A 49,032-nucleotide genomic window follows, 5' to 3' on the forward strand; every position below is an offset into this window, starting at 1 on the left:
GGCAACGCGCTGATCCCCACTACCGCCGCCACTGCTACCGGCAAGGCCGTCGGCGGCGCCGGCGGAGCCGGCGGCACCGGCAACAACGCAGGCACCGGCGGCAGCGGCGGGGCCGGTGGGACCGCAACCAACTACGGAACCGGCAGCGCCACCGGCGGCGCCGGGGGCGTCGGCGGTGCTGGCTATAACGGCGGGGCCGGCGGCAACGGCGGCTCGGCCTACAACTACGGCACCGGCAACGCCAACGGCGGGACAGGGGCCAGAGGTGGCGTCGGTTCCGGCGGCAATGGCGGCAACGGAGGCAATGGCGGCGACGCGAATGTCGAGAACAGCGCCTCGACCGGTGGCGCCACTGCGGGCGCTGGCGGGGCCGGGGCTAACGGTGTCGCCGTCGGCGGCAACGGCGGCAACGGTGGCAACGCCTCCACCATCGGAACCGGAGAAATCCTTGCCGGCCGTGGCGGCAACGGAGGCAACGGCAACACCACCGACAGCACTGGGGCCGGTGGTAACGGCGGCAACGGCGGCAACGCGACAATCAACAACACCAACAACGCGCATGACGCCTATGCCGGAAAGGGCGGTAGCGGCGGCACCGGCTACAACGCAGCTCCTGGGCACAGTAACGGCGGCAACGGCGGCAACGCGACCATCAAAGCAGGTAACCACAGTGACGCCTTTGCCGGTGACGGCGGTGCCGGCGGCGCCGGCACCTTCAATGCCGGAAACGGCGGATCCGGTGGGGATGCGTTCAGCCATACCCGCGGCACGGCGTACGCCGGCGATGGAGGCGCCGGTGCCACCGGCGGTTACGGCGGCGGCGGCGGCAATGGTGGAGCCGCGCACTCCTATAACACCAACGGCGGAAGCGCCGAGGGCGGCAACGGCGGCGCCGGCGGCGACAGCCAGGCAACTTATGAAAGGGGTGGCTACGGCGGCAGCGGCGGCAACGCGTACGCCAAGAAAGTTCAAGATGCCACCGCCGGTATTGGCGGCAGAGGCGGGCAGGGCGGACCCGGGGGTGCCCCCGGGTTGCCCGGCCCGAACGGCACTACCGGGACAACGTAGCGAGTTGCCCAGCGGCGGCTAATTCTTGTGTGGGAAACCCCTGGCTCATGCAATCTTTCGGCGGCCACGGCGTTGAAATGACGACACGTCGTAACGCACCAAGCGTGTCACCTCAACCGCGGCGGCGGAAACACCCGTAACAACAGCTTCGGCGGTGGGAATACCGGCAACAACAACTTCGGATTCGGAAACCACGGCAACGGCAACTCGTGATCGGGCTCACCGGCAATAATCAGGTGGGCATCAATCTGCCGGGCCTACTGAACTCGGGCAGCGGCAACATCGGTATCGGGAACTCGGGCACCAACAACATCGGCTGCTTCAATTCCGGCAGCGGCAATTTCGGTGTCTTCAACACGGGGGCCAATACCTTGACGCTCTGGCATCCCAACGATTTTGGCTTCGGGAATTCCGGCAGTAACAACGCGGGGCTTGGCAACTCGTGGCAGTCAAACCCCGACTTTTGGGAACTCCGGATCCCAGAACACCGGTTTTCGGCAACGCGGGAGTCGATAACACAAGTAACTGCAATTCTGGCACCATCAATACAGACAATGGAAATTCCGGATACATCAGCACCGGTTGGTGGAATTCGGCTGACAGCAACACGGTCTTTGGGTCCACCATCGACACCGGCTTACCCGACTCGGGCTTCGACAACATGGGTGACGACGTGTCAGGCTTCTTCAATACCGCTAGGGGCGGCGGTTTTAACGGCTTTCCTCCGGCTTCTAGAACTCGGCGAGCGGCGGCTCTTTTGCTAGCTACTACGTCTCCGGAATTTGGGGTGCTGCTCGGATGTTTCGAACGCGATCACGTCGGCCCTAGCACCTCTTCACCGAAGTGATTGACCTTATCCGGCGCGTCGGCGCGGGCGTACTCCTCGTAGCAGGCCGCCGGTGCGCGGTCCAGATCCTGGTTCCGGCGGCGGATGGTGGCTCTAGGCCCGACGTTCTTCGGACGCCGCATGCGCACGCCCCGCCCACCCTTCAGCGCCGCGAATTCGCGTGTCTCCGCCACGACCAACGAATTATCCCCATGCGATCAAATCAGATTTATAGCTTCCAGCACGCGGGGACATAAGCCTTGATCAGTCGTCAGGGCGTTTGCTAGATCGACTTGCGCGAGCGTGGTGAGAGTTCCTGAAATCGCCGGTCGGCATGCGCCGCACGACGAGACGACGCGTCCCCCGCAGAGCATCGCACTGGTCAGCAGGGTCGTCTGAGCGCCGAATTCGCAGGTATTCCGGTCAAACAGGACGGTCCACCAGCCTCAGCTTCGCTCGACTGCGCATGCGCGCACACCGGGGTGCCTTGTCCCGGTCGTCCGTCGACAATGAGGTGTGAATTTTGGATGGAACATTTGCTCCACCCGGGGCGACGAGTAGCGTTTTGAATCACTGCTCGGCCGCGGTCACAGAGAGGCAATCATGACGAATTTTATGGTATTGCCGCCGGAGATCAATTCTCTGCGGATGTTTCTGGGTGCAGGTTCGCTGCCGATGGTCCAGACGGCACTGGCCTGGGATTCCTTGGCTGAAGAACTGGGGACTGCGGCGGCTTCGTTTTCGGCGGTGATTTCCGGGTTGGCGGATCAGGCGTGGCAAGGTGCAGCGTCGGCGACAATGGCCGCCGCCGCGGGGCCATATGCGGGTTGGTTGGGCGCCGCCTCGACACAAGCCCAGGCGGCCGCCGGACAGGCCCGGGCGGTGGCGGACATCTTCGAGGCAGCTCAGACAGCGACGGTGCATCCGGCAGCCGTGGCGGCTAATCGCAATACGCTCGTGGCGTTGGTCCGGTCGAACTTATTCGGGTTCAATGCACCCGCGATCGCGGCCGTTGAATCCTTGTACGACGAGATGTGGGCGACCGACGTGTCGGCGATGAGCGCCTATCACGCCGGCGCGTCAGCGGCGGCCACGGAATTAGCGCCGTGGCAGCAGGCGTTAGAGCAAATGCTAGCCGGCCTGCCCAATCTAGGTATTGGCAACAACGGCAGCAATAATTTCGGCACCGGCAATACCGGCAACCAGAACCTCGGTGCGGGTAATACCGGCTCCGGAAACATCGGCGCCGGAAACATCGGTGATAAGAACATCGGCTTGGGAAACAGCGGCGCCGGCAGCATCCTGACTCCCGGCAACCTTAACCTAGGCATCGGCAACAGTGGCAGCAACAACGTCGGCCTCGGCAACACCGGCAACGGAAACACCGGCGGTGGAAACACCGGCAACGGGAACGTAGGTGCCGGAAACACCGGCAATAACAACTTCGGGTTCGGGAACACCGGCAACAACAACATCGGGATAGGCCTGACCGGTGACAATCAAATCGGAATCAATTTTGCCGGTCTGAACTCCGGTAGCGGAAACATCGGACTGTTCAATTCGGGCACCGGAAACATCGGCTTCTTCAACTCGGGCCAGGGCAACATCGGCTTCTTCAACTCGAGCGTCGGTCCCGCTGGCCACCCGATCGGCAGCATCGGCTTCGGGAATTCCGGCGTCGGGGCCATCGGCGTCGGAAACTCCCGCATCCTTAATACCGGCCTTGGCAACGCTGGCACCCTCAACAACGGGATCGGAAACTCGGGCAGCGAGAACTACGGCTTCTTCAACTCCGGTGAGGGCAACGACGGCACGTTTGGGACGGACGGGCCGTGACCCCGGCAGCGCGGCTGTCACGTCCAGGTTGGCGCGCCGATCATGCAGTTCGACAGGATTGACGGCTTCGGCTCGGGTCTTTTCGTCAGAGCGCCGCGGGCCATTCGGCCTCAGCCGGCCATGACCCGTTGACTCACGGGTGCTGGTTGGACACCGAAATGACCTCGCCCGTAAGGTAACTGGAGTAGTCGCTGGCCAAGAACGCGATAGTGGCCGCCACTTCCCAGGGTTCGGCGGCGCGGCCGAATGCCTCCCGAGCAGAGAGTTCGTCCAGTAACTCGGCCGAGGTCGTCTTGTCCAGGAACTTGTGTCGGGCGATGCTTGGCGATACCGCGTTGATCCGCACGCCGTATTCTGCGGCTTCTATTGCACTGCAACGGGTTAACGCCATAACCCCGGCCTTGGCGGCGGCATAATGCGCCTGCGAGTGCTGTGCCCGCCAGCCCAGAACGCTCGCGTTGTTGACGATCACCCCGCCGTGCGACGCTTCCCGGAAATACCGCAACGCCGCCCGGGTGGCACGAAACACCGACGTCAAGGTCACGTCCAGGACGCGGTCCCACTCGTCGTCGGTCATGTCGGCCACCGGTTTCTGCCCACCCAATCCGGCGTTGTTCACCAGCACGTCGAGTCGGCCCAGGCGCGCGGTGGTCGAGTCGATCAGGGCGTCGACCTGGGCGCTCGAAGCCACGTCGCACAGCACGCTTTCGACCCGGCCCAGCCCCAGAGCGGACAGCTCGGCTGCCGTCTCCCCCAGCCGTCGTTCATGGTGGTCGGAGATCACCACGTCGGCGCCTTCGGCCAATGCGCGCCGCGCGGTGGCCGAACCGATGCCGGTACCCGCGGCCGCCGTCACGACCACTACCTTGCCGTCTAAAAGCCCATGCCCCGGAACTTCTTTCGGCGTGACCGACAGCGTCATCCCTTGACCTCTCGCGGCAGGCCGAGCACCCGCTCGGCGATGATATTGCGTTGTATCTCGTTGGAACCGCCATAGATGGTGTCGGCCCGGGTGAACAGATACAGCCGCTGCCATTCGTCGAATTCACCATCGGCCATGACCATCCCGGGCTTGCCGATCACGTCCATGGCCAGCTTCCCCAGATCACGATGCCAATTGGCCCACAACAACTTCGACACGTTGTCCTGACCCGGCTGCTCAGCGTTCGGCCCTTCCAAGGTCGCCAGCGCATAGCTGCGCATCGCCCGCAGCCCGGTCCACGCCCGCGTGAGGCGTTCCCGGATGAGCGGGTCGGCGGCGGCGCCGGTGCGCTGTGCGAATGCGACCAGATTGGAAAGCTCACGGGCATAGACGATTTGCTGCCCCAGGGTCGAGACGCCACGCTCAAAAGTTAGCGTCGCCATCGCAACCCGCCAGCCGTCGCCCGGCTGGCCGACCACCAGGTCGGCATCGGTGCGCGCGTCGTCGAAGAACACCTCGTTGAACTCCGCGGTGCCGGTGATCTGGACGATCGGCCGGATTTGCACCCCGGGCTGGTCCAGCGGCACCAGCAGATACGACAGGCCAGCATGGCGCTTGGAGCCTTTCTCGGTGCGCGCCACCACAAAACACCACTGCGACAGATGCGCCAGCGACGTCCACACCTTCTGGCCGTTGATCACCCATTGGTCGCCATCGAGCTCGGCGGTGGTCGAGAGGTTAGCCAGGTCACTGCCCGCACCCGGCTCCGAATAGCCTTGGCACCACAGCTCGGTGACGTCGAGGATGCGCGGCAGGAAGCGCTGCTGCTGCGTGGGTGTTCCGAAGGCGATCAGCGTCGGCCCCAGCAGCTCTTCACCGAAGTGATTGACCTTGTCCGGAGCGTCGGCGCGCGCGTACTCCTCGTAGAACGCCACCCGGTGCGCGGTCGAGAGCCCTCGCCCACCGTGTTCGACCGGCCAACCCAGGCAGGTCAGACCCGCGGCGGCCAGATGCTGATTCCAGGCCCGGCGTTCTTCGAACGCCTCATGCTCACGCCCCGGCCCACCCAGCCCCTTCAGCGCAGCGAATTCGCCGACCAGGTTGTCGGCGAGCCAACCCCGGACCTCGGCCCGGAACTCCTCGACGTCCTGCATGACCTGTAGGCTAACCTACCAAGCACTTGCTTTGTTAGGCCGGCGGCGATGCGCGCCGTGCGCCGCTTAGAGGAGCATTCATGACGAGGGATCCCGGCACCGTGCCCGCGGCGCTGGATCGCCTTGCGAGCATGTTCGCCGACCACCCTGTCTTGATCACCGACGAGCGCAGCTTCACAGCCGCCGCCCTGCGCGACGAGGTGCACCGGGCCGCGGCGGCGCTGATTGCGCTGGGCGTCGAGCCCGGCGACCGGGTGGCCATCTGGTCGCCGAACACCTGGCACTGGGTCGTGGCCTGTCTGGCGATCCATCACGCCGGAGCGGCCATGGTGCCGTTGAACACCCGCTACACCGCCGAGGAAGCCGCCGACATCCTCGCCCGGACTCAGGCGCCGGTGCTGTTCGCCATGGGCCGGTTCCTGGGCACCGACCGGGTAGCCGGCCTCGACTCTCATGCCCTGCCCGCGCTGCGGCACGTCGTGCGGGTGCAGATCGATGCCGACGATCCGGTCCAGGGCGCCTGGGACGAATTCGTGGCAGGCGGCACCGACCTCGACGCCGTCCCGGCACGCTCCGAGGCCGTACAACCCGACGACGTCAGCGACATCCTGTTCACCTCCGGCACCACCGGCCGCAGCAAAGGGGTGCTGTGCGCGCACCGGCAATCCTTGTCGGCGTCGGCGTCGTGGGCAGCCAACGGCAAGATCACCAGCGACGACCGCTACCTGTGCATCAACCCGTTCTTCCACAACTTCGGCTACAAGGCCGGCATCCTGGCCTGCCTGCAGACCGGCGCCACGCTGATCCCGCACCTGACCTTCGACCCGCTGCGCGCGCTGCAGGCGATCGAGCAACACCGCATCACCGTGCTGCCCGGCCCGCCGACCATCTACCAGACCCTGCTGGACCACCCGGCGCGGCGCGACTACGACCTGAGCTCACTGCGGTTCGCGGTGACCGGAGCGGCCACCGTGCCGGTGGTGCTGGTGGAACGCATGCAGTCCGAACTCGACATCGACATCGTGCTGACCGCCTACGGCCTGACCGAGGCCAACGGCATGGGCACGATGTGCCGCCCCGACGACGACGCGGTCACGGTGGCCACCACCTGCGGGCGCCCCTTTGCCGGCTTCGATTTGCGCATCGACACCGGTGGGGAGGTCCTGCTGCGCGGACCCAACGTGATGCTGGGTTACCTCGATGACCCGCAGGCGACCGCCGTCGCCATCGACGCCGACGGCTGGCTGCACACCGGCGACATCGGCGCCGTCGACGCGGCCGGCAACCTGCGCATCACCGACCGGCTCAAGGACATGTACATCTGCGGCGGATTCAACGTCTACCCCGCCGAGGTCGAGCAGGTACTGGCCCGGCTGGACGGGGTGGCCGATGTGGCGGTCATCGGTGTTCCCGACCAGCGCCTCGGCGAGGTCGGCCGCGCGTTCGTGGTTCCCCGGCCCGGGACTTCACTCGACGAGGAATCGGTGATCGACTACACCCGCGAGCATTTGGCGAACTTCAAGGCACCCCGATCAGTGCGGTTCGTCGAGGCGCTACCCCGCAACGCCGGCGGTAAGGTGGTCAAATCACAACTGCGAGAGTTGGTTTGAATGGACCTAGCGTTCGATGAGGAAACCCTGGCCTTCCAGGCCGAGGTACGGGAGTTCCTTTCCGCCCACGCTGACGCGATCCCGACCAAGTCCTACGACAATGCGCAAGGCTTTGCCCAGCATCGCGTTTGGGATCGGATACTGTTCGATGCGGGCCTATCGGTGATCACCTGGCCGAAGAAGTACGGCGGCCGCGATGCGCCGCTGCTGCATTGGGTGGTTTTCGAGGAGGAGTACTTCCGCGCCGGAGCGCCGGGCCGGGCCAGCGCCAATGGCACCTCCATGCTGGCACCCACATTGTTCGCGCACGGCACTTCCGAACAGCTGGACCGGATTCTGCCGAAAATGGCCAGCGGTGAGCAAATTTGGGCTCAAGCCTGGTCGGAGCCCGAGTCCGGCAGCGATCTGGCGTCACTGCGGTCCACCGCCACCAGGACCGACCGGGGTTGGTTGCTCAACGGGCAGAAGATCTGGAGCTCACGAGCACCCTTTGCCGACATGGGCTTTGGACTCTTCCGGTCCGACCCGTCGGCCGAACGACATCAGGGCCTCACCTATTTCATGTTCGACTTGACGGCACCGGGCATCACGGTGCGGCCGATCGTGCAGTTGGGCGGTGACACCGGCTTCGGTGAAATCTTTCTCGATGACGTCTTCGTGCCCGACCAGGACGTCATCGGCACACCGAACGACGGTTGGCGTGCGGCCATGAGCACGTCGAGCAACGAGCGTGGCATGTCACTGCGCAGCCCAGGCCGCTTCCTTGCGGTGGCGGAGCGCCTGGTGCAACTGTGGAAAGGCAAGGGCTCCCCACCGGAATTCGCCGATCGGGTCGCCGACGGCTGGATCAAGGCGCAGGCCTATCGGCTGCAGACCTTCGGCACGGTGACCAGGCTGGCGGCGGGCGGCGAGCTCGGCGCCGAATCGTCGGTGACGAAGGTGTTCTGGTCGGACCTCGACGTCGAACTACACCAAACCGCGCTGGACATGCTGGCGGCCGACGGCGAGCTGGCCGGCCGGTGGACCGAAGGGCTGCTGTTCGCCCTGGGAGGTCCGATCTATGCGGGCACCAACGAGATCCAGCGCAACATCATTTCCGAACGGCTGCTGGGCCTGCCGCGAGAGAAGAAGTGACCGTGGACTTTGCGCTCGACCAACAACAACGCGATTTCGCCGCCAGCATCGACGCGGCGCTGGGCGCAGCGGATCTGCCCGGCGCGGTGCGTGCCTGGTCGGCGGGTGACACGGCGCCCGGCCGCAAGGTGTGGCAGCAGCTGGCCAACCTCGGTGTTTCCGCGCTCAACGTGCCGGAGCAGTTCGACGGCCTGGGCGCCGGTCCGGTAGACCTGGTGGTCGCGCTGGAACGGCTCGGCCGCTGGTGCGTGCCCGGCCCCGTCGCTGAATCCATTGCCGTCGCACCGGTTTTGCTGGCCAATGACGATCAGGCCGATCGGTGCGCCGGGCTGGCCTCCGGCGAGTTGATCGCCACCGTCGCGCTGCCGCCCCAGGTGCCGCGGGCGGCCGACGCCGACGCCGCCGGGCTGGTGCTACTGGTGGGTCAGGCCGATGTCGGCGAAGGCAAGCCGGTCCAGCGCCACGAGTCCGTCGACCCCAGCCGCCGCCTTTACGACGTGACGCCAGCTGGCGAGCCGTGGCAGGCCTCGAAGTCAATCGTGCAGCGCGCCTACGAGTTCGGTGTATTGGCCACGGCGGCGCAACTGGTTGGTGCCGCCGAAGCCCTGCTGACCGCCGCCGTTGACTATGCCAAGCAGCGGACGCAGTTCGGCCGGGTCATCGGCTCGTATCAGGCGATCAAGCACAAACTCGCCGACGTCCACATCGCGATCGAGCTCGCTCGTCCGCTGGTGTACGGCGCGGCCTTGTCGCTGCAGCCTCGTGACGTCAGCGCCGCCAAAGTTGCGGCCGGCGAGGCGGGTCTGCTGGCGGCCCGCTCCGCGTTACAAACCCATGGCGCAATCGGATTCACCCAGGAACACGACCTGTCGCTGGGGCTGTTGAGGGTGCAGGCCCTGCGCTGCGCCTGGGGTACGCCGCAACAGCATCGACGCCGAGTGCTGGAGGCGTTATGACCCGCGCCGGCGACGACTTAAAGCGCAGCGATGCGGGGGAGATCGACGCTCATGACTGACGAACGGGAGTTGCTGCGCGATACCGTCGCGGCTTTGGTAGCCAAGCATGCCGGCCCCGCGGCGGTACGTGCCGCCATGGAGTCCGATCGCGGCTACGACGAGTCCCTGTGGCGGCTGTTGTGCGACCAGGTCGGCGCCGCCGCACTGGTGATCCCCGAGGAGCTTGGCGGGGCCGGTGGTGAATTGGCCGACGCAGCAACGGTTTTGCAGGAATTGGGCCGGGCGCTGGTGCCCTCCCCATTGCTGGGCACCATCCTGGCGGAGCTGGCCCTGCTGGCCGCACCGGAGCCGGATGCCGAAACGCTCGCACGGCTGGCCGAGGGCGTCACGATCGGGGCGTTGGTACTCGACCCGGACTACGTAATCAACGGTGACGTCGCCGACGTCGTCATCGCCGCGAACGAGGGCCAACTGAGTAGGTGGACTCGCTTCACGGCGCGGCCCCTCGCCACCATGGATCCCACCCGCCGGCTGACCCGCATGCAGCCGCAGGACACCGAGGCGATCGGCACCGACCCGGGTCTGGCCCACCTCGCGGCAATCCTGCTGGCCGCCGAGCAGACCGGCGCCGCCGAACGCTGCTTGGAGCTGACCGTCGAATACACCAAGAGCCGAGTGCAATTCGGTCGCCCCATCGGCAGCTTTCAGGCACTCAAGCATCGGATGGCCGATCTGTACGTGACCGTCGCCACGGCGCGGGCCGTCGTCGCCGAAGCCTGCAACGACGCCACGCCTACCAACGCCGCCACCGCGCGGCTGGCCGCCTGCGAAGCCCTCAGCGCAGTGGCCGCCGAGGGCATCCAATTGCACGGTGGCATCGCAATCACCTGGGAACATGACATGCATCTGTATTTCAAACGGGCACATGGCAGCGCGCACCTGCTGGACACGCCGCCAGACCTGCTGCGGCAACTCGAGTCCGAGGCGCTTCCCACACCATGACCCATCGTGTCGCACTGCGCGCGGGCATTCCGCCGTTCCATGTGATGGATGTCTGGCTGGCGGCTGCCGAGCGTCAGCGCACCCACGGCGACCTGGTCAACCTCTCGGCCGGTCAGCCCAGCGCCGGGGCTCCGGAACCGGTACGGGCCGCCGCGGCCGCGACGCTGCATCTCAACCAGCTGGGTTATACCGTGGCCCTTGGCCTTCCAGAACTACGCACCGCAATCGCGGCCGACTACGAGCGTCGGTACGGCATCCCCGTCGGCCCCGATGCGGTGGTGGTCACCACCGGTTCCTCGGGCGGCTTCCTGCTGACCTTTTTGGCATGCTTCGACGTCGGCGACCGGGTCGCGATGGCCAGCCCCGGCTATCCGTGTTACCGGAACATCTTGTCGGCGTTGGGATGTGAGGTGGTGGAGATACCGTGCGGGCCGGCGACGCGGTTTCAGCCCACCGTGCAGATGCTCGCCGAACTCGACCCGCCGGTGCGGGGGCTGGTCGTAGCCAGCCCGGCCAATCCCACCGGGACGGTCATTCCACCCGAGGAGCTGGCGGCGATCACGTCGTGGTGCGACGCGTCCGGGGTCCGGCTGATCAGCGACGAGGTCTATCACGGCCTGGTCTATCAGGGAGCACCGCTGACCAGCTGCGCTTGGCAGACCTCACGGAATGCGGTCGTGGTCAATAGCTTTTCCAAGTACTACGCGATGACGGGCTGGCGACTCGGCTGGCTGTTGGTGCCGGCGGAGCTGCGCCGGGCCGTCGACTGCCTCACCGGCAACTTCACCATCTGCCCGCCGGTGCTGTCGCAGATTGCCGCGGTATCGGCGTTCACGCCCGAGGCGATTGCTGAGGCCGACGGCAATCTGCGGCACTATGCGCTCAACCGCTCGATACTGCTCGACGGCCTGCGGCGCATCGGTATCGACCGGCTGGCTCCCGCCGACGGCGCGTTCTACGTCTACGCCGATGTTTCGGGCTTCACCGCTGACTCGTTGGCTTTCTGCTCGAGGTTGCTGGCAGACACCGGTGTGGCGATCGCGCCGGGAGTCGACTTCGACACATGGTCGGGCGACTCGTTCGTCCGGATGTCGTTCGCCGGACCGACCGGCGACATCGAAGAAGCGTTGCGCCGTATGGGTTCCTGGCTGCCGAGCCGCTGATCCACGAGATCGATGTATTGCAGACAAAGTGCGACCTGCAAAACGTCGACCTCGGTGAAGCCGCTACGCGATCGCCTGGTCGATACGCGCCTCGAGCACGCCACGTTCCAGTTCTGCAAGGTTGATCCCGAACCGTGAACTCAGCGCATCGACAACCGCGGCCGCGTCGTTGAACACGATTTTCTCGGTCCCACCGCGGTGATGAATGGCCAGGGTCCGGCCCGTCAAGTTCCATCGCGCGTCATCGGTCACTAGGGCAGCCATCAAGCCGGTGACGAAGTGCGACGACGGATGCGTCGAGACGAACCAACTGCCCACCTTCAAGTCGATCTGCGGCCGGCCGACCGTGCTGAACTCGTAGAGCGGCTGCCAGTCGTCGCGAACCAATGCCTGCAGCACCAGGCCGTCACCGCGGTCATCGAGCCGATACGGTTCGTGCGTCGTTTGCTGGATGCTCCGGGTCTCGAGCCGCAGCGGCGACGGCGGCGTCTGGCCGCCGAATCCGACGTCGACCAGATACGAACCGTGCGAGCCGGGGAAAGTCACTGCGAGCGCGGTATGGGTCTGCGCCGGCGGCGGGGCACCCGGTGGCGCCATCCACACCACTCGGCCGGCCAGCCGCCGCAGCCGAAACCCGAGCTCGGCCAGCACGTCGGCCATCAGCCCGTTGTGCTCATAGCAATAGCCGCCGCGGCGGCGGTGAACGAGCTTGTCCATGAGCGCTTCTGGACTCAGGTCGTCGACCGGCACCCCCATCAGCGGATCGAGGTTCTCGAACGGAATTGCCCTGATGTGGGCGCTCACCAGCTCCCGCAACACCGGCAAGGTGGGTTCGGCGGGGCCGCGGTAGCCGATGCGTTCGAAGTACGCGTTGAGATCCAGCGCCATAGGGGCTATCTTGCTGGCTCGCGCACCACTTTCGACAGCCTATACCCGAGGGGGTATCATGGCAGGAAAGCTGCAGAAGGAGGAGCAAGTGGCTGACGTCGAGCTGTACATCGACCCGGTATGCCCATTCGCGTGGGCCGCTTCCCGATGGCTGCTCGATGCCGCGCGCAAGACGGATACCCCGGTCACGCTGCGGCAGATGAGCCTGGCCGTGCTGAACGAGGGCAACGACCTCAATCCGAAACAGCAGCAGATGATGGCTCGGTCACGACGGCTGGGACGGCTGTTCGCCGCCGTCGGCGTCGGGCATGGAGCGGACGCCTTCGCACGGCTTTACGACGCGGTCGGTACGCGTATCCATGTGCGCGGGGAAGAGATGTCCGCCGACGAGGTTCGTCAATCCCTGGCCGAATGCGGGCTTGACGAGTCACTGTCGGAATCGCTGGACGACGCCACGCTCGACGAGGCGGCACGGCAGGCCCATCAAGCCAGCCAGGATGTGCTGGGCGGCTCGGCTGGCAGCCCGATCATCGCGGTCGACGGACGCGGGTTTTTCGGACCCGTACTGACTGGGCTACCCGGCAGCGACGACGGCGTCCGCCTGCTCGAGGCCATCCTCACCGCCGCGGCGACGCCCGAATTCGCCGTGCTGCAACGGCCTTACCACGGGCCGCCCACCCTCGAAGAGGCTCGCTGAATGTGTCACGCCGTCGGGTGCCGAACCTGCGGGAAAGTGACCTGGGCCGGATGCGGCGCGCACGTGGACCAGGTGCGGGCGCTGGTCCCCGAAGAGCAGTGGTGTGCCGGCCACCCGAGGGAGTCGCTCAGACGGTTGTGGCATCCGCGGCGGACCTGGCAGTCGCAATAATCCGGCACTGATCGCGAGCTGGGTGCCGACCCCGCGCGTCGCGCCCCGCGCGCAATCGCAGCCAACAAATCCCCGGCGCACCTTGGATTGTCGCGCCGAGGCAGCCAATCAGGTTACTGGTCGAAGAGCGAACCCTGCGGTCCGGCCGACCGGTTTCGGCAACGATTGCCGCCGAACAGTATGCCCGTGAGTTCATATTCGCTACGCTTGACTCGCGACTCTCACGGCATGGAGGTAGAGCGCCAAGAAATGGCTGACGCACCGGGGGCTGCCGGCTCGGCACCCGCACAGAGCGGGATCGCTGCGGAGTTGGCCTCCGCCGGTTTCGAAAACGCGCGCCAGGTGGCTCGTGGCGGCGCGGGGGTGGTGTACCGCTGTCGCGAGACGGCGCTGGGACGACATGTCGCGGTCAAAGTCCTGCCATCACATTTCGACGACGACAGCAGGGAACGCTTCCTACGCGAGGGCTATGCGATGGGCGGGCTCTCGGGGCATCCGAACATCGTCAACATCCTGCGGGTCGGCATCACCGAGAGCGGGCGGCCCTACATCGTGATGCCCTACTACGCGGCGGATTCGCTGGCGGTACGGTTGCGCCGCGAAGGGCCGATCCCCTGGCCGGAGGCCTTGGAGATCGGCGTGAAATTGTGCGGGGCGCTGGAAACCGCGCACCGGGCCGGCACCTTGCACCGCGATATCAAGCCGGCGAATGTGCTGGTCAACGACTACGGCGAGCCGCAGTTGACCGATTTTGGGATCGCCCATATCGAGGGCGGGTTTGAAACGGCGGTCGGGTTCTTCTCCGGCACGATCGACTACACCGCACCCGAGGTGATGACGGGTAATTCGGCGACGGTCGTCGCCGACGTTTATTCGCTGGGCGCCACGCTTTACGCGCTGATCGCGGGCAGTGCCGCACATGAGCGCAAGAGGGGCGAAGACCTGGTCGCGCAATACCTGCGGATCAGTTCGACCGGCGTTCCGGACCTGCGTCCGGACGGTATCCCGGACGCGGTGTGCTCGGCGATCGAGAAGGCGATGTCCATCGACCCGGCCGAACGGCCCGCGTCCGCCGCGGAACTGGGCCGTGAGCTGCAGGCGGCGCAGCGCCGCAATGGCTTGAAACCCGCTTCCATGGCGATCACCAACATGCGGGCACGCACGGCAGACACCTGCGCCGATGCCCCCGAAACACCTCCGGTATCGCCGGTGATAGTGACCCCGGAAGGTCAGGTGCCGCTGCGCACGTCCTCGACCGTTCCCCTCAAGGGCCCGCAACCCGCTGCTCAGGCCAGCGGCGCCGCTGCCATCAAGCCGCGGGAAGCCGCGGGCCCGGAGCCGTCGGCGCAGCCCGCTGATCCCCGGGAAGCACCGAGAACGGACACCGCATTTCAGGCCGGACACCTGGGTGACACCCAGGCACAGCTTCGGGCGTCCTCGCCCACCGGCGAGCGGGCCAAGGAGCCCGAGGAACCCGAGGCGCTGACCGGCACGCCAGCAGCGATCGAGCCACCGAGTGTCTCTGGACCCCCGCCGGGTCCAGACGTGCCGCCGCCACGGGGACCGGTCGCGTCGTGGTTCGGCGATCCGCACCAGAAGCGCAACCGAATCCTGTTGACCGCCGCGGCAGCTGTGGTGGTGCTGCTAGCGGCCGGCGCCGTCTTCCTCGCCCTCTCACGCGACAACAGCGCCCACCCGACGGCCTCGCAACCGAGCACCCAGGCGCCGCTTCAGTGGAAGCCGATCACCAATGCGCGTGTCGCTCGCGACGCGGCGGCGACCACCCAAGTCGACGGCACGATCTGGATCTTCGGCGGGGTCCGGGCCGACGGCACCGTCACCGGTCTGCATGAGGGTTACGACCCGCTGATCGACAGCTGGAAGGGCGGCGACGACTTGCCGGTTCCCGTTCAGCGCGCGATGGCGGTGACCTGGCAGGGAAACCCCATCGTGCTGGGCGGCTGGCGCACCGAGGGCACCAAAAAGGTTGCTACCGACCAGGTTTGGCGGGTAGTTAACAGCCGCTGGGTGGAGCTGCCGCATCTGTTGCAACCGCGGGCGGCCGCGGCCGCGGCGGTGGTGGGTGACCGCATCGTCGTCACCGGCGGGGTAGATGCCAACGGCGCACTGTTGAACACGACCGAGGTCTTCGACGGCAATTCGTGGACCCTCGGCGCCCCGATACCGACGCAGCGGCAGCTGCTGGCCGCGGCCTCGGACGGAAAGCTGGTGTACGCCGTGGGCGGGAACGACACGAAGTCCGATCTGGCGACGGTGGAGGCATACGATCCGGCCGCGAAAACCTGGACCACGGTGGCCGATCTCGCCCAACCACGCAGTGACCTCAGCGTCGCGATCACCGACGGACGACTGGTGGCGGTCGGCGGGATGTCGGCGGGACAAGTCCTCAAGAGCGTGGCCGTGCTCGATCTGATGACCAGAACATAGGCCGGTTTGCCCGACATGGAGACCGCACGGCACGGAATGGCGGTCGACGCGGTCGAGAAGGCGGTGTACGCGATCGGCGGTTCGACCGGTGCCGGCGACGACCAGGCGACCTCGTCGGCCGAAATGTTGAAGCTGCCGGCACGCAAGATCCAGCCGGCGGCACAGTGGCGGACGCTGCCCGACGCCCCGACGGCCAGGCTGATGATGGCCTGGACCGTGCTCGACAACAAGATCTGGATCATGGGTGGCGTGCGGGAGGGGGTTGGCCTCACGACCGTCGAGAGCTACGAACCGCGCACCGGAGCCTGGCAGCCCGGGCCGCCACTGCCCATCCCCTTGCACCACGCGGTGGCGGCAACTTACCGGGGCGAGGTGGTGGTTCTCGGTGGTGCGAGCGAGAACCTCGCGGACGCCTCCAAGAAGGTGTTCGCGCTGCGCGGCAACAGCTGGGTGGAGTTGCCCAGTCTTTCCCATCCCCGGGCGGCAGCGGCAGCGGCGGTGGTTGGTGACAAGCTGATCGTCGTCGGCGGGCAAAGCGCCAAGCAGCTCGTCCCGCAGACCGAGATTTTCGACGGCAGTTCGTGGCGGGACGCGCCGGATTTGCCAACGCCCCGCGAACATTTGGCTGCGGTGTCGGACGGCACCTACGTTTATGCGATTGGCGGGCGGTTCCTGTCGGCCGACAAGAACTCCGCAGCGTTCGAACGGCTCGACCCGCAATCGGGGAAATGGACGAAGTTGGTGGGCATGCCGACGCCGCGGGGAAGTTACGGCGCCACGTTCATCGACGGGCGAATCGTGGTGGCCGGCGGCGAGGAGCCAACGCGGGTGCTTGGTGTGGTCGAGATGTATGACATCGCGGACGGAAAGTGGAGCACGCTGCCCGCGCTGCCGACGCCACGGCACGCCGAGGTGGTCGCGACCGTGGGCAATACCGTGTACTGCCTTGGCGGCGCTAACCGGCCCACCCATGAAGGCCCGATCTCCACGGTCGAGGCCCTCGACTTCATGTAGCGCCGGCGCTTCACCCCACCAGCCGCGCAGCCCGCGAACGCTCACAGCCCGAAATCCGTTGCATGCCACTGCAAGATAGGTAAACTCGGTGCCGCCCAACCTGAGGCCCGCGCGAGCGATGCGAATGCGGCACGTAACGATCAGCCCCAAGGCTCTCAGCAGCGCGCGTACCGGACCGAAAGCACCTTCGCTTCGGCTGCTGCGGCCTCGTCCGGCGTCGCAACGCTCATGGCCTTGGTCACGAATTCCACCAGGGCAGAACGACTTTCCGGGTCTTGGAGCGGCGTTTCAGCCAACGTGTCGAGCAGTAGCGTGTATTGGGCCGACCGCGCCCGTTGCCGGGCGAGGTTCGCGATGACCAATATCTCGTCGGCGAGTTCTTGCTCCCCCATGCTTGTCGCCCCCGCGGACAGATTGACCCGCTGGATTCTGCCGCCCAGGTCTGCCGACACCGACACGCACCCTTGCGGATTGGCCACCGTGACGACGCCGGACCCATGCTCGTCCGTCGTTTCGGCCAAGCCAGGAAAGCCCCCCGGCTCGGCGCCGGCAGCCTCAGCCTCGACCGGCACGGTATGGTCGCCGCCCGTCAAAACACGGTTTCTCGGGCGGCCGTACAAATCCAGAGTGGACAAACCATCGACACAGCCATCGGTGGGCGGCCAGTCCACCAGGGCGTCGGTCCGGCAGCTAGTGGGCTCTTGACGCCTCGGGCGCCCGTAGATATCGAGTGTGACCAGATCATCGAGGTAATCGTCGGTGCTGGGCCAGTCCATCATCACGTCCTCATCATTTGGTAGGGATGGCTAGTGGCGAGGTTGACAACGCCCTTGCCCACTGCGGCAATCGAATTGAACGTGCTCAACTGGAAAACTTGACCTTCTCGACAAGCTTCGCCAGGACATCGTCAGCCTCGCTGTAGGCCTTGGCTGCGACGCGCAGATTGGAGGCGACCTCGCTGGCAAGCGTGTACAGGCCGGTGCCCACGGAGTTGCGAATGGTGACCAGCGCCGTCAGCGTGGTGCTGAACTTCGACGTATACGAACCGTGGGTGGTCTCAACATCTTCGCCGATGCCCGCGACCGCTTCCGTCGCGGACTGGACATACGTCGCCGCCTGGTCTTGCGTGCTGGCGAGCACACCAAGAAATTCCGGGTTGACGGCTAAGGAATCGGACACGGCGTATTCTCCTCACGCTGAATGTTGTTGTCTTCGAAAGCTTCCCGACTTCCGAGCCTGACGTTGGCGGCGATAGCATCACAGGCTGCGCTGCTGAGCAGATCCGGAGCCGGCCGCATTGACAGGTGCGCGTTCCGCACCGGCCGCGCCCGCGGCCGCACCTTTTTGGCCCTCGGCATCCTTCGTGGAGCGGCGCACCAGTCCCGGAGGCATCGCGGCTTGCGGGCTCTGTGCCGCTTCCCCGGCCGGTGAGCTCAACGCGCCCAGCTGACCAGTGGTCTGGCCGGATGTGGGCAAACCGGTAAAGCCGGCAAACCGAGTCAGTATTCCGGGCGAAAAAGCCGAGCCCGACGACGCGGTCAAGTCGGACAACCCGACCGAACCCGACAACGTGCTCGAGCCGGGCAACAAGGTCAGGTCGGACAACCCGGTCGAGCCGGACAACGAGGTCAAGCCCGACACCGACATCAAGGACGACAAGGACGACAAGGACGACAAGGACGACAAATCCGACAGCGACGAGAAGTCCGACAAGGACAAGTCGGACAGAGACAAGTTGGATAGTTCCGACTTCAACGCCGAGACAACCTCGCTGACCTCGGTTTTCACGTCGGATACAAGTTGGCTGACCTCCGATTCCACATCGGAGACCACATCGGAGATTTCTGACTCCACGCCGGAAAGCAAGGCTTCCAACAGCGCAGTCAAGTCTTCGGTGAAATCGCTCGGCAGTTGCGCCAGCAGCTCGACTATTTCTTCGATACGCTCGACGAGTTTTTCGGCATTTTCAAACGTGGTGAGCAGTAATTCCAATAATGCGATACCAACGGCAGTCACCGCGACGGCGGACACTGCAGCCTGGAACACGTAGGAATCGGGTATGGTGACAATGGCGTCGTAAAGCGCCTTGGCATAGGGCTTGCAGTCCTCGAGAAAATTGATCCACTTCTTGAGGGTGCTGCGCGCCTTTTCAACCGCCGCGGCCTGGTCCGACACGAGTGTTCCGGTAATGTAGTCGACGTCGGCCATAATCTGCTCGGCGTCCTGGAGAGTTTTGCTCTTCTCCGAATACTTTTCCGCCGCGGCGCCAACCCAGTTGTCGCTCAAAACGGCCGACGCTTGCGTTTCGATGGCCTCGCGGAACGTCGAGGAACTGGTGTCGAATACTTCTCCGGTGACCGGGGTTCCGACACCAAGCGTCGCATACAGGGTCTCGATAAAACTTATCGTGGAATTGAGGATGATGAGTGCACCCATGCTATTTCCTCACACGCCTTGATTCAACGGGGTGATCCCACCGGGAGAGCATGACGGCGGGGGCGTCGTTGCGCCCGCCTGCGCGGACTGCTCACGCCGGGAAAACTTCTTGAGGCTTCGGGCCGGGCCGCCGTTGGCCCCCGACTGCAATGGACGCATGCGCAACACTCCGTAACACTGTAGACGCACCCGTTTACAACCGCGCGCAGCCGGGACGGCGGACGGCAATCGAACGGCGGCGGGAATCGCTTTGTTGTCCAACCATTTTGACGCTGCAACGCCAATGGCCGTGGTGACCTCGATCCGACACCGAGGCTACAGTTACCCGACCAACTAGTCAAGTTAGGTTGACATACTGATCGTGGTGCGAAGTGCCGGCTCATTGGCAACAGTTGCCCCGGGCGCACTGCCAGGCAGAAGCTCCACCACGGGGAACTTCGACTTAGAGCCAGGTGTCCTGGGTGGTGGCGGTGAGGAACGCCTCCAGGTCGTCTCGCCACTGTGCCGGCGTGGTCTTGTCCGGCTCGATGCCGGTGTAGTCGCCACGGTAGAACAGCAGTGGTCGCGGTTTGATCTTCGGGACTTCCGACAGAGAACTGACCGAGCCGAACACGACGAAGTGATCCCCGCCGTCGTGTACCGAGGCAACGGTGCAGTCGATGTACGCCAGCGACCCGTCGATGATCGGTGACCCGAGTTCTGAAGGATGCCAATCGATCCCGGTGAACTTGTCGGGCTCCTTCGAGCCGAAGCGAGCCGACACATGCTTCTGCTTCTCGGTCAGCACGTTGACACAGAACCGGCCGCTGGCCTCGATGGCCTTCCAGGACCGCGACACCTTGGTCGGACAGAACAACACCAGCGGCGGCTCCAAAGACAGGGCCGCAAACGACTGGCAAGCGAAGCCGACCGGCACGTCGTCGTGCACGGTGGTGATGATGGTGATGCCGGTGCAGAACTGGCCCAGCACGTTGCGGAACGTGCGCGGATCAATCGGCGCGGACATGGTTGGCCCCCGAATCAGCCGGTGATACCGACCGTGAAGTCGTGCCCCCACAAACTGACCGCGGTGCTCTCTCGGGATATCCAGTCATCGTCGTCGACTTGCCTTCCCTCACAACCGAATTCGACGTCGAAACCGCCGGGAGTCTTCATATAGAACGACAGCATCAGGTCGTTGACATGCCGGCCCAACGTCGCCGACATGGGCACCTTGCGGCGCAGCGCCCGGTCCAGGCACAGACCCACGTCGTCGGAGTTCTCCACCTCCACCATCAGGTGCACGATTCCAGACGGCGTCGGCAACGGAAGAAAGGCCAGCGAATGGTGGCGGGGGTTGCAGCCGAAGAAGCGCAGCCAGGCCGGCGGTCCGTCGGCGGGCCGGCCAACCACCTGCGGCGGCAGCCGCATCGAGTCACGCAGTTTGAAGCCGAGCACGTCGCGGTAGAAGTGCAGCGCCTCCGCATCGTCACGGGTGGTCAGCACCACATGACCCAAACCCTGCTCGCCGGTGACGAACTTGTGCCCGTAGGGACTGACGACCCGGCGGTGCTCCAGCGCGGCACCGTGGAACACCGCCAGCGGGTTGCCCGAGGGATCGGAGAACAAGATCATCTCGTCGACCCGCCGATCCGCCAATTCGGCGGCGGTTGCCTCCTTGTACGGTGTGCCCTCCACGTCGAGGCGATTGCGGATCTCTTGCAGCCCTTCGGCATTCGCGCATTCCCAACCCGCCTCCGCCAGCCGGTCGCGCTCGCCGGGCACGATCACCAGCCGGGCGGGAAAGTCGTCCATCCGCAAATACAGCGCCCCCTCGACGCTGCCTTTGCCTTCGACCATGCCAAGCACTTTGAGACCGTACTCGCGCCAGGCGGCCATGTCGGTGGCCTCGATGCGCAGATAGCCCAGTGACCGAATGCTCACTTGGCACCTCCCAGGAAATCGATCGTCAGCTTGTTGAACTCGTCGAACTTCTCCACCTGAGCCCAATGACCACACTGCCCGAACACGTGCAGCTGCGCACGGGGAATGGTCTTCAGCGCAACCAGCGCACCGTCGAGCGGGTTGACCCGATCCTCCCGGCCCCAGATCAGCAGCACCGGCTGGCGCAGCCGATACACCTCGCGCCACATCATGCCGAGCTCAAAGTCTGCCCCGGAGAACGACTTTCCCATTGCTCGCGTTGCCGCCAATGACTCCGGCGTGCTGGCCAGTTCGAAACGCTGGTCCACCAGCTCGGGAGTGATCAGCGTCTGGTCGTAGACCATGACCCGCAGGAAGGCCTCGAGGTTTTCCCGGGTGGGTTCGACCGAGAACTTGCCCAGCCGCTTCACCCCCTCGGTTGGGTCGGGCGCGAACAGGTTGATGCTCAACCCGCCCGGCCCCATGAGCACCAAGCGTCCGGCCCGGTCGGGATAGTCCAGCGCGAACCGCACCGCGGTGCCACCGCCGAGCGAATTGCCGACCAGCGGAACCCGACCCAGCCCAAGGTGGTCGAATAACCCCTTGAGCGCGGTGGCGGCATAGCGGTTGAACTGCCCGTGCTCGGCCCGCTTGTCGGAGTGGCCGTATCCAGGCTGATCGACGGCCAGCACGTGAAAATGCTGCGCCAGCACCGCGATATTGCGGGCGAAGTTGGTCCAGCTGGACGCACCGGGCCCACCGCCGTGCAACAGCACTACCGCCTGGTCGTTGCCCAACCCGGCCTCGTGGTAGTGCAGCTTCAGCGGTCCGTCCACGTCGACTTCGGCGAAGCGCGACGTGGATTCGAAGGTGATCTCCTCGGTCGGCGCTGTCATCACACCATGGTGTCGCCGGGCGGTAACCCGAACTCGTGGTTCCCGAAGATCACATACGCCCGCTCCGGATCGTTGGCCGCATGCACCCGCCCGGCGTGCGCGTCGCGCCAGAAGCGTTGAATCGGAGCGTCGTTGGACAATGCGGTGGCACCGGACGCCTCGAACAGCCGGTCGATCGAAGCGATCGAGCGGCCGGTGGCGCGCACCTGGTCACGGCGGGCCCGGGCCCGCAGCTCGAACGGGATCTCCTTGCCGGCGGACAACAATGCGAACTCGTCGCCGACATTGCCGATCAGCTGACGCCACGCGGCGTCGATGTCGCTGGCCGCCTCCGCGATGCGGACCTTGGCGAACGGGTCGTCCTTGGCCTTCTCTCCGGCGAAGGCGGCGCGCACCCGCTTGCCCTGGTGCTCCACGTGCGCGGCGTAGGCCCCGTAGGCCATGCCCACAATGGGCGCCGAGATTGTCGTGGGATGCATTGTGCCCCAAGGCATTTTGTATACCGGCGCGGTGTTGGTCTGCAGTCCGCCGGCGGTGTGGTCGTTCATCGCCTTGTAGGACAGGAACCGATGTCGCGGCACGAACACGTCCTTGACCACCAGGGTGTTGCTGCCGGTTCCCTTGAGGCCGACCACGTACCACACGTCGTTGATTTCGTATTCGGTGCGTGGGATCAAGAAGCTGCCGAAATCGACCGGCCGGCCGTCCTTGATAACCGGGCCGCCGACGAACGTCCAGGTGGCATGGTCACACCCCGACGACCAGTTCCAAGACCCGTTGACCAGGTAGCCGCCGTCGACCACCACACCGGCGCCCATCGGGGCGTACGACGACGAGATCCGCACGCTGGGGTCCTGCCCCCAGACCTCTTCCTGGGCCTGTTGGTCGAACTGCGCCAGATGCCAGTTGTGCACGCCGATGATCGAACTCACCCAGCCCGTGGAACCGCACGCGCTGGCCAGGCGGCGGGTGGCCTCGAAGAACAACGTGGGGTCGCATTGCAGCCCGCCCCACTGCTGGGGTTGTAAGAGGGTGAAAAAGCCAATTTCCTCCAGCGCCGTGACGGTCTCGTCGGGCAACCGGCGCAGCTCTTCGGTCGCCTGAGCGCGCTCCCGGATTTGCGGAAGCAGATCATCGATGGCAGCCAAAACCGCCTGCGCATCACGCTGTTGAATGGACGTCACTTACGTTTGCCTCCTGGGAGCGCGGCCTGTTCGACGACCGGATTGGACGACCGACAATGAACTTAAAGCAAGACTAGAACACGTTCCGATTTGTGTCGAGCAGGGTATTCCTGCGGCTGGTAGCGAGGCGAAGCCAGGTTTCTATAACATGTTCTAGTTAGGTATCGAGAGGCGACAGGGAGGCGGGGTTTGACCGAGGCAGTCCCTGACGAACCGCTCGGCAGCCACGTCCTGCAGCTGCAAATCGCCGAAGTCGTCGCCGAAACCGATGCGGCGCGCTCGCTGGTGTTCGCGGTGCCCGACGGGCCGGACGATCCGCAGATCCCGGCGGAGCGACTGCGCTACGCACCCGGCCAGTTCCTGACCCTGCGCGTGCCCAGCGACCGTACCGGCTCGGTGGCCCGCTGCTACTCGCTGTGCAGCTCGCCGTTCACCGACGACGCGCTCACCGTCACGGTTAAGCGGACCGCCGACGGATACGCGTCGAACTGGCTGTGCGACCATGCGCACCCGGGCATGCGGGTGCACGTGCTGGCGCCGTCGGGCAACTTCGTGCCCAAGACACTCGACGACGACTTCCTGCTGCTGGCCGCCGGTAGCGGGATCACGCCGATCATGTCGATCTGCAAGTCGGCGCTGGCGCAAGGCAGCGGCCAGGTGACACTGGTCTATGCCAACCGTGACGACCGTTCGGTGATCTTCGGAGACGCGCTGCGCGAGCTGGCGGCCAAGTATCCGGACCGGCTCGCGGTGGTGCACTGGCTCGAGTCGCTGCAGGGGCTGCCGAGCGCCACCACGCTGGCGAAGCTGGCCGCCCCCTACACCGCGCGGCAGGTCTTCATCTGTGGACCGGGGCCGTTCATGGACGCCGCGCGTGAGGCCCTGCAAACGCTGAAAGTTCCTGCCCCACAGGTGCATATCGAAGTGTTCAAGTCGCTGGATTCCGATCCGTTCGCAGCGGTGAAACTAGCGGATGGCGGCGGCGACGACACTGCGCCGCCGGCAACCGCGGTGGTGGAACTCGACGGTGAAACCCACACGGTGTCCTGGCCGCGCAACGCCAAGCTGCTCGACGTGCTGTTGGCCGCCGGCCTGGACGCGCCGTTCTCCTGCCGCGAGGGCCACTGCGGCGCCTGCGCCTGCACTTTGCGCGGCGGCAAGGTCAGCATGGAAGTCAACGACGTGCTGGAGCAGCAGGACCTCGACGACGGGCTGATTTTGGCCTGTCAATCTCATCCGGAATCTGATTCGGTAGAAGTGACCTACGACGAGTAGTCGCGGGGGCTAGGTTTCGTCCGGGCGGAAGGATGCGAGATGAAGCGGCTGGTATCGGGTGCTCCGATGGTCGCGGTGATCGCCGGGCTGCTGCTGGCCGCCGCGCCCGCCCCGTATTCGCAGGCGGCCAGCAACACCGCCACCACCCTGTTCCCGATCGACGATGCGACGCAGCTCGAGACGCATACCTTCGTCAATTGCCACCCGAACGGCAGCTGTGATTTTGTCGCCGGCGCCGACTTGCGCACCCCCGGCGGCGTCACCGGGTTCCCGTCCGATCTGTGGGCCCGCCAAACCACCGAGATCCGGCCGACGAACCGGCTGACCTACCTCGACGCCCACGCCACCGGCCAGTTCGAGCGGGTGATGAAGGCGGGCGGCTCGGACGTGATCACCACCGTCTACTTCGGCGAAGGCCCGCCGGACAAGTATCAGACGACCGGCGTCATCGACTCGACCAGCTGGTCGACCGGCCAGCCAAGTACCAACGCGGGCGTCATCGTGTGCACGCACATCCAGGTCGTCTACTCCGGAGTCAACCTCACCTCGCCCAGCACCTGCGCGCAGACGAATTTCTCGTAGCGTTGTCGCCGGCCGCCGCAACGCATGAGAAGCAGCGGCGCGGCGTCAGATTTTCATGCTGCGTTGAGCGCGACGAACTCGCAGTCCACTGCACACTGGGCGCAGATTGGACGCCCTGATTGCAGACTCAGCCCAACTTGAGCCGCATCCTTGGGCACGGGCCGGTGTTTGCGCTTGACGGCGAGGACCACCGGCGGCCTCGCCGGCTGTTGACCCCGCCGTTTCGCGGCAAGAGCATCAAGGCCTACGAGCGGATGACCGAAGCAGAAACCCTTCGAGAGATCGCCGGCTGGCGACAGGCCCGAGGGTCAAAGCTTGGCCGACCTTGCCATCGATGATGCAGATCACGCTCAACGCCATACTGCGAGCCGTCTTCGGCGCCGGCGACGAAGAACTCGACGAGTTGCGGCCGCTGCTGCCGCCGTGGGTCAGGCTGGGCTCACGGCTCGCCACGCTGCCCGCGCCGAAGCGGACCTATGGTCCCCGTCCCGACGCACTGGCGGCGCTGGCCGCAGCAGCCGACACCAATGACAACGCGCTGCGGCAGGCGGTGATCGCCGAGGTGCAAGGCACCAGACCCTGCGAGCCGGGAGAAAGGTGGCACGCGCGTGGCGTTGCGCACACCCCAAGCAGGGCGGTCGAATCGTGGCGCACCGACGTCACCACTGACGCGCGCACTCCGCCACGTTGCGCTCACGCGGTCAACCGGATTGGCAGCCGCTTGAGTGAGTTGTTCAGGTTCGAGCGAATTCGCGCCGGCACGCCACTGAGCTCAATGTGCCGAAAGGTTGCCAACAGTTCCTCGAAAAACACCCGTCCCTCGAGCCTGGCCAGGTGCGCGCCCAGGCAGAAGTGGGCCCCCATCCCGAAGGAGAGGTGTGGATTCGGGTGACGGTGGATGTCGAAAACCTGCGGATCGTCGAAGACGGTCTCGTCCCGGTTGGCGGCGGTGTAGTACATCGCCACCTTGTCGCCTGCTCTGATATGGGTTCCGGAGAGTTCGGTGTCAACCAGGGCGGTGCGACGAAAATAGTGCAGCGGATTGTCATAACGAACGATCTCTTCGACCGCGCGTGGCAGCAGCGACGGGTCGGCCCGCAGCTCGGCCAACTGATCCGGATGGCGCAGCAGGGTCAAGAGCCCGGACGAGAGCATGCCCTTGGTGGTGTCGTTGCCCGCAGTGACCAGTTGGACGAAGAAGCCGCCGAAATCAGGGTCACTCATCGGCTGGCCACCGAAGTCCGCGTTCAAGATCGCGCTGGTCAGGTCCTCGGCCGGATCGCCGTGGCGGCGATCCGCGGCTAGCTCGATCGCGTACGCAGCCATCTCGGCCCCGGCGGCGCCGTCACCGTAGTTCGGCCCGGCCAGCTCCGGATCCTGACTCGAGGTGATGCGCTCGGCCAGCTTTTGCAGTGAGCACCAGTCTTGCCGGGGCAGGCCGAAGAACTCGCCGATTACGTGCGTGGGTAGCGGGGCGGCCACCTCGTGGACGAACTCGACCTCACCTTGTTCACAAGCCTCGGTCATGATCGTTCGACAGATATCCCGAACTCGCTGCTCGAGACTGGCGATCGTGCGGGGGCGAAAGTGGTGTGACAGTGGGGCGCGGTACGCGTTGTGTCGGGGCGGGTCCATTGCCGCCAGCATGTTGCGCATCCGGGCTAGCGTCTCGGGCGCCAGATCCTCGATGACGATGCCACCTTCGGTTGCGGAATAGATCTCGGGATGTTGTGCGACACGGACCACATCGGCATGACGCAGTACCGCCCAGAACCCGGGCTCACCCTCCATCGGCTGCCAGTGCACCGGATCGGTGCGTCGCAGCACCGTCAGCGCATCGTGTGGGACACCGTCGGCGAACGTGTCGGGGTCGGCCAGATCGACCGAGCCCGGGTTAGTCGCGGCGCTCATCCTAGGAGGACATGTGGGCGGGACAGCCCCGCAGCCTCACACAGCGCGAGGTAGGTCGCCAGGGCGCTGGCTGCGTCGAAGACGCTTTCGACGTTGCCGTCGGCGTCGAGGTTCAGGTTGGCCCCGTAGATCTGGAACCACACGTGGGTGTCGTCCTCGAGGACCTGCAGCGTATGGACCGACCCGGCCGGTTCGTACAGGAACGAGCCCGCGCGGTTGACGTAGCTGTACTCCTTGTACCTCCAGGCTCCGGACGTCGTGTACGCATACACTGGCCCGGTGTGCTTGTGCCGCTGCACCTCGTAGCCGGCCCGGAAGACGTTCTCCACGATCCAGAGGCCCTCGGCCTCCTTCACCTGGATCACCTTCAGCTGGGAGCCATCGCCGATGTCGACGAAGGGCAGCTCGTCGGCGCCGATATGAACGGCCCTGGGGAGATCAATGGTCGTCACCTGAAACCAACCTTTCTGGTTGTGCACCCGGGATATATAGAGACCCAAACTTGGCTTACTGCAGGTATTTTCATTGCCCCTGACCTAGCGAGTAGGCGGGCTGGCCGTCGAACCGGTACAAACCCTCGGTCTTGATGACGTCGAATCCGTCGCGATACAGCCGGTGCAGCAGCTGCAGGATGTGACTGGGCGCGGCTGTTCCAGGGCGCGGAGCCTGAAATCGGGCCCGCCAGTGGTCGGTGCAGAAGGTCTCCGGGAAGCCGGCGGGCCACACCTTGACACCGCGGTTGGTGATCATCTGCAACTGCAACCAGCCGTCTGCGGCCGAACAGTGCAAGGCGGCGGCCAGGTGATCGGGACGCGTTTGCGGGGCGTCCAAGAACACGTCGACACCGTCGAGCGTCTTCTTGGCGCGCGTCGCCGGGCGCGCTGGCGCAATCGGCGAGCGGGGCAGGGCCGGGTAGTCCACTGCGGCCAGCTGCCGCGGGCGGTGGCCCAGGTGCGCGAGCACCGCCTTGGCGAAGTCACGGGTGCCCAACGGCGTGCGCCCGGCGGAGACGATGTCGTAGGTGGCCGCCCCTGCCTCGAGCGCTGCGAGCCAAGCGTTGTGGACCCGGGCGGCCACATCGCCCTGGCCGATGTGCACCAACATCATCACCGCACCGAGCAACAGCCCTGAGGGATTGGCTACGTCGTGACCGGCTCGACGCGGCGCCGACCCATGAATGGCCTCGAACATGGCAACGTTGTCGCCGATATTGGCCGATCCAGCCATGCCCACCGAACCGGCAATCTGGGCCGCGACATCGGAAAGGATGTCGCCGTAGAGATTAGGCACCACGAGGACGTCAAAACTTTCCGGAGTGTCGGACAGCTTCGCGGCGCCGATGTCGACAATCCAGTGTTCCGAGGCGATTTCGGGGTAGTCGGCGGCGACTTCGTCGAACACCTGGTGAAACAGCCCGTCGGTCATCTTCATGATGTTGTCCTTGGTCAGACAGGTGACCTTGGATCTGCCGTGCCGGCGGGCGTATTCGAAGGCGTAGCGGCAGATCCGCTCACAACCTGGCCGGCTGATGAGCTTGAGGCATTGGGTTACCTCGTCGGTCTGACGGTGCTCGATCCCGGCGTAGAGGTCTTCTTCGTTCTCCCGCACGATTACCACGTCCATGCCGGGGTGGCGGGTTGGCACAAACGGCGCATACGCCACGCAGGGACGTACGTTGGCATAGAGGCCCAGGGTTTTGCGGACCGTCACGTTGAGTGACTTGAACCCGCCGCCCTGAGGCGTGGTGATCGGCGCCTTCAGGAAAACCTTTGTCCGGCGCAGTGATTCCCACGCTTGCGGATCGATTCCGGAGGTGTGGCCACGCAGGTACACCGCTTCCCCGATCTGCACCTCCTCGATGTCCAATTGGGCCCCGGCGCCGGAGAGGATGTCCAGCGTCGCCCGCATGATCTCGGGCCCGATGCCGTCTCCGTGGGCCACCGTGACAGGTACCGCAGTCGGTGTGGTGGGCACGTGACCTGAGTCGTCGGGTACGCGGCATCCGGTAGTCATGGTGCAGGTCTCCCGGTCGGCAGGCTGTAGGAAACATATAACACGTATTGAATAACACGTAATATACTTCGTGAATCGTAGGTTGGCAAGAGCGGGCTCGGTCGCGCAACTCGGCAGGGCGGCGCTCTATGAATTGAGTTGAACTCAACTTATGCTGAGGGTGTGCCCAGCAGAACGACATCGCGGTCATCCACCACGCAGCGCGTGTTGCTCGATGCCGCGGTGGCGGAGTGGGCCGAAACTGGTGAGCTGGAGGTTGCTGCCGTCGCGCGCAGGGCCGGAGTCAGCACCGGCCTGCCCTACCGGTATTTCCGCACCCGTTCCGGATTGCTGATCGCGCTGGTTGAGGACTTCTATCGTCGTCTGGGCGAGGCGGCAACGCTGCGCAACTACGACGCGCCGACGTGGGCGGACCGTGAGCGGCAGCGTATCCGCGACTGGCTGGAATTTCTCTACGACGAGCCGCTGGCGCCGCTGGTATTGGGCGGGCCGTTGGGCGACGGGCCCGTGGTGGCCGAAAATACCCGTTCAGTACGGCAATTGGCCGATGTCGCGGCGCGCAACATCATGCACGCTCAGCGTCTCGGTGAGCTGCCGGGGGATCGAGATCCACACATGCTGTCGGTAGCCACGTTGTCAGGTGTCCATGCGATGAGCGTGCTGGCGCTCAGCCGAAACCCTCGCCCGCCCGCCGCCGAGGTTTGCGAACAAGTGTGGCTATTCGTGGCCGGCGCTGTCGGCCTTGCCATTCACGAAAGTCAGGGATCATGAGCACCAAGCATGACATTTCAACGCTGGACGACTTGACCGGTGACCTGGCCGGCCGCTACCGGTGGACGCCCAGCTCGGGTGCATCTGTTGCTGACGAGGTGGTCGAAGCCGATCTGGCAGCGCTGACCCGTGACGGCTATGTCATCTGGGAAAACCTGTTGAGCCACAATGAATGTCAGCGAATCCGGGACGCGGTGGCCCCCATGCTCAACCACAATGGGCGCAATTCCTTCGAGGGCCAGCTCACACAGCGGCTGTACAGCGTGCTGACCAAGACCCGGGTATGCGACCGGTTGGTCGATCATCCACGGGCCTTGGCTGTTCTCGACCGGCTGCTGATGCCCAACTACCTGCTCTCTGCGATACAGGTGATCAACATCTGGCCGGGCGAATCCAGCCAACTGTTGCACTACGACGATGCCTTCTACCCGATCCCCCGGCCCCGTCCCGCCCTTGGCGCCGCCACGATCTGGGCTATCGACGATTTCACCGCCGACAACGGCGCCACAGTGGTGATTCCCGCAAGCCATCGCTGGGGTGACCGGCAGCCGACTCCCGACGACGCACCCAGGTCCGTGATCATGCCCGCCGGCTCGTGCGTCTTCTTCCTAGGCACCCTGTGGCATGGCGGCGGCGCCAACACTAGCGAGACATCCCGCCTGGCAGTCACCGCACAATACTGCCAACCCTGGCTGCGGCCGCTCGAGGCGTTCAGCCTGTCGGTGCCGACCGAGATCGTCAAAGTGGTGTCTGCGGACATTCAGCGCATGCTGGGCTACAGCATCCACCCGCCGTTCGTCGGGGCGGTCGATGGCCGGCATCCGCTTCGGCTGCTCGAGTGATGCAGCAACCCAGAACGCCGAAATTGCCGCCACGGCTGGGATATTCGACAGCATTCGACGTTTTCACAGCCACGGCGGCAATCTGGGCGGGTTGCTGAGTACGGGCAGCTACGCCGGTGGCATCAAGACGGTGTCGATCAGGTACACCGTCGCGTTCGCGGTCGGTACCCCGCCACACACCACACCCGCGTTGTTGACCCGCAGGTTGTTGCCCTGTCCGGTCACGTTCACGTTGGCTCCCTGCAGGGTCTTGTGGGAGCCGACGACCTTGGCGGGGCTGAGCTGGCCCTGCACCACGTGGTAGGTCAGGATGCGGTTCAACAGGTTTGAATCGGTCTTGAGCTGGTCGATGGTCGACGCCGGCAGCTTGCCGAAGGCGGCATCAGTCGGCGCGAACACGGTGTACTGACCGTTGTTGAGCGTGTCGACCAGGTTGACCTGCGGGTTGAGCTGGCCGGACACCGCCGAGGTCAATGTGGTGAGCATCGGGTTGTTGGATGCCGCTACCGCCACCGGAACCTGCGACATCCCCTCCACCGATGCCGGGCCACTGGGGTTGGCGGCCGCGTAATCCGCGCATCCCGGCCCGACCAGATCGGCGGCCGCCGCAGTCGGCGAAGCGGCCACGGCCAGGCTCACGACCGCCGCCGCAACCAAACCTGCTGCTGCAATTGGACTTTTCATCACTATCGGCTCCTTCGGTTCTTTCGACGGCGGTGCGCCATCTGTTCATGCCGGACATTGGTGATTCGGAGCGGTGGCCGTCTTGGATTGCCGATGATCGAAATCAGCCGTAGGTGAAGGAGTACACCCGCAGCCCTTTTCCGGGCCGCACCTCCAACGTGCCGCTCTCGACGCGGTCGCCGGCGACAATCTGGTGCGATGTCGGGGGTCCGCTGATCGGTATCGTGGTGGTCTGGCCATTCCGGGTCACTGCGAGGGTTCCGGTTCCGCCGGCCACGACGTAGACGTTCTTGGCGTGGTAGTTGAGTTTGATACTGGACTCTTCGTTTTCGGCCGTCGCCGCCTGGTAGTCCAGCGACCATGGCCCGCGCAGCGCGAAACTGTCCGCGGCCAGGTTTGGCGGGTAGTCGAATGTCGCCGAGCCTTCGTCATACTGACCGCCGCCGCCGTAGTTGACCACCTTGCCCACCCCGAAGTACGTCTCGGGAGTGGTTTGCTGTTGCGGCGTAAGGTCGGTCGCGTCCACCGGCGCCGGGAGGTTGACCCCGGGGTGGGCGGTGGCGAGCAATTGCCTGATCATGTTCTCCGTGACGTTGTAGTCCCCTTCGCCGAACTTGATGTGTCGCACCGCGCCGGTGGCGTCGATCAGATACTCCGCGGGCCAGTATCGGTTGCGGTAGTTGGTCCACGTGGAGTAGCTGTTATCCAGCGCAATGGGGTATGTGATGCCAAGGTCGGCGGCCCCCTTGGCCACGTTGCCGGGCACCTTCTCGAAGGCGTACTCCGGTGTGTGAATCCCGATGACCTCGAACCCCTTGTCTTTATAGGCGTTGTACCAGCCGACGACGTGTGGGATGGCCCGTTGGCAGTTGATGCACGAGTAGGCCCAGAAGTCGACCAGGACCACTTTGCCGCGTAGCGAACCCAGGTCGAGGGGTTGGCCGCCGGGCGTATTCAGCCATTCCACGATTCCCTTGAGATCTGGCGCGCTGCCGCAGTTTTCGAGTTGCGTGGCGCCGTTGCTGCAATTCGACAACTGCGCGTTCTGGTCGTTGACGATGCCGCCGAGGTTGAGCTTTTCCCGGATCTGCTGATCGCCGCCGAGCCTGTCCTGCAACGAACTGGTGTAGTCGGGAATGGCGCGCTGCAGTATCGCGGGCAGGTTGAACACCAGCGCCACCGCGAGCAGGATCGTCACAATCCCAGCGGCGAACCGGATTTCACGCTGACGACGCCGAAAGGCGCTCACCCGCTCGGCTACCCGCTGGCCGGCCAACGCGAAGAACAGCAGCGGCAGTGCCGCGCCGGCCGCGAATGCCAGCGTGAGAACGACGGTGCCGACACCGATCTGAGCTGTGGCCCCTGCTACTACGATCGCGGCCAGCACGGGTCCCGCGCAGGGAACGTACAGCACGCCCAGCGCCAGACCCAGACCGAAGCCGTTGCTGCGGTTGCCGACCTGCCGTTGCGGAATCCTCGAGAACGGTCGTTCCAGCAGCTGCTCGAACGCGGGAAACATCAGGCCCAGCCCGATCGCGGCCAGGGCAACCAACGCGACCCAGCGAATCGCGTCCTGCGGCAGATGCAGCAGCGACAGCAACGCCGAGCCGGTCAAGGTGACCACACTGAAGCTGAACACCAGGCCGCCGATCACCCGGTATGGGCGCAGGGTCTCCGAAAGCCCGCGCCGCGGTTTCGTCGCCACAGCGCCGTCGCCACCAGACTCGTTGCGCGAGGCCAACTCTGGATCGCCGCGTTGCGCGCCCGCGAAGAAGATCACCGGCAGGACCGGCAGAATGCACGGCGATATGCCGGTGATGAGGCCCCCGACAAAGCCAATCAGCGCGAGTGTCAACATGCTTGGTATTCGGTGCCGACCGGCTACCGGATTGGCCGGGCACCCAACGAAGAAAGCCCGGCCGCAGCCGGGCTTTCCCGCTTCCGCAGAGGCTACTGGCTCGGCGGCATCAAGACGGTGTCGATCATGTACACGGTCGCGTTGGCGGTGTGAACGCCCCCGCATACCAGTCCGGCACCGTTGACCTTGAGGTCGTTGCCCTGGCCGGTCACGGTCACGTTAGCCCCTTGCAGGGTCTTGTGGGTGCCGTCGATCTTGCGCGGGCTCGCCTGACCTTGCACCACGTGATAGGTCAGGATGCTGCTCAGCAGCGCTGAGTCCGTCTTGAGCTGATCGATCGTGGCCGCGGGCAGCTTGTCGAAGGCCGCGTTGGTGGGCGCGAACACCGTGTACTGGCCGCTGTTGAGGGTGTCGACCAGGTTCACGTTCGGATTCAGCTTGCCCGACAGAGCCGACGTCAGCGTCGTCAACATCGGGTTGTTCGACGCCGCCGTCGCCACCGGATCCTGCGCCATCCCGGCTACCGAACCGGGACCACTGGGATTCTGCTTGGCATATTCCGAGCAGCCCGTACCGATGAGGTCAGCCGCCGGATCGGCCATCCCCGTGGTCGAGGCGGGCGCTGCCATGCTGCTCGACGCGGTAGTGCCCGTCGACTGGCCAGTGGCCGATTTGTTGTTCGAACAAGCCGAGAAACCCCCGATAGCGATCGCCGCGAGGCTCGTCGCCGCGACTGTCCTGGCCCAACCATTCATCATGTTCGTTTCGACTCCTTTGTCACCAGACGGCCGTGTGCCGCTCCTGTCGGACATAAGCCATTCGGAGACACGGCCGCCCCGGACGGGTGCGATGGGTGCGAATCCGCGAACCAGCCGCGACGGCGACGGGTGCTTAACGCGGCAGGCCAAGCAGCCGCTCGGCGGCCAGCGTGAGCAGTATCTGCTCGGTTCCGCCGGCGATGGTGAGGCACCGGGTGTTGAGGAATTCGTATACCGCGTGGTTGTCCACCAGGCCGCCCCCCTCGGAGAGCTCCATCATGAATTCGGCCAGCGCCTGGCGGTAGCGGACCCCGATGAGTTTGCGCACGCTGGATTGCGCGCCCGGGTCCTGTCCACCGACGGCCAGTTGGGCGATGCGCTGATCCAGCAGCGCACCACTTTGGGCGACGATGATCAACCTCGCCAACCGATCCTGCTGGGCGACGTCGGGCTCCGACCTTCCCAGCACCTCGAGCAGCTTCTCCATGGGGTTTCCCAGCGCGGTACCGCTGGCCATCGCCACCCGCTCGTTGGCCAGCGTGGTGCGCGCCAGCCGCCAGCCGTCGTTGACCGCACCGACCACCATCTCGTCGGGCACGAACACGTTGTCCAGAAAGACCTCGTTGAACAGCGCGTCGCCGGTGATTTCCCGCAGCGGCCGGATCTCGACACCGGGCGACGTCATGTCCACCAGGAAGTAGGTGATGCCCTTGTGCTTCGGCGCGTCCGGATCGGTTCTGGCCAGACACACGCCCCACTTGGCCAAATGCGCCTTCGACGTCCACACCTTCTGCCCGCTGAGCAGCCACCCCCCTTCCGTACGCACCGCTTTGGTGCGCAACGATGCCAGATCGGAGCCGGCGCCCGGTTCGGAAAACAGCTGGCACCAAAGGAACTCGCCACGCAGGGTGCCCGGGACGAAACGCTCGATCTGTTCGGGCGTGCCGTGCTCGAGAATGGTCGGCGCTGCCCACCAGCCGATCACCAGGTCCGGCCTGATCACGCCCGCCGCGCTCAGTTCCTGATCGATCAGCAACTGCTCGGCGGCGGATGCGCCGCGTCCGTACGGCGGCGGCCAATGCGGCGCCAACAAGCCGGCATCGGCCAGGGCAACCTGGCGCTTCTCCTGCGGCAGCGCCGCGACGCTGGCGACCGCGGCCGCGATCTCGGGACGCAGCTCTTCGACCCCGGCCAGGTCGACGGTCAGCCGGCGGCGAACGCCGTCGCGGGTCAGCGCGGCAATGCGGCGCAGCCAGGGCTCGGCACCGCCGAGCAGCCGGCCGATGCCGTGTGCCCGGCGCAGGTACAGGTGCGCATCGTGCTCCCAGGTGCACCCGATGCCGCCGAGCACCTGGATGCAGTCCTTGACATTGGCCTTGGCGGCGGCGATACCAAGACCGGCGGCAACGGCGGCCGCGATGGCGAATTGGCGGTCGTCGGGGTCCCCAACTTCCCCGGCGGCCCGCGCTGCGTCGGCAGCGGCCACCTCGGCCTGCTCGGCGCGGCACAGCATTTCCGCACACAGGTGCTTGACCGCCTGGAAGCTGCCGATCGGCTTGCCGAATTGCTCACGAACCTTGGCATAGGCCACGGCGGTATCCAGCGCCCACCGGGTCACTCCGGCGGCCTCGGCGGCCAGCAGGGTGGCCGCCAGGTTCTCGATGCGCCCCCGGGAGTCCGCGATCACGATGGCCGGCACCGACGTCAGCACCACTTTCGCCAGCGGCCGCGAGAAGTCGGCGGCCCGCAACGGCTCGGTCTGCACGCCCTCAGCGGTGGCATCGACCAGCAGCCACCGCCCGCCGGCCGGCATCAGCAACACCGCATCGACGGTGGCTCCAAGCACCCACGGAAGGGTCCCCGACGCTGTTTGCGTCTGGGCGTCGAATTGCACGTCGCCCTCGAGTGCCAGCCCGGCGACGCGTTCGCCGGCGACCAGGCCGGCCAGCAATTCGGGATCCGGCACCACCAGGCCGGCCAGCGCGGTGGTCACCACCGGGCCCGGCACCATAGCCTTGCCCGTCTCCGCAACCATGGCGCACAGGTCTTCGAACGTGCCGCCGGCGCCGCCGCGATCCTCCGGCACGGCAACGCCGAACATTCCCAATTCGGCCAGGCCCGCGAACACCGGCCGCCAGGCGTCGGGGCTGCCTTGTTCTACGGCTTCCATGGCACGCGCCGCCGCTGTCGCAGCTTCTCCGGAGGCCGAAGTGCGGGCCCAGTCACGCACCAACTCGCGAGCCGCGAGTTGTTCGTCGGTGACGATCGTTACCACGTTCAGCCCTCCCCGTCGTCAAATTCACCTGGCCGGAAACGTCGAGGGACATTCAAAGCCACTAGAACGTGTTCTAATAGTGACAATGATCAACCGTCAAGTCGACAGCTATTAGGCCAGTACACGACGTTGTCCCGGCGACCTGGAGGTGGGAAATTCACGCACAGCATGCGTATCGTTTGCCGGCGACTCGCCCGGGAAAGGAGTTGCGCGCCACATGTCTCCAGCGAACACAAGTCCGGGCCGCACTTCTGACACGCAACCGCGAGAGGTCATGAACGTGGCGGTATTGGCTGAGTCCGAGTTGGGTTCGGAGGCACAGCGCGAGCGTCGCAAGCGCATTCTCGATGCGACCATGGCCATCGCCTCGAAAGGCGGTTACGAGGCGGTGCAGATGCGCGCCGTGGCCGATCGGGCCGATGTCGCCGTCGGCACGCTGTACCGCTATTTCCCGTCGAAGGTGCATCTGCTGGTGTCGGCACTGGGCCGCGAATTCAGCCGGATCGACGCCAAGACCGACCGCTCCGCGCTGACCGGCGGTACTCCATACCAGCGGCTCAGTTTCATGGTCGGCAAGCTCAATCGAGCGATGCAGCGCAATCCCCTGCTGACCGAGGCGATGACACGCGCCTACGTCTTTGCCGATGCATCGGCGGCCAGCGAGGTCGACCAGGTGGAAAAGCTCATCGATTCCATGTTCGCCCGCGCCATGGCCGACGGTGAGCCGACCGAGGATCAATACCACATCGCACGGGTGATCTCAGATGTGTGGTTGTCCAATCTGCTTGCGTGGCTGACCCGTCGCGCGTCGGCCACCGACGTGAGCAAGCGGCTGGATCTGGCCGTGCGGCTATTGCTCGGCGGTCAGGAGAGCGCCTAAGCCTAAGCCCAAGCGGGGGGTCCGCAGGTGCGGCCCCGGATCAGCTCGGTATCGAGCAGCTCGACGACGGGCAGACCCGACCGCGGCGGCCGCTGCAGCAGTTCACCGGCACGTCTGCCTTTCTGCAGACTCGGCTGAGACACCGTGGTGAGCCCGCGGCTGATCGCTTCCGGCACGCCGTCGAACCCGGTGACCGTCATCTGGCCCGGCACGTAAATCCCATGTCCGCGAAGGTAATCCATGGCCGACAGCGCCAAGATGTCGGCGGTGCACATCAGCGCGGTGATCCGCGGGTTGGCCGTCAGCGCCACCTTGGCGGCAGCACCGCCCGACGTCGGCAGGTGTTCGTCGCTTTCCACCACGGTCAGCGAATCCGGGTCGGCGCCGGCGGCCGTCATCGCATCCCAGACGCCAACGATGCGCTCGCGTTGCACGTCGAAGGCCGGCGACTGCAGCCGCTCCGCGTCGACCAGGCCCTGGCGGCGGTCGTGGCCCAGCCGCATGGTCAGCAGCCCGATGTCGCGGTGCCCCAACCCGAGCACGTGGTCGGCGATCTTGCGCATCGCCGCCCGGTCGTCGATGCCGACCCGGGATACTCCGGGAAGGTCCTTCGGCTGGTCGACCACCACAACCGGCAACCGCCGCTGCAGAACCACCTGCAGGTAAGGGTCGTCGTCGCAAGCCGAATACACCACGAAGCCGTCGACCCCGGCGCTGAGCACGGCGGTAGTGCCATCCTCCAGGCTGCGGCTGGCCCCGACCGCGACCAGTAGCAGGCCCTGACCCAGCTCCTCGCACGATTGCGCCACTCCTGCCACGAAATCCCGCGCTGCCGGGTCGGAGAAGAAGTAGGTCAACGGCTCGGCCATCACCAAGCCGACGGCTCCGGCTTTGCGGGTCCGCAGCGATCGCGCCACCGGGTCGGGTCCGGCATAACCCATCCGTTTAGCCGTGGCCAGCACCCGGTCACGCAGTTCGGTGGAAAGCTGATCCGGCCGGTTGAACGCATTGGAAATGGTGGTGCGCGACACCTTGAGCTCAGCAGCCAGTGACGCCAGAGTCGCCCGCCGGCGAGGTGAGGGGCCCACGTTCGGTGAGGCTACAGCGGGTCCGTCGGCCCGGCCACGCGACAGTTGCGCCGCCTGCTCGCGCGGCCTCGGCACCCTGGCGTTTATGCTGGTCGCGGACGGTCCGCGGCGGTGGGCACGGCGCCGGATCGGCCACAGTCAGGCGTCGCAACGGGGAGCAGACAGTGCGCCAACAGATGGCCGCGCTTGCCGGGATGGCGGGCGCCTGCATGTTCGTCGCGGGGTGTACCAGCACCGTCGAGGGAAAGGCGGTGGCGGCCGACACGTCGGGACCGATCCAGACTCCGATATTGGTGAGCGCGCTTGACGGGCTGCTGCTCGACGTGAGCCAGGTCAGCAGCGAGCTGGGCGCGACATCGATGACGGTGTGGTACCGGGCCAGGGCCATGTAGGACTGGTGCAAGAACGTCGCCGACCGGGATTGCCTCGCGGTGGACGGTCCGGCGCAGGACACGGTGTATGCCGGCAGCGGTTGGACCGCGGTGCGCGGCCAGCGGCTCGACGACAGCGTCGACGATTCGAAGAATCGCCAGCATTACGCCATTCAGGCGATCGTCGCGTTCCCGACCGCCCACGATGCCTCGGCGTTCTACACCACGTCGGTGCAGAGCTGGAAAAACTGTTCGAACCGCCGGTTCGACGACGTCGCTCCCGACGAACCCACCACTGTCTGGACCGTCACCGACGTCGTCACCGAAAACGGCACGCTCAGCACCTCACAACTGCAGGAAGGCGGCGACGGCTGGAACTGTCAGCGCGCGCTGACCGTGCGCAACAACGTCGCCGTCGACGTGGCGACGTACGCCTACAGTCAAAAGGGTTCGGCGGCAGTCCACATCGCCGAGCAGATTGCGGCCAGGGCCGCCAGACACTGACGGGGTCTTGTCGGCCACCTGGTCGCCGGCATCCCGCAATAAGCTAAGGACGTGGTTTCCATCGACCTCAACGCCGACCTCGGCGAAGGATTCGGCGCGTGGCAGCTGGGTGACGACGACGCCATGCTCGCAATCGTCACCAGCGCCAACGTCGCGTGCGGCTTCCATGCCGGAGACCCGGCCGGGCTGCTGCGGGTCTGCCGGTCGGCGGCAGAACGCGGCGTGCGGATCGGCGCCCAAGTCGGCTACCGCGACCTGTCGGGGTTCGGCAGGCGCTTCATCGACGTCGACCCCGAGGATCTGCTTGCCGAGGTCGTGTATCAGATCGGCGCGCTGCAGGCCATCGCACAGGCCAGTGGCTCAGCGGTTTCCTACGTCAAACCCCATGGCGCACTGTACAACACGATCGTCACCCACCGCGAGCAGGCGGCCGCCGTGGCTGCGGCGGTGCGGATGGTCGACCCGGCGCTGCCGGTGCTGGGTATGACGGGATCGGTGTTTTTCAACGAGGCCACCCGCCTCGGCCTGCGCACGGTTGCCGAGGCGTTCGCCGATCGCGCGTATACGCCTGGCGGACAGCTACTTTCACGCCGCCAACCCGGCGCGGTATTGGACGACGTCGCGGCGATCGCCGAGCGCGCGTTGACTATGGTGGCTACCGGCGCAGTCACCGCGGTCGACGGCACACCCGTCCCCATCACCGTGGAATCGCTGTGCGTGCACGGTGATTCACCGGGGGCGGTACAGATTGCAACAGCCGTACGAGACCGGTTGGCGGCCGCGGGCACCGAGATCAAGGCGTTCTGCTGATGCGGCTGAAACTCGGTCGCCCCGACCTGGCCTGCTATGCTCGCCGGTTCACTGTGCCTGCGGCCCAACCGGATTCGCCGGTATCAGTGCTGTGGATGGGTGTGAGCACGCTGCTGCTCGACGACGGCTCCTCAGCGCTGCTGACCGACGGCTTCTTCTCCCGGCCCAGCCTGGCGCAGGTGGCCGCGGCCAAAGTAGCACCGTCGCCGGCACGGGTAGACGGCTGCCTGGCCCGGGCCAAGGTGTCGCGGCTTGCGGCCGTCATCCCGGTGCACACCCACATCGACCACGCGATGGACTCCGCGCTGGTAGCCGAGCGCACCGGCGCGCACCTGGTCGGCGGTGAGTCGGCGGCCAATGTCGGACGCGGCCACGGGTTGCCCGAGGACCGGCTGGTGGTCGCCGTCCCCGGGCAGCCGATCGAGTTGGGCTCCTACGAAGTGACCTTGGTGGAGTCGCAGCACTGCCCGCCCGACCGATTTCCCGGGGTGATCGGCGCACCGGTGGTGCCGCCGGTGCGGGCATCGGCCTATCGCTGCGGTGAAGCGTGGTCCACGCTGGTACACCACCGGCCGTCGGGCCAGCGGCTGTTGATCCAGGGCAGCGCCGGTTTCATCAAGGGTGCCCTGGACGGGTACCGGGCCGATGTCGTCTACCTCGGTGTCGGCCAGCTGGGCCTGCAGCCGCGGTCCTATCTGGTCGACTACTGGGCCGAGGTGGTGCGCGCGGTCGGCGCCCGCCGAGTGATCCTGGTTCACTGGGACGACTTCTTCCGCCCACTGTCAAAACCCTTGCGCGCCATACCGTATGCGGCCGACGACCTGGACGTGTCCGTCCGGGTCCTCGACGAGCTGGGCGCAGCGGACGGCATCGCGGTGCAGATGCCGACGGTGTGGCGGCGCGAGGACCCTTGGCAGTGAAGAGCTTTGCGCGTTGACTCTCGTCGTTGCGCTGTTGCTGCTTGCTGTCGTCCTGGGTTTCGCGGTCGCCCGTCCGCGCGGTTGGCCCGAGGCGCTGGCGGCAGTTCCCGCGGCCGTCATCCTGATCGGGATCGGCGCGATTTCACCACAGCAGGCGGCCGCCCAGGTTGCCGGGCTGGCACGGGTGGCCGCATTCCTGGGCGCCGTGCTGGTACTGGCCAAGCTGTGCGACGACGAGGGCCTGTTCGAGGCCGCCGGAGCGGCGATGGCGCGAACCAGCGCCGGATCGCACGGGCTGCTGCGGCACGTGTTCGTCATCGCCGCCGTCATCACCGCGGTGCTCAGCCTGGATGCCACCGTGGTGTTGCTGACCCCGGTGGTGCTGGCAGTCGTACGGCGGCTGCGGCCTCCGGTGCGCCCCTACGCCTACGCCACCGCACACCTGGCCAATGCCGCGTCGCTGCTGCTGCCGGTGTCGAACCTGACCAATCTGCTGGCCTACCACGTCGCCGGGATCCCGTTCATCAAGTTCACGCTGGTGATGGGGCTACCGTGGCTGGCCGCGGTCACGGCGGTCTACGCGGTGTTTCGGTGGTTCTTCGCCCGGGACCTGCGCGTTGCGCCGGACCCCGAGCTACTCGGGCCGCCGCCGCGGCCGCCGGTATTCGTGTTGGTGGTCGTGGCGCTGACCCTGGCCGGGTTCGTGATCGCCGAGGCGGCGGCGGTGGCGCCGGCGTGGGCCGCGTTGGCCGGCGTCTCGCTGTTGGCGCTGCGCAGCCTCCGCCGTGGGCACACGTCGGTGCCGGAGATCGTGCGTTCGGCGAACGTCGCGTTCCTGGTCTTCGTGCTGGCGCTGGGGGTCGTGGTGCAGGCCGTCATGCTCAACGGAGTCGGTACCGCCATGTCGGCGGTGTTGCCGTCCGGTTCGGGGCTGCCGGCGCTGCTCGGTATCGCCGCAGTGGCAGCCGCGCTGGCCAACCTGGTCAACAACCTTCCGGCGACGCTGGTGTTGCTGCCGCTGGTGGCGGCCAGCGGACCGGTCGCGGTGCTGGCCGTGTTGATCGGGGTCAACATCGGTCCCAACCTGACCTACGTCGGTTCGCTGTCCAACTTGTTGTGGCGGCGAGTGCTGCGCCGCCACAACGTCGCGGCCGACGTCGGCGAGTACACCCGCCTCGGGCTGTGCACGGTGCCCGCCGCGCTGCTGGCGGCGGTGCTTGCGTTGTGGGCGAGCGCGCAGCTACTGGGTGTCCGATGAATTGTGCTGCCGAACCCGCCATACTGGACGACATGCCGCAGCCGCCTCCGGCCAGATACCTGCTGCGCGCCAAGGATTTCGTCGACGCGCGATACGCCGAACCGATCACCGTCGACGACATGGCCACGGCGGCGGGGCTGTCACGCGCTCACTTCAGCCGCATGTTCACCCGGACATTTGGCGAGTCTCCCCGCGCCTATCTGCAGACCCGCCGGCTGGAGCGGGCCGCGGCGCTGCTGCGCTACACCGACAGGTCAATCGCGGAGGTCTGCGTCATGGTCGGTCTGCACAGCGTCGGCTCCTTCACCAGCAGCTTCGCCCGGGTTTACGGCAAGCCGCCGGCCGCCTACCGCGCCAGGCTGCCGCCGGCGGCGCTGCACGCCCGGGTACCGCACTGCATCTTGCGATCCCACACCCGGCCACCGGCCGACAGCAGAGTCTCGCCCCAAGCCAGCACACGGGGAGAAGACGCCGGACGCGCCGACCATCTAGCGTCATTCCCATGTTGAAAATCGCAAGCGCCCAGCTATGGGTACACGACCAGGACGCGGCACTGAAATTCTGGACCGAAAAGGTCGGCATGGAAGTGCGCCAGGATGTTTCGCTGCCGGAGCTTGGTGGCTTCCGCTGGCTGACCGTTGGACCGCCCGGCCAGGATGACGTGTCCATCGTCTTGATGGACGTCCCCGGCCCGCCCATGCTGGATGAGGCCACGCGCCAACAAGTCCGCGATCTGATGGCAAAAGGCTTCGCCGGCACGGTGTTTCTCACCACCGACGACTGCCAGGCCAGTTACCGGGAGCTGACGGCCCGCGGGGTCGAGTTCACCGAGCCGCCCGAACAGCGGCCGTACGGCATCGATTCCGGCTTCCGCGATCCATCCGGTAACAGCGTCCGGCTCACCCAGTTGACGGACATGTCCGCCTGGGCCAGCTAGCTGACGCCGCCACAGTCCCGCGAGCAGACGCAAAAGCCCCCGCACGCTCGGGGTGTCGGGGGCTTTTGCGTCTGCTCGCCACTCAATGCCGGCGTTGGCGGGCAATCTCGGCGAGTACCACCCCGGCCGCCACCGATGCGTTCAGCGACTCGGCCTGGCCGGCCATCGGGATGGACACCACCTCGTCGCAATTCTGCCGCACCAGCCGCGACAGCCCCTTGCCTTCGGAGCCGACGACCACCACCACGGGGTCACTGCCGTCCAAGTCGTCGACAGCGGTGTCCCCGCCCGCATCCAGCCCGATCACCCGCAGCCCGCGGTCGGCCCAATCCTTCAGTGTCCTCGTGAGATTGGTGGCTCGCGCCACCGGAACCCGGGCCGCCGCACCCGCGCTGGTTCGCCATGCGACCGCCGTCACCGAGGCGGATCTGCGCTGCGGGATCAGCACACCATGACCACCGAACGCCGCCACGGACCGCACGATCGCGCCGAGGTTGCGCGGGTCGGAGATGTTGTCCAGCGCGACGAGCAGCGCCGGAGGAGCCTCCAGGGCGGCTGCGACCAGGTCGTCAGGGTGGGTGTACTGGTACGGCGGCACCTGCAATGCGATGCCCTGATGCAGGTGGTTGGCCGTCATCCGATCCAGATCTGCGCGCGGCACCTCGAGGATAGGTATTCCGGAATCAGCTGCGCGCGAGACGGATTCATTTAGTCGCTCGTCGGCTTCGGCGCCAAGCGCCACATACAGCGCGGTGGCCGGAACACCGGCCCGCAGGCATTCCAGCACGGGGTTTCGGCCAAGCACCGTCTCGGTTTCGTCGACTCGACCGCGTACCGGGCGGCGCGACTGCGCCTTGGCCCGCTTGGCGGCGGGATGGTTGGGCCGGAGGTGCGCCGGCGGGGTGGGGCCGCGGCCTTCGAGTGCACGACGGCGCTGCCCTCCCGATCCGACGGGAGCGCCTTTTTTCGTGCCGGATTTGCGTACCGCTCCCCGGCGCTGCGAATTGCCGGCCATCTACTTGCCGTCACCGCCCAGCGTCCACTGGGGCCCGTCTGCGGTATCGGTGACCTCGATGCCGGCGTTCTTCAGGCGATCCCGAATCTGGTCGGCCAGCGCCCAATTGCGTTGTTCACGTGCCTTCTCGCGGCTATCCAGCTCCGCGTGCACCAGCACGTCGAGCGCCGCCAGGGCGGCAGTGGTCTCGTCACGCGATTCCCAACGTTCGTCGAGCGGGTCGCAGCCCAGGATGCCCATCATCGCGCGGATCGAACCGGCGCTCCGCAAAGCGCCTTCATGGTCACCCGCGTCGAGTGCCCGGTTGCCTTCGGCGCGGGTGTGGTGAATTTCAGCCAGCGCGATCGGAACCGACAGATCGTCGTCGAGGGCCTCGGCGAATCGCGCGGTCCATTCGCCGGTTGCGACGGCACCCACCCGGCTGCGCACCCGGTGCAGGAAATCCTCCACTCCCACATAGGCTTTGACGGCATCTTGGAGGGCGGTATCGGAGAACTCGAGCATCGACCGGTAGTGCGCGCTGCCCAGGTAGTAGCGCAGCTCGGGCGGCCGGACCCGTTGCAACATCGCCGGTATCGACAGCACATTGCCCAGCGACTTGCTCATTTTCTCGCCGCCCATTGTCACCCAGCCGTTGTGCAGCCAGTAGCGGGCGAACCCGTCGCCGGCGGCCCGGCTTTGCGCGATCTCGTTCTCGTGATGCGGGAAAATCAAATCCATTCCCCCGCAATGGATATCGAACTCAGCACCCAAATAGGCACGGGCCATCGCCGAGCATTCCAGATGCCAGCCCGGACGGCCGCGGCCCCAGGGTGTCGGCCAGGACGGCTCCCCGGGTTTTTCACCCTTCCACAGGGTGAAGTCGCGTTCGTCCCGCTTTCCGGTGGCCACCCCCTCGCCTTGGTGGACGTCGTCTATCCGGTGCCCCGACAGCTGGCCGTAATCGGGGTAGCTGAGCACGTCGAAGTAGACGTCGCCGTCACCCGGATACGCGTGGCCGGCTTCAATCAGGCGTTCCATCAGTTCGATCATCTGGGTGATGTGCCCGGTAGCTCGCGGCTCCGCCGAGGGCGGCATGACGTCCAATGCGTCATAGGCGGCATTGAACGCCCGCTCGTAGGTGGCGGCCCACTCCCACCACGGTCGGCCCGCCGCGGCGGCCTTGTTCAAGATTTTGTCGTCGATGTCGGTGACGTTGCGGATGAAGGCAACGTCGAAACCCCGGGCCATCAGCCAGCGTCGCAGGATGTCGAACGCCACCCCGCTGCGGACATGCCCGATGTGGGGCAGTCCCTGAACGGTGGCGCCGCACAGGTAGATAGCAACGTGTCCGTCGCGCAGCGGAATAAAATCGCGCACGGCACCGGCTGCCGTGTCATGGAGCCGCAAGCGGGCGCGATCGGTCACGACGTGCCAGCTTACTGCCTAGTGCTGCAGGCACGCCGGACCCTACTGAGCTGGGAACGGATCGCGCAGCGAAATCACCAATGCCGTCGCAATGGCGGCCCGGCCCTCGCCCCGCCCGGTCAGGCCAAGCCCGTCGGTGGTGGTGGCTGACACCGACACCGGCGCATTGAGCAGACGCGACATGACCGCCTGCGCCTCGAGACGACGCCAACCGATCTTGGGCCGGTTGGCGATCACCTGGACGGCCGCATTACCGACCCGAAAGCCGTGCTGTGTGATCAGTTCGACGACATGGCGCAGCATATTGGCCCCGCTGACACCCGCCCAGCGCGGATCGTCGACTCCGAACACGTCGCCGATGTCGCCCAGCCCGGCCGCCGACAGCACGGCATCACACAGCGCATGCGCCGCGACGTCGCCGTCGGAGTGTCCGGCACAGCCGTCAGCGCTCGGAAACAGCAGGCCCACCAGCCAACACGGGCGTCCGGGTTCGATCGGGTGCACATCGACACCCAAACCGACCCGCGGCAGCCCGTTCATCCGCGCACTATTGCGTGCGCCAACAGCAGATCCAGCCGGTTGGTGATCTTGAACGCCAGTGGATCACCCTCGACCACCTGAACCTGGCCGCCGATGTGCTCAACCAATGACGCGTCATCGGTGAAATCGCTGGTGCCGGCACGCTGGTAGGCACGCAGCAGCAGATCGCCGGCAAACCCTTGCGGGGTCTGCACTGCCCGCAGGCCTGCCCGTTCCGGAGTACCCAATACCACCCCGCTGGCGTCCACAGCCTTGATGGTGTCGGCAAGTGGTAGCGCGGGCACCACGGCGGTGTGACCGGCGTGCAAGGCGCGGACCACGCGCACGACCAACGACGGTGGCGTCAAGGCCCGCGCCGCGTCATGCACCAGGACAAACGACGGCTCAGCGGTTTCAGCCAGGACGGATAGGGCTAGGCGCACAGTTTCGGTGCGGTTGGCGCCGCCGGGCATGATCGTGGCCGTGTGCCCGAGGATCAGCTTTGCTTCATCGGTGCGGTCCGGCGGGACAGCTACGACGACATTGTCGACGACCTGGGATTCCAGCAGGCCCTGGACAGCGCGTTCGACCAGGGTTTGCCCGTCGAGTTGATAAAACGCCTTGGGTACACCGACAGCGAGGCGCTCACCGGAACCTGCGGCCGGAACGATGGCGACTACGGGGCCGCTGCCTCCAGTCACCTAGAGTCTCGGGGTGTTCAGGACGCGGCGGCCAGAACCTCGTCGAGGATGGTCTCTGCTTTGGCGTCGTCAGTGCTCTCAGCCAACGCCAGTTCCCCGACCAGAATCTGCCGAGCCTTGGCCAGCATCCGCTTCTCGCCCGCGGACAAACCCCGCTCCTGGTCGCGGCGCCACAGGTCACGCACCACTTCGGCGACCTTGTTCACGTCGCCGGAAGCCAGCTTTTCAAGGTTGGCCTTGTAGCGACGTGACCAGTTGGTGGGCTCTTCGGTGTGCGGGGCACGCAACACCTGGAAAACCTTGTCAAGGCCTTCTTGGCCGACGACGTCGCGGACTCCAACGTACTCAGCATTGTCAGCCGGCACACGAACAGTCAGGTCGCCCTGCGCCACTTTCAAGACGAGATACTCTTTTTGTTCCCCTTTGATGGTTCGGGTTTCGATCGCCTCTACTAACGCAGCACCGTGGTGTGGATAGACGACGGTGTCACCGACCTTGAAGATCATCTGATTTGAGCCCCTTTCGTCACTCCATGCTAACACGCCCCCCTGACACGTGCGGATCAACGGCGCAGGTCAGGGGCACCGCAGCTGGAGATTGGGGGTTGACAGGCGATGTAAGACGTGCATCGCCGAACCCATTTTCGCCGGTCCGTGCAATCTGAAGCGCGATCCTTGGCGCCCGCCGATGGCGCATCCCTGGGCAGCACCGCAGGCCCAAGCCGGGTGCGATATGCCCGGCCGACCAAGTCGGCGGAGCCTGGCCACCCAGTGCAGGAATGCTGGGCGACGCTCTCATGAGAGATGACCCACCGCCAGCCCGGTTAGCCAGAGGCGCCCGCCTGACCGTCTGTGCCGCGCATTCCGTCGGCGCCGGACCGGCCGTCAGCTCCGTCGGCGCCTTTGCCGAACAAAGGATCGGCATTCTTCCCACCGGTGCCGCCGGTCCCGCCGTCACCGCCGGCGCCGCCGCCACCGCCGGAGCCCGACTGACCACCGGCGCCGTGGCTACCCGCGATACCTGCCGTCGCCGTGCCGCCGGCCCCGCCGGCCCCGCCGTTACCACCGGCACCACCGTTACCACCCACACCGCCGTCACCACCGCCACCGCCCATGCCCGGGGTCCCGTCTGGCGCGGGTATTTTGCCGCCCAGGAACAAGCGATAGGTGTCGCCGCCGCCGCCGCCGCTGCCGCCACGCCCGCCACCCGCACCGTCGCCACCCATGCCGCCTTTTCCGCCGGTGCCGCCAGCCCCGCCGTTGCCCGACTCCCAGCCGCCCGCACCACCGGCTCCGCCGGCACCACCGCCACCGCCGGCAAACGCGTGTGCACCTGCGCCGCCCCGGCCGCCGACGCCACCCTTACCACCGAAAGCGTGAACGGCGTCGGCGTCGCCGCCCTTGCCGCCGCCGCCACCGTTAGCGCCGGCACCGCCATCCCCGCCATCGCCACCCCGGCCGCCGAAAGCTTGACCCCGAAACGCGGGAAAGACCTCGGCCGGTCGGCTGCCGGCGAAGCCGCCGTCGCCGCCGTCACCGCCACCACCGCCGGGACCGCCAGTGCCCCCCTTTCCTCCTGTGCCGCCGGTGGCGAAGCCCAAGGTGGCATCAGCCCGGCCGCCGTCACCGCCCTCACCACCCTTGGCGCCGAGGCCACCGGCTCCGGCGTTGCCGCCGTCGCCTCCCTGCATGGTGCCGAGTCCGGAATCGCTTCCACCGTCGCCGCCATCACCACCCCAAATACCAGCACCGGTGCCACCGCCGACCACCTGGACAGCATCTTTGCCGTCGAACCCGGCGCCGCCTCCGGACGCCCCGTTGAACCCGCTGTCGGCCTGCCCGGCCTTGGGAAGTGCGATGGGGTTGACACCGTCCGACCCGTCGGCGCCGTTACCGCCATTGCCGCCGGCCCCGCCCTCGCCAATCCGCCCGGCGTTGCCGCCTGTCCCGCCCTGACCACCGGTCCCGCCAGCCATTCCCGCCGCGACCGGACTGGCGTCTCCGCCGTCACCGCCGTCACCACCGTTACCGCCGGCCTGGCCGCCGGCACCGGCTAGGCCATCGCCAAAGTTGTGGGCGATCCCGCTGTCACCGCCGAGCCCGGCGGCCCCGCCATAACCGCGATCACCGCCATCGCCGCCGCCGCCACCCGTGCCACCGTTCGGGCCGTCGGCGCCGTCGCCGCCGTCTCCCCCGTCTCCGGCGTTTCCGCCAACCCCGCCGTCGCCGCCCCGTCCACCGAAGCTGGTGAAAGACGCTCCGCCCTTGCCGCCGTCGCCACCGCTGCCACCAGCCGCGCCGCGCCCGCCGTGGCCGCCGTCTTGGCCGGTACCGTCGGCCCCATCAG

40 protein-coding genes and 7 pseudogenes are annotated in these 49,032 nt (G+C 66.2%); 22 read left to right on the forward strand and 25 right to left on the reverse strand.

Annotated features, from left to right (window positions below):
* Both EET13_RS30625 and EET13_RS25830 read left to right on the forward strand, forming a co-directional pair.
* Window positions 1-1,068, forward strand: a pseudogene (locus EET13_RS30625) (PE family protein); the annotation flags it as partial.
* 114 nt (window positions 1,069-1,182) lie between these two features.
* A pseudogene (locus tag EET13_RS25830) lies at window positions 1,183-1,771 on the forward strand (hypothetical protein); the annotation flags it as partial.
* A 75-nt stretch (window positions 1,772-1,846) separates the two neighbouring features.
* Here the strand turns inward: EET13_RS25830 and EET13_RS32990 are convergent.
* Window positions 1,847-1,982: pseudogene (locus tag EET13_RS32990) on the reverse strand (acyl-CoA dehydrogenase); the annotation flags it as partial.
* A 515-nt stretch (window positions 1,983-2,497) separates the two neighbouring features.
* Between EET13_RS32990 and EET13_RS25840 the strand changes: the two are divergent.
* A complete protein-coding gene (locus EET13_RS25840) occupies window positions 2,498-3,730 on the forward strand; it encodes a PPE family protein (protein ID WP_122444925.1) in 1,233 nt (410 codons plus the stop codon).
* 133 nt (window positions 3,731-3,863) lie between these two features.
* On the opposite strand, the gene ipdF is transcribed toward EET13_RS25840, so the two are convergent.
* Entirely contained in the window at window positions 3,864-4,652 is a 789-nt protein-coding gene (ipdF, locus tag EET13_RS25845; RefSeq protein WP_122444926.1) for a (5R,7aS)-5-hydroxy-7a-methyl-1-oxo-2,3,5,6,7,7a-hexahydro-1H-indene-carboxyl-CoA reductase, read from the reverse strand.
* Window positions 4,649-5,806: an acyl-CoA dehydrogenase IpdE1 gene (ipdE1, locus tag EET13_RS25850; protein ID WP_122444927.1), complete on the reverse strand. Its 1,158-nt coding sequence runs from the start codon at window positions 5,804-5,806 to the stop codon at window positions 4,649-4,651. Before ipdE1 ends, ipdF begins: the two co-directional genes overlap by 4 nt.
* An 80-nt stretch (window positions 5,807-5,886) precedes the next feature.
* Here ipdE1 and fadD3 point away from each other — a divergent pair, with 80 nt between their 5' ends.
* Genes fadD3 through EET13_RS25875 form a run of 5 tightly spaced genes read left to right on the forward strand, consistent with a single transcriptional unit; the run spans window position 5,887 to window position 11,671 of the window.
* A complete protein-coding gene (fadD3, locus tag EET13_RS25855) occupies window positions 5,887-7,416 on the forward strand; it encodes a 3-((3aS,4S,7aS)-7a-methyl-1,5-dioxo-octahydro-1H-inden-4-yl)propanoate--CoA ligase FadD3 (RefSeq protein WP_122444928.1) in 1,530 nt (509 codons plus the stop codon).
* Window positions 7,417-8,550, forward strand: a complete 1,134-nt coding sequence (locus EET13_RS25860) for an acyl-CoA dehydrogenase family protein (RefSeq protein ID WP_122444929.1) — start codon at window positions 7,417-7,419, stop codon at window positions 8,548-8,550.
* The gene (locus EET13_RS25865; RefSeq protein ID WP_122444930.1) at window positions 8,547-9,506 is read left to right on the forward strand and encodes an acyl-CoA dehydrogenase family protein; all 960 of its coding nucleotides are present in this window, start codon (window positions 8,547-8,549) and stop codon (window positions 9,504-9,506) included. Before EET13_RS25860 ends, EET13_RS25865 begins: the two co-directional genes overlap by 4 nt.
* 51 nt (window positions 9,507-9,557) lie before the next feature.
* On the forward strand, window positions 9,558-10,508 hold the full coding sequence (ipdE2, locus tag EET13_RS25870; RefSeq protein WP_122444931.1) for an acyl-CoA dehydrogenase IpdE2: 951 nt from the start codon (window positions 9,558-9,560) through the stop codon (window positions 10,506-10,508).
* Window positions 10,505-11,671 carry a pyridoxal phosphate-dependent aminotransferase gene (locus EET13_RS25875; protein ID WP_122444932.1) on the forward strand — a complete coding sequence of 389 codons (1,167 nt, stop codon included), beginning with the start codon at window positions 10,505-10,507 and terminating at the stop codon, window positions 11,669-11,671. The genes ipdE2 and EET13_RS25875 overlap by 4 nt, the downstream gene beginning before the upstream one ends.
* Before the next feature lie 63 nt (window positions 11,672-11,734).
* Here EET13_RS25875 and EET13_RS25880 read toward each other — a convergent pair whose 3' ends face one another.
* Entirely contained in the window at window positions 11,735-12,559 is an 825-nt protein-coding gene (locus EET13_RS25880; protein ID WP_122444933.1) for an arylamine N-acetyltransferase family protein, read from the reverse strand.
* 88 nt (window positions 12,560-12,647) lie between these two features.
* On the opposite strand from EET13_RS25880, the gene EET13_RS25885 reads away from it, so the two are divergent.
* Together EET13_RS25885 and EET13_RS25890 are read left to right on the forward strand one after the other, a co-directional pair.
* Window positions 12,648-13,256, forward strand: a complete 609-nt coding sequence (locus EET13_RS25885; protein WP_122444961.1) for a mycothiol-dependent nitroreductase Rv2466c family protein — start codon at window positions 12,648-12,650, stop codon at window positions 13,254-13,256.
* A gap of 420 nt (window positions 13,257-13,676) precedes the next feature.
* Window positions 13,677-16,889: pseudogene (locus EET13_RS25890) on the forward strand (Kelch repeat-containing protein).
* Window positions 16,890-17,044: 155 nt separating this feature from the next.
* Here the strand turns inward: EET13_RS25890 and EET13_RS25895 are convergent.
* From EET13_RS25895 to hsaA, 7 genes are all read right to left on the reverse strand, one after another.
* Complete coding sequence (locus EET13_RS25895; RefSeq protein ID WP_122444934.1) at window positions 17,045-17,668, reverse strand: DUF2694 domain-containing protein; 624 nt, start codon at window positions 17,666-17,668, stop codon at window positions 17,045-17,047.
* An 82-nt stretch (window positions 17,669-17,750) separates the two neighbouring features.
* Complete coding sequence (locus EET13_RS25900) at window positions 17,751-18,068, reverse strand: ESX-1 secretion-associated protein (protein WP_122444935.1); 318 nt, start codon at window positions 18,066-18,068, stop codon at window positions 17,751-17,753.
* 78 nt (window positions 18,069-18,146) lie between these two features.
* Window positions 18,147-19,325, reverse strand: a complete 1,179-nt coding sequence (locus EET13_RS25905; protein WP_122444936.1) for an EspA/EspE family type VII secretion system effector — start codon at window positions 19,323-19,325, stop codon at window positions 18,147-18,149.
* Between the two features lie 442 nt (window positions 19,326-19,767).
* Window positions 19,768-20,331, reverse strand: a complete 564-nt coding sequence (hsaB, locus tag EET13_RS25910; RefSeq protein ID WP_122444937.1) for a 3-hydroxy-9,10-secoandrosta-1,3,5(10)-triene-9,17-dione monooxygenase reductase subunit — start codon at window positions 20,329-20,331, stop codon at window positions 19,768-19,770.
* Between the two features lie 14 nt (window positions 20,332-20,345).
* The gene (hsaC, locus tag EET13_RS25915) at window positions 20,346-21,248 is read right to left on the reverse strand and encodes an iron-dependent extradiol dioxygenase HsaC (RefSeq protein ID WP_122444938.1); all 903 of its coding nucleotides are present in this window, start codon (window positions 21,246-21,248) and stop codon (window positions 20,346-20,348) included.
* Window positions 21,245-22,123 (reverse strand): 4,5:9,10-diseco-3-hydroxy-5,9,17-trioxoandrosta-1(10),2-diene-4-oate hydrolase, encoded by an 879-nt coding sequence (gene hsaD, locus EET13_RS25920; protein ID WP_122444939.1) that lies wholly within the window; start codon window positions 22,121-22,123, stop codon window positions 21,245-21,247. The genes hsaC and hsaD overlap by 4 nt, the downstream gene beginning before the upstream one ends.
* Window positions 22,123-23,307 carry a 3-hydroxy-9,10-secoandrosta-1,3,5(10)-triene-9,17-dione monooxygenase oxygenase subunit gene (gene hsaA, locus EET13_RS25925; protein ID WP_122444940.1) on the reverse strand — a complete coding sequence of 395 codons (1,185 nt, stop codon included), beginning with the start codon at window positions 23,305-23,307 and terminating at the stop codon, window positions 22,123-22,125. Before hsaA ends, hsaD begins: the two co-directional genes overlap by 1 nt.
* Window positions 23,308-23,496: 189 nt before the next feature.
* Here hsaA and EET13_RS25930 point away from each other — a divergent pair, with 189 nt between their 5' ends.
* The 3 genes and pseudogenes from EET13_RS25930 to EET13_RS32020 all read left to right on the forward strand — a co-directional run.
* The gene (locus tag EET13_RS25930) at window positions 23,497-24,582 is read left to right on the forward strand and encodes a ferredoxin--NADP reductase (RefSeq protein ID WP_122444941.1); all 1,086 of its coding nucleotides are present in this window, start codon (window positions 23,497-23,499) and stop codon (window positions 24,580-24,582) included.
* A gap of 39 nt (window positions 24,583-24,621) precedes the next feature.
* On the forward strand, window positions 24,622-25,164 hold the full coding sequence (locus EET13_RS25935) for a hypothetical protein (protein ID WP_122444942.1): 543 nt from the start codon (window positions 24,622-24,624) through the stop codon (window positions 25,162-25,164).
* Between the two features lie 128 nt (window positions 25,165-25,292).
* A pseudogene (locus EET13_RS32020) lies at window positions 25,293-25,645 on the forward strand (cytochrome P450); the annotation flags it as partial.
* 212 nt (window positions 25,646-25,857) lie between these two features.
* Here EET13_RS32020 and EET13_RS25945 read toward each other — a convergent pair.
* From EET13_RS25945 to EET13_RS25955, 3 genes are all read right to left on the reverse strand, one after another.
* Window positions 25,858-27,075 carry a cytochrome P450 gene (locus EET13_RS25945; RefSeq protein ID WP_122444943.1) on the reverse strand — a complete coding sequence of 406 codons (1,218 nt, stop codon included), beginning with the start codon at window positions 27,073-27,075 and terminating at the stop codon, window positions 25,858-25,860.
* Window positions 27,072-27,527 (reverse strand): 2,4'-dihydroxyacetophenone dioxygenase family protein, encoded by a 456-nt coding sequence (locus EET13_RS25950; RefSeq protein WP_122498462.1) that lies wholly within the window; start codon window positions 27,525-27,527, stop codon window positions 27,072-27,074. Before EET13_RS25950 ends, EET13_RS25945 begins: the two co-directional genes overlap by 4 nt.
* A 70-nt stretch (window positions 27,528-27,597) precedes the next feature.
* Complete coding sequence (locus EET13_RS25955) at window positions 27,598-29,088, reverse strand: NADP-dependent isocitrate dehydrogenase (protein ID WP_122444944.1); 1,491 nt, start codon at window positions 29,086-29,088, stop codon at window positions 27,598-27,600.
* 162 nt (window positions 29,089-29,250) lie between these two features.
* On the opposite strand from EET13_RS25955, the gene EET13_RS25960 reads away from it, so the two are divergent.
* On the forward strand, window positions 29,251-29,859 hold the full coding sequence (locus EET13_RS25960; protein WP_122444945.1) for a TetR/AcrR family transcriptional regulator: 609 nt from the start codon (window positions 29,251-29,253) through the stop codon (window positions 29,857-29,859).
* Window positions 29,856-30,701: a phytanoyl-CoA dioxygenase family protein gene (locus EET13_RS25965; protein ID WP_122444946.1), complete on the forward strand. Its 846-nt coding sequence runs from the start codon at window positions 29,856-29,858 to the stop codon at window positions 30,699-30,701. Before EET13_RS25960 ends, EET13_RS25965 begins: the two co-directional genes overlap by 4 nt.
* 108 nt (window positions 30,702-30,809) lie before the next feature.
* On the opposite strand, the gene EET13_RS25970 is transcribed toward EET13_RS25965, so the two are convergent.
* The 4 genes from EET13_RS25970 to EET13_RS25985 all read right to left on the reverse strand — a co-directional run bounded on the left by EET13_RS25970 (window position 30,810) and on the right by EET13_RS25985 (window position 36,276).
* On the reverse strand, window positions 30,810-31,385 hold the full coding sequence (locus EET13_RS25970; RefSeq protein WP_425294050.1) for a fasciclin domain-containing protein: 576 nt from the start codon (window positions 31,383-31,385) through the stop codon (window positions 30,810-30,812).
* A 103-nt stretch (window positions 31,386-31,488) separates the two neighbouring features.
* Window positions 31,489-33,243 (reverse strand): cytochrome c biogenesis protein DipZ, encoded by a 1,755-nt coding sequence (locus EET13_RS25975; RefSeq protein ID WP_122444948.1) that lies wholly within the window; start codon window positions 33,241-33,243, stop codon window positions 31,489-31,491.
* 92 nt (window positions 33,244-33,335) lie between these two features.
* Window positions 33,336-33,872, reverse strand: a complete 537-nt coding sequence (locus EET13_RS25980; RefSeq protein WP_425294274.1) for a fasciclin domain-containing protein — start codon at window positions 33,870-33,872, stop codon at window positions 33,336-33,338.
* A 262-nt stretch (window positions 33,873-34,134) separates the two neighbouring features.
* The gene (locus tag EET13_RS25985; protein WP_122444950.1) at window positions 34,135-36,276 is read right to left on the reverse strand and encodes an acyl-CoA dehydrogenase family protein; all 2,142 of its coding nucleotides are present in this window, start codon (window positions 36,274-36,276) and stop codon (window positions 34,135-34,137) included.
* 280 nt (window positions 36,277-36,556) lie between these two features.
* Between EET13_RS25985 and kstR the strand changes: the two genes are divergently transcribed.
* On the forward strand, window positions 36,557-37,156 hold the full coding sequence (gene kstR / locus EET13_RS25990; protein WP_168990892.1) for a cholesterol catabolism transcriptional regulator KstR: 600 nt from the start codon (window positions 36,557-36,559) through the stop codon (window positions 37,154-37,156).
* A 2-nt stretch (window positions 37,157-37,158) separates the two neighbouring features.
* Here the strand turns inward: kstR and EET13_RS25995 are convergent, their stop codons facing one another.
* A complete protein-coding gene (locus EET13_RS25995; RefSeq protein WP_122444952.1) occupies window positions 37,159-38,244 on the reverse strand; it encodes an Rv3575c family transcriptional regulator in 1,086 nt (361 codons plus the stop codon).
* 164 nt (window positions 38,245-38,408) lie between these two features.
* Between EET13_RS25995 and EET13_RS26000 the strand changes: the two are divergent.
* The 6 genes and pseudogenes from EET13_RS26000 to EET13_RS26025 all read left to right on the forward strand — a co-directional run bounded on the left by EET13_RS26000 (window position 38,409) and on the right by EET13_RS26025 (window position 43,044).
* A pseudogene (locus EET13_RS26000) lies at window positions 38,409-39,119 on the forward strand (sensor domain-containing protein).
* A 51-nt stretch (window positions 39,120-39,170) separates the two neighbouring features.
* Window positions 39,171-39,929 (forward strand): LamB/YcsF family protein, encoded by a 759-nt coding sequence (locus EET13_RS26005; protein ID WP_122444953.1) that lies wholly within the window; start codon window positions 39,171-39,173, stop codon window positions 39,927-39,929.
* Window positions 39,929-40,849: an MBL fold metallo-hydrolase gene (locus tag EET13_RS26010; RefSeq protein WP_122444954.1), complete on the forward strand. Its 921-nt coding sequence runs from the start codon at window positions 39,929-39,931 to the stop codon at window positions 40,847-40,849. The genes EET13_RS26005 and EET13_RS26010 overlap by 1 nt, the downstream gene beginning before the upstream one ends.
* A gap of 13 nt (window positions 40,850-40,862) precedes the next feature.
* Window positions 40,863-42,107, forward strand: a complete 1,245-nt coding sequence (locus EET13_RS26015; RefSeq protein WP_122444955.1) for an SLC13 family permease — start codon at window positions 40,863-40,865, stop codon at window positions 42,105-42,107.
* A gap of 32 nt (window positions 42,108-42,139) precedes the next feature.
* The gene (locus EET13_RS26020) at window positions 42,140-42,616 is read left to right on the forward strand and encodes a helix-turn-helix domain-containing protein (protein ID WP_211189140.1); all 477 of its coding nucleotides are present in this window, start codon (window positions 42,140-42,142) and stop codon (window positions 42,614-42,616) included.
* Window positions 42,610-43,044, forward strand: a complete 435-nt coding sequence (locus EET13_RS26025) for a VOC family protein (protein WP_122444956.1) — start codon at window positions 42,610-42,612, stop codon at window positions 43,042-43,044. The genes EET13_RS26020 and EET13_RS26025 overlap by 7 nt, the downstream gene beginning before the upstream one ends.
* 82 nt (window positions 43,045-43,126) lie before the next feature.
* On the opposite strand, the gene rlmB is transcribed toward EET13_RS26025, so the two are convergent.
* From rlmB to EET13_RS32480, 6 genes and pseudogenes are all read right to left on the reverse strand, one after another.
* Window positions 43,127-44,059 (reverse strand): 23S rRNA (guanosine(2251)-2'-O)-methyltransferase RlmB, encoded by a 933-nt coding sequence (gene rlmB / locus EET13_RS26030; RefSeq protein WP_122444957.1) that lies wholly within the window; start codon window positions 44,057-44,059, stop codon window positions 43,127-43,129.
* Window positions 44,060-45,466, reverse strand: coding sequence for a cysteine--tRNA ligase (gene cysS, locus EET13_RS26035; RefSeq protein ID WP_122444958.1), 1,407 nt, complete (start codon window positions 45,464-45,466; stop codon window positions 44,060-44,062). It lies immediately after the preceding gene.
* Window positions 45,467-45,508: 42 nt separating this feature from the next.
* The gene (gene ispF / locus EET13_RS26040; RefSeq protein WP_122444959.1) at window positions 45,509-46,006 is read right to left on the reverse strand and encodes a 2-C-methyl-D-erythritol 2,4-cyclodiphosphate synthase; all 498 of its coding nucleotides are present in this window, start codon (window positions 46,004-46,006) and stop codon (window positions 45,509-45,511) included.
* Window positions 46,003-46,686 carry a 2-C-methyl-D-erythritol 4-phosphate cytidylyltransferase gene (ispD, locus tag EET13_RS26045; protein WP_122444960.1) on the reverse strand — a complete coding sequence of 228 codons (684 nt, stop codon included), beginning with the start codon at window positions 46,684-46,686 and terminating at the stop codon, window positions 46,003-46,005. The genes ispF and ispD overlap by 4 nt, the downstream gene beginning before the upstream one ends.
* Window positions 46,687-46,703: 17 nt before the next feature.
* Entirely contained in the window at window positions 46,704-47,192 is a 489-nt protein-coding gene (carD, locus tag EET13_RS26050; protein WP_007166539.1) for an RNA polymerase-binding transcription factor CarD, read from the reverse strand.
* A 317-nt stretch (window positions 47,193-47,509) separates the two neighbouring features.
* Window positions 47,510-49,032 (reverse strand): annotated as a pseudogene (locus EET13_RS32480) (PE family protein); the annotation flags it as partial.

It is taken from the genome of Mycobacterium attenuatum (assembly GCF_900566085.1).
Lineage (GTDB): Bacteria > Actinomycetota > Actinomycetes > Mycobacteriales > Mycobacteriaceae > Mycobacterium > Mycobacterium attenuatum.

Excerpts from the sequence above, each read along its gene's own strand:
- EET13_RS25840 (WP_122444925.1), top strand. The coding sequence starts at position 2,498 with ATGACGAATTTTATGGTATTGCCGCCGGAGATCAATTCTCTGCGGATG.
- ipdF (WP_122444926.1), bottom strand. The coding sequence starts at position 4,652 with ATGACGCTGTCGGTCACGCCGAAAGAAGTTCCGGGGCATGGGCTTTTA.
- ipdE1 (WP_122444927.1), bottom strand. The coding sequence starts at position 5,806 with ATGCAGGACGTCGAGGAGTTCCGGGCCGAGGTCCGGGGTTGGCTCGCC.
- fadD3 (WP_122444928.1), top strand. The coding sequence starts at position 5,887 with ATGACGAGGGATCCCGGCACCGTGCCCGCGGCGCTGGATCGCCTTGCG.
- EET13_RS25860 (WP_122444929.1), top strand. The coding sequence starts at position 7,417 with ATGGACCTAGCGTTCGATGAGGAAACCCTGGCCTTCCAGGCCGAGGTA.
- ipdE2 (WP_122444931.1), top strand. The coding sequence starts at position 9,558 with ATGACTGACGAACGGGAGTTGCTGCGCGATACCGTCGCGGCTTTGGTA.
- EET13_RS25875 (WP_122444932.1), top strand. The coding sequence starts at position 10,505 with ATGACCCATCGTGTCGCACTGCGCGCGGGCATTCCGCCGTTCCATGTG.
- EET13_RS25880 (WP_122444933.1), bottom strand. The coding sequence starts at position 12,559 with ATGGCGCTGGATCTCAACGCGTACTTCGAACGCATCGGCTACCGCGGC.
- EET13_RS25895 (WP_122444934.1), bottom strand. The coding sequence starts at position 17,668 with ATGATGGACTGGCCCAGCACCGACGATTACCTCGATGATCTGGTCACA.
- EET13_RS25905 (WP_122444936.1), bottom strand. The coding sequence starts at position 19,325 with ATGGGTGCACTCATCATCCTCAATTCCACGATAAGTTTTATCGAGACC.
- hsaB (WP_122444937.1), bottom strand. The coding sequence starts at position 20,331 with ATGTCCGCGCCGATTGATCCGCGCACGTTCCGCAACGTGCTGGGCCAG.
- hsaD (WP_122444939.1), bottom strand. The coding sequence starts at position 22,123 with ATGACAGCGCCGACCGAGGAGATCACCTTCGAATCCACGTCGCGCTTC.
- EET13_RS25935 (WP_122444942.1), top strand. The coding sequence starts at position 24,622 with ATGAAGCGGCTGGTATCGGGTGCTCCGATGGTCGCGGTGATCGCCGGG.
- EET13_RS25945 (WP_122444943.1), bottom strand. The coding sequence starts at position 27,075 with ATGAGCGCCGCGACTAACCCGGGCTCGGTCGATCTGGCCGACCCCGAC.
- EET13_RS25955 (WP_122444944.1), bottom strand. The coding sequence starts at position 29,088 with ATGACTACCGGATGCCGCGTACCCGACGACTCAGGTCACGTGCCCACC.
- EET13_RS25965 (WP_122444946.1), top strand. The coding sequence starts at position 29,856 with ATGAGCACCAAGCATGACATTTCAACGCTGGACGACTTGACCGGTGAC.
- EET13_RS25970 (WP_425294050.1), bottom strand. The coding sequence starts at position 31,385 with ATGAAAAGTCCAATTGCAGCAGCAGGTTTGGTTGCGGCGGCGGTCGTG.
- EET13_RS25975 (WP_122444948.1), bottom strand. The coding sequence starts at position 33,243 with ATGTTGACACTCGCGCTGATTGGCTTTGTCGGGGGCCTCATCACCGGC.
- EET13_RS25980 (WP_425294274.1), bottom strand. The coding sequence starts at position 33,872 with ATGGCAGCGCCCGCCTCGACCACGGGGATGGCCGATCCGGCGGCTGAC.
- EET13_RS26010 (WP_122444954.1), top strand. The coding sequence starts at position 39,929 with ATGCGGCTGAAACTCGGTCGCCCCGACCTGGCCTGCTATGCTCGCCGG.
- EET13_RS26020 (WP_211189140.1), top strand. The coding sequence starts at position 42,140 with ATGCCGCAGCCGCCTCCGGCCAGATACCTGCTGCGCGCCAAGGATTTC.
- EET13_RS26025 (WP_122444956.1), top strand. The coding sequence starts at position 42,610 with ATGTTGAAAATCGCAAGCGCCCAGCTATGGGTACACGACCAGGACGCG.
- rlmB (WP_122444957.1), bottom strand. The coding sequence starts at position 44,059 with ATGGCCGGCAATTCGCAGCGCCGGGGAGCGGTACGCAAATCCGGCACG.
- ispF (WP_122444959.1), bottom strand. The coding sequence starts at position 46,006 with ATGAACGGGCTGCCGCGGGTCGGTTTGGGTGTCGATGTGCACCCGATC.
- carD (WP_007166539.1), bottom strand. The coding sequence starts at position 47,192 with ATGATCTTCAAGGTCGGTGACACCGTCGTCTATCCACACCACGGTGCT.